Source organism: Streptomyces sp. NPDC056486 (assembly GCF_042795295.1).
Classification (GTDB): domain Bacteria; phylum Actinomycetota; class Actinomycetes; order Streptomycetales; family Streptomycetaceae; genus Streptomyces.
The window spans coordinates 1-47683 of the sequence record NZ_JBHTSF010000066.1 but is presented as its reverse complement, the minus strand read 5'-3'; the positions used below and the strand labels follow the sequence as shown (position 1 = coordinate 47683).

Annotated in this window: 44 protein-coding genes, 2 tRNA genes and 1 riboswitch; of the genes, 27 read left to right on the top strand and 19 right to left on the bottom strand. The window is 69.4% G+C overall.

Features of this window, described 5'->3' with window-relative positions; translation table 11 throughout:
* Window positions 1-71 precede the first annotated feature (71 nt).
* On the top strand, window positions 72-263 hold the full coding sequence (locus ACFQ7F_RS24785; protein WP_383273964.1) for a hypothetical protein: 192 nt from the start codon (window positions 72-74) through the stop codon (window positions 261-263).
* Between the two features lie 100 nt (window positions 264-363).
* Here ACFQ7F_RS24785 and ACFQ7F_RS24780 read toward each other — a convergent pair whose 3' ends face one another.
* Together ACFQ7F_RS24780 and ACFQ7F_RS24775 are read right to left on the bottom strand one after the other, a co-directional pair.
* Window positions 364-1722: an ABC1 kinase family protein gene (locus ACFQ7F_RS24780; protein ID WP_383273958.1), complete on the bottom strand. Its 1359-nt coding sequence runs from the start codon at window positions 1720-1722 to the stop codon at window positions 364-366.
* Between the two features lie 41 nt (window positions 1723-1763).
* Window positions 1764-2912, bottom strand: a complete 1149-nt coding sequence (locus tag ACFQ7F_RS24775; RefSeq protein WP_383273956.1) for a ThiF family adenylyltransferase — start codon at window positions 2910-2912, stop codon at window positions 1764-1766.
* 206 nt (window positions 2913-3118) lie between these two features.
* Here ACFQ7F_RS24775 and ACFQ7F_RS24770 point away from each other — a divergent pair, with 206 nt between their 5' ends.
* From ACFQ7F_RS24770 to ACFQ7F_RS24755, 4 genes are all read left to right on the top strand, one after another.
* Window positions 3119-3715, top strand: coding sequence for a M48 family metallopeptidase (locus ACFQ7F_RS24770; protein ID WP_383273954.1), 597 nt, complete (start codon window positions 3119-3121; stop codon window positions 3713-3715).
* A gap of 117 nt (window positions 3716-3832) precedes the next feature.
* A complete protein-coding gene (locus tag ACFQ7F_RS24765) occupies window positions 3833-5512 on the top strand; it encodes a TerD family protein (protein WP_383273952.1) in 1680 nt (559 codons plus the stop codon).
* Window positions 5513-5523: 11 nt separating this feature from the next.
* Window positions 5524-6204: an AIM24 family protein gene (locus ACFQ7F_RS24760; protein WP_383273950.1), complete on the top strand. Its 681-nt coding sequence runs from the start codon at window positions 5524-5526 to the stop codon at window positions 6202-6204.
* 16 nt (window positions 6205-6220) lie between these two features.
* Entirely contained in the window at window positions 6221-6976 is a 756-nt protein-coding gene (locus ACFQ7F_RS24755; RefSeq protein ID WP_383273948.1) for an AIM24 family protein, read from the top strand.
* Between the two features lie 98 nt (window positions 6977-7074).
* Here ACFQ7F_RS24755 and ACFQ7F_RS24750 read toward each other — a convergent pair whose 3' ends face one another.
* Both ACFQ7F_RS24750 and ACFQ7F_RS24745 read right to left on the bottom strand, forming a co-directional pair.
* Window positions 7075-7599, bottom strand: a complete 525-nt coding sequence (locus tag ACFQ7F_RS24750; RefSeq protein ID WP_383273946.1) for an NUDIX hydrolase — start codon at window positions 7597-7599, stop codon at window positions 7075-7077.
* Complete coding sequence (locus ACFQ7F_RS24745) at window positions 7596-9053, bottom strand: zinc-dependent metalloprotease (RefSeq protein WP_383273944.1); 1458 nt, start codon at window positions 9051-9053, stop codon at window positions 7596-7598. Before ACFQ7F_RS24745 ends, ACFQ7F_RS24750 begins: the two co-directional genes overlap by 4 nt.
* Window positions 9054-9244: 191 nt before the next feature.
* Between ACFQ7F_RS24745 and ACFQ7F_RS24740 the strand changes: the two genes are divergently transcribed.
* The 4 genes from ACFQ7F_RS24740 to ACFQ7F_RS24725 all read left to right on the top strand — a co-directional run bounded on the left by ACFQ7F_RS24740 (window position 9245) and on the right by ACFQ7F_RS24725 (window position 12632).
* On the top strand, window positions 9245-10357 hold the full coding sequence (locus tag ACFQ7F_RS24740; RefSeq protein WP_361050367.1) for an NAD-dependent epimerase/dehydratase family protein: 1113 nt from the start codon (window positions 9245-9247) through the stop codon (window positions 10355-10357).
* Between the two features lie 122 nt (window positions 10358-10479).
* On the top strand, window positions 10480-10944 hold the full coding sequence (locus ACFQ7F_RS24735; protein ID WP_383273942.1) for a molybdenum cofactor biosynthesis protein MoaE: 465 nt from the start codon (window positions 10480-10482) through the stop codon (window positions 10942-10944).
* A 332-nt stretch (window positions 10945-11276) separates the two neighbouring features.
* Window positions 11277-11447 (top strand): hypothetical protein, encoded by a 171-nt coding sequence (locus ACFQ7F_RS24730; protein ID WP_383273940.1) that lies wholly within the window; start codon window positions 11277-11279, stop codon window positions 11445-11447.
* A gap of 93 nt (window positions 11448-11540) precedes the next feature.
* Complete coding sequence (locus tag ACFQ7F_RS24725) at window positions 11541-12632, top strand: PDZ domain-containing protein (protein ID WP_383273938.1); 1092 nt, start codon at window positions 11541-11543, stop codon at window positions 12630-12632.
* Window positions 12633-12701: 69 nt separating this feature from the next.
* Here ACFQ7F_RS24725 and ACFQ7F_RS24720 read toward each other — a convergent pair whose 3' ends face one another.
* The gene (locus tag ACFQ7F_RS24720; RefSeq protein WP_383273936.1) at window positions 12702-13244 is read right to left on the bottom strand and encodes a PPA1309 family protein; all 543 of its coding nucleotides are present in this window, start codon (window positions 13242-13244) and stop codon (window positions 12702-12704) included.
* A 146-nt stretch (window positions 13245-13390) separates the two neighbouring features.
* Here ACFQ7F_RS24720 and ACFQ7F_RS24715 point away from each other — a divergent pair, with 146 nt between their 5' ends.
* The 4 genes from ACFQ7F_RS24715 to ACFQ7F_RS24700 all read left to right on the top strand — a co-directional run bounded on the left by ACFQ7F_RS24715 (window position 13391) and on the right by ACFQ7F_RS24700 (window position 18742).
* Window positions 13391-16306: a UPF0182 family protein gene (locus tag ACFQ7F_RS24715; protein ID WP_383273962.1), complete on the top strand. Its 2916-nt coding sequence runs from the start codon at window positions 13391-13393 to the stop codon at window positions 16304-16306.
* 50 nt (window positions 16307-16356) lie between these two features.
* Window positions 16357-16430, top strand: a tRNA-Met gene (locus ACFQ7F_RS24710).
* 218 nt (window positions 16431-16648) lie between these two features.
* On the top strand, window positions 16649-18454 hold the full coding sequence (locus tag ACFQ7F_RS24705) for a tetratricopeptide repeat protein (protein ID WP_383273934.1): 1806 nt from the start codon (window positions 16649-16651) through the stop codon (window positions 18452-18454).
* Between the two features lie 214 nt (window positions 18455-18668).
* Window positions 18669-18742: transfer RNA gene (locus tag ACFQ7F_RS24700), tRNA-Met, on the top strand.
* Between the two features lie 58 nt (window positions 18743-18800).
* On the opposite strand, the gene ACFQ7F_RS24695 is transcribed toward ACFQ7F_RS24700, so the two are convergent.
* The 4 genes from ACFQ7F_RS24695 to ACFQ7F_RS24680 all read right to left on the bottom strand — a co-directional run bounded on the left by ACFQ7F_RS24695 (window position 18801) and on the right by ACFQ7F_RS24680 (window position 22244).
* Complete coding sequence (locus ACFQ7F_RS24695) at window positions 18801-19907, bottom strand: ABC transporter substrate-binding protein (RefSeq protein WP_383273960.1); 1107 nt, start codon at window positions 19905-19907, stop codon at window positions 18801-18803.
* 83 nt (window positions 19908-19990) lie between these two features.
* Window positions 19991-20866, bottom strand: coding sequence for an ABC transporter permease (locus ACFQ7F_RS24690; RefSeq protein WP_383273932.1), 876 nt, complete (start codon window positions 20864-20866; stop codon window positions 19991-19993).
* The gene (locus ACFQ7F_RS24685) at window positions 20863-21657 is read right to left on the bottom strand and encodes an ABC transporter ATP-binding protein (RefSeq protein ID WP_383273930.1); all 795 of its coding nucleotides are present in this window, start codon (window positions 21655-21657) and stop codon (window positions 20863-20865) included. Before ACFQ7F_RS24685 ends, ACFQ7F_RS24690 begins: the two co-directional genes overlap by 4 nt.
* A gap of 170 nt (window positions 21658-21827) precedes the next feature.
* Complete coding sequence (locus ACFQ7F_RS24680; RefSeq protein ID WP_383273928.1) at window positions 21828-22244, bottom strand: Fur family transcriptional regulator; 417 nt, start codon at window positions 22242-22244, stop codon at window positions 21828-21830.
* 127 nt (window positions 22245-22371) lie between these two features.
* Here ACFQ7F_RS24680 and ACFQ7F_RS24675 point away from each other — a divergent pair, with 127 nt between their 5' ends.
* Window positions 22372-23841 carry a catalase gene (locus tag ACFQ7F_RS24675; protein ID WP_383273926.1) on the top strand — a complete coding sequence of 490 codons (1470 nt, stop codon included), beginning with the start codon at window positions 22372-22374 and terminating at the stop codon, window positions 23839-23841.
* Between the two features lie 84 nt (window positions 23842-23925).
* Here ACFQ7F_RS24675 and ACFQ7F_RS24670 read toward each other — a convergent pair whose 3' ends face one another.
* Window positions 23926-24327 carry a cyclic nucleotide-binding/CBS domain-containing protein gene (locus ACFQ7F_RS24670; protein ID WP_383273924.1) on the bottom strand — a complete coding sequence of 134 codons (402 nt, stop codon included), beginning with the start codon at window positions 24325-24327 and terminating at the stop codon, window positions 23926-23928.
* A 293-nt stretch (window positions 24328-24620) separates the two neighbouring features.
* A complete protein-coding gene (locus ACFQ7F_RS24665) occupies window positions 24621-24863 on the bottom strand; it encodes a hypothetical protein (protein WP_383273922.1) in 243 nt (80 codons plus the stop codon).
* Window positions 24864-25534: 671 nt separating this feature from the next.
* Between ACFQ7F_RS24665 and ACFQ7F_RS24660 the strand changes: the two genes are divergently transcribed.
* Window positions 25535-26212 (top strand): hypothetical protein, encoded by a 678-nt coding sequence (locus ACFQ7F_RS24660; protein WP_383273920.1) that lies wholly within the window; start codon window positions 25535-25537, stop codon window positions 26210-26212.
* An 842-nt stretch (window positions 26213-27054) separates the two neighbouring features.
* Window positions 27055-27357, top strand: a complete 303-nt coding sequence (locus ACFQ7F_RS24655; protein ID WP_383273918.1) for a tyrosine-type recombinase/integrase — start codon at window positions 27055-27057, stop codon at window positions 27355-27357.
* A 37-nt stretch (window positions 27358-27394) separates the two neighbouring features.
* On the opposite strand, the gene hisN is transcribed toward ACFQ7F_RS24655, so the two are convergent.
* Window positions 27395-28195, bottom strand: a complete 801-nt coding sequence (hisN, locus tag ACFQ7F_RS24650) for a histidinol-phosphatase (RefSeq protein WP_383273916.1) — start codon at window positions 28193-28195, stop codon at window positions 27395-27397.
* 163 nt (window positions 28196-28358) lie between these two features.
* Here hisN and ACFQ7F_RS24645 point away from each other — a divergent pair, with 163 nt between their 5' ends.
* Window positions 28359-28964, top strand: a complete 606-nt coding sequence (locus ACFQ7F_RS24645) for a TetR/AcrR family transcriptional regulator (protein WP_383273914.1) — start codon at window positions 28359-28361, stop codon at window positions 28962-28964.
* 12 nt (window positions 28965-28976) lie between these two features.
* On the opposite strand, the gene ACFQ7F_RS24640 is transcribed toward ACFQ7F_RS24645, so the two are convergent.
* From ACFQ7F_RS24640 to ACFQ7F_RS24625, 4 genes are all read right to left on the bottom strand, one after another.
* Window positions 28977-29300 (bottom strand): DMT family transporter, encoded by a 324-nt coding sequence (locus tag ACFQ7F_RS24640; protein ID WP_383273912.1) that lies wholly within the window; start codon window positions 29298-29300, stop codon window positions 28977-28979.
* 109 nt (window positions 29301-29409) lie between these two features.
* Window positions 29410-30423 carry a ribosome small subunit-dependent GTPase A gene (gene rsgA, locus ACFQ7F_RS24635; protein WP_383273910.1) on the bottom strand — a complete coding sequence of 338 codons (1014 nt, stop codon included), beginning with the start codon at window positions 30421-30423 and terminating at the stop codon, window positions 29410-29412.
* Window positions 30424-30439: 16 nt separating this feature from the next.
* Window positions 30440-31756 carry a 3-phosphoshikimate 1-carboxyvinyltransferase gene (gene aroA / locus ACFQ7F_RS24630; protein WP_383273908.1) on the bottom strand — a complete coding sequence of 439 codons (1317 nt, stop codon included), beginning with the start codon at window positions 31754-31756 and terminating at the stop codon, window positions 30440-30442.
* Window positions 31757-31800: 44 nt separating this feature from the next.
* Window positions 31801-32523, bottom strand: coding sequence for a M50 family metallopeptidase (locus ACFQ7F_RS24625; protein WP_383273906.1), 723 nt, complete (start codon window positions 32521-32523; stop codon window positions 31801-31803).
* Window positions 32524-32572: 49 nt separating this feature from the next.
* Here ACFQ7F_RS24625 and ACFQ7F_RS24620 point away from each other — a divergent pair, with 49 nt between their 5' ends.
* The 10 genes from ACFQ7F_RS24620 (at window position 32573) to ACFQ7F_RS24575 (ending at window position 42718) form a co-directional block, all read left to right on the top strand.
* Window positions 32573-33388 (top strand): SOS response-associated peptidase, encoded by an 816-nt coding sequence (locus ACFQ7F_RS24620; protein ID WP_383273904.1) that lies wholly within the window; start codon window positions 32573-32575, stop codon window positions 33386-33388.
* A 1-nt stretch (window position 33389) separates the two neighbouring features.
* Window positions 33390-34067 carry an alpha/beta family hydrolase gene (locus tag ACFQ7F_RS24615; protein ID WP_383273902.1) on the top strand — a complete coding sequence of 226 codons (678 nt, stop codon included), beginning with the start codon at window positions 33390-33392 and terminating at the stop codon, window positions 34065-34067.
* A gap of 221 nt (window positions 34068-34288) precedes the next feature.
* Complete coding sequence (locus ACFQ7F_RS24610) at window positions 34289-34969, top strand: sigma-70 family RNA polymerase sigma factor (RefSeq protein WP_383273900.1); 681 nt, start codon at window positions 34289-34291, stop codon at window positions 34967-34969.
* Window positions 34966-35310, top strand: a complete 345-nt coding sequence (gene rsrA, locus ACFQ7F_RS24605) for a mycothiol system anti-sigma-R factor (protein ID WP_383273898.1) — start codon at window positions 34966-34968, stop codon at window positions 35308-35310. The genes ACFQ7F_RS24610 and rsrA overlap by 4 nt, the downstream gene beginning before the upstream one ends.
* 175 nt (window positions 35311-35485) lie before the next feature.
* Window positions 35486-36829 (top strand): HD-GYP domain-containing protein, encoded by a 1344-nt coding sequence (locus ACFQ7F_RS24600; RefSeq protein WP_383273896.1) that lies wholly within the window; start codon window positions 35486-35488, stop codon window positions 36827-36829.
* A complete protein-coding gene (locus tag ACFQ7F_RS24595) occupies window positions 36826-38130 on the top strand; it encodes an HD-GYP domain-containing protein (RefSeq protein ID WP_383273894.1) in 1305 nt (434 codons plus the stop codon). Before ACFQ7F_RS24600 ends, ACFQ7F_RS24595 begins: the two co-directional genes overlap by 4 nt.
* 105 nt (window positions 38131-38235) lie before the next feature.
* The gene (locus ACFQ7F_RS24590) at window positions 38236-39216 is read left to right on the top strand and encodes a tetratricopeptide repeat protein (protein WP_383273892.1); all 981 of its coding nucleotides are present in this window, start codon (window positions 38236-38238) and stop codon (window positions 39214-39216) included.
* A 64-nt stretch (window positions 39217-39280) separates the two neighbouring features.
* Window positions 39281-39931, top strand: a complete 651-nt coding sequence (def, locus tag ACFQ7F_RS24585) for a peptide deformylase (RefSeq protein ID WP_383273890.1) — start codon at window positions 39281-39283, stop codon at window positions 39929-39931.
* Window positions 39932-40229: 298 nt separating this feature from the next.
* Complete coding sequence (gene cyc1 / locus ACFQ7F_RS24580; RefSeq protein WP_383273888.1) at window positions 40230-41366, top strand: epi-isozizaene synthase; 1137 nt, start codon at window positions 40230-40232, stop codon at window positions 41364-41366.
* Window positions 41363-42718, top strand: a complete 1356-nt coding sequence (locus ACFQ7F_RS24575; protein WP_383273886.1) for a cytochrome P450 — start codon at window positions 41363-41365, stop codon at window positions 42716-42718. The genes cyc1 and ACFQ7F_RS24575 overlap by 4 nt, the downstream gene beginning before the upstream one ends.
* Here ACFQ7F_RS24575 and ACFQ7F_RS24570 read toward each other — a convergent pair.
* The 3 genes from ACFQ7F_RS24570 to ACFQ7F_RS24560 all read right to left on the bottom strand — a co-directional run bounded on the left by ACFQ7F_RS24570 (window position 42672) and on the right by ACFQ7F_RS24560 (window position 47350).
* Window positions 42672-43676, bottom strand: coding sequence for a helix-turn-helix domain-containing protein (locus ACFQ7F_RS24570; RefSeq protein WP_383273884.1), 1005 nt, complete (start codon window positions 43674-43676; stop codon window positions 42672-42674). The two genes, ACFQ7F_RS24575 and ACFQ7F_RS24570, sit on opposite strands and share 47 nt — an antisense overlap.
* A gap of 237 nt (window positions 43677-43913) precedes the next feature.
* Window positions 43914-44936, bottom strand: a complete 1023-nt coding sequence (locus tag ACFQ7F_RS24565) for a ribonucleotide-diphosphate reductase subunit beta (RefSeq protein WP_383273882.1) — start codon at window positions 44934-44936, stop codon at window positions 43914-43916.
* Window positions 44936-47350 (bottom strand): ribonucleoside-diphosphate reductase subunit alpha, encoded by a 2415-nt coding sequence (locus ACFQ7F_RS24560; RefSeq protein ID WP_383273880.1) that lies wholly within the window; start codon window positions 47348-47350, stop codon window positions 44936-44938. The genes ACFQ7F_RS24565 and ACFQ7F_RS24560 overlap by 1 nt, the downstream gene beginning before the upstream one ends.
* 132 nt (window positions 47351-47482) lie before the next feature.
* Window positions 47483-47620, bottom strand: a riboswitch (cobalamin riboswitch).
* Between the last annotated feature and the right edge of the window lie 63 nt (window positions 47621-47683).

The following is a 47683-nucleotide window of genomic DNA, read 5'->3' as shown; positions in this document are numbered from 1 at the left end:
GGTCCGAACGGACCGGCCCCCGCGGTGCGTTGTGCCGGGCGAAGCTCCGAAAGCGGCGCTATGGTCGCTGGGTGGACCAGCAGAATCCTCAGCCCGCGGGCGCCGAGAACCTCGTGTGTTCCCGCTGCGGAACGGTCGCCGAAGGCGCGCCGCCCACCTGGACCTGTTCCGTGGAGAACGGCGTCCGCCGCTACTTCTGCGACCCTTGCGCCCGCGAGAACATCAGAGCCATCGAGGGACGACTCGACTCACCCTGGTGGTGAGGTCGAGCTCGTGGTGAGGGCGAGCCGGCGGTGAGGGCGAGCCGGCGGTGAGGGCGAGCCGGCGGTGAGGGCGAGCCGGCGGTGAGGGCGAACTACCGCCTCAGGCACCGGCCGCCGGATCGTCCGCCTCCTGCTCCTCCTCCACGAAGCCCGGCAGCCACTCCTCGAGCTCGTCCCGCATCCGCACCGTCGCCCCGAGCTGACAGAGCACCCCGATCGTGCTCAACGTCACACGGTGAATCAGCAGATACGACGGCGGGAGGTTCAGCCGCTTGCCCAACTGATGGGCGGGGGAGCGGGGGTCGGCCACCCGCGCCGCCTGGCCGCGCATCCAGCCGCGGGTGAAGGTGAACTCCTCCACCAGCATCGGTTCGATGATCGGCAGCAGATAGTCGAGGACCGCGTCCGGTTCGAGTTCGACGGACTCCTGGACGAAGTCCTCCTCGCGCAGCATCGCGTAGACCGCGTCGGCCTCGCCGTCGAGCGTCATCCGCAGGGAGCGGCCGATGGTCGGGGGCAGGCCGCCGGGCAACCGGTCCACCGTGCCGAAGTCGAGGACCCCGAGCCGCCAGCCGCCCTTCTCGTCGGGCAGCAGACGGAAGTTGCCCGGGTGCGGATCGGCGTGCAGCAGCCCGGTGCGCGCCGGACCCGAGAAGAGGAAACGGGCCAGGAGCTGTCCCGCCCGGTCCCGCTGCTCCTGCGTACCGTCCGCTATCACGTCCGACAGGGGCACCCCGTCGATCCACTCGGTCACCAGGACCTGCTCGCTCTGGTGCACCACATCGGGCACGACGACATCCGGATCGTCCGCGAACTCCTCGGCGTGCGCGTGCTGCGCCTGGGCCTCCAGGCTGTAGTCGAGCTCCTCCGAGACACGGTCGCGCAGCTCCGCGATGAGCGGCTTGAGGTCCATCCCCGGAATCAGCGGCCCAAGGAGCCGGGCGAACCGGCTGAGCTGATTCAGGTCGGAGAGCAGTGCCTCACCCGCACCCGGATACTGCACCTTGACCGCGACCTCGCGCCCGTCCTCCCACACCGCCCGGTGGACCTGGCCGATCGACGCGGCGGCGGCCGGCTTGTCCTCGAACTCCAGGAACAGCTCGCGCCAGTCATCGCCGAGCCGCTCCGCGAGGACGGCGTGCACGGTGCGCGTCGGCATCGGCGGCGCCGCTTCCTGCAGCTTCGTCAGCGCGGCGCGATAGGGTCCCGCGACCTCCTCCGGCAGCGCCGACTCGAAGACCGACAGGGCCTGGCCGAACTTCATGGCCCCGCCCTTGAGCTCGCCGAGCACTTTGAACAGCTGCTCCGCCGTGCGCTGCTGCAGCTCACGGCCGACGATCTCCGCCGATTTACCCCCGATCCGCTTGCCGAGGCCCCAGGTCGCCCGCCCGGCAAAGCCGAGTGGCAGCGCGGCCAGCTTGGCGGTACGGGTTACCGCCTTCCGGGGAAGATCAGACATGCGCCCCTCCAAATCCCAGACAGCCACGCCTTGTCAGGCGGTTACCCGGCCATTGTGTCGTGCGGCTCTTTGTCCCCGGCGGGGTGTTCCCCCTTATCCACCACACCCGCCCCGCATGGGCACGCGAGATGCGGTGACACCGGCCGTGCACGCCAGTCGTAGCCGGGCACGGACGCCTCCCAGCGAACTCCCGCACTCGCCGGTGCCGCCCCGTCCAGAAAGGCCAGGGCATGCGCCGCGGTGAGGCCGGCGACGGTGGTCGACAGAGCCAGATCGCACGCGGTGACATGGCGTGCGCGGCCCGAACGCCACTGTGCCAGCATGCGCGGCCAGGTGGAGTCCCGGTCCGCACACTCCAGCGCCAGACAGCCCGCGCAGGCTGTCGTCCCCGGCAGGACGAGCGGCCCCACCACTCCGGTTCCCTCGATCACGCCCGCATAAAGATGAGGCGTTCCCGACGAGACGAGTGGCTCTGCGGCGAGCGGATCGGGGGCATGGGCGTCGAGCCCGTCACGCGGGGCGATGATCACGAGGGAGAGGCCCGGCTCTCCTTCTCCCGGTGCCCCCGCTCCCTTCCGGCCCCGACGGGGCGATCGGTCCGGAGCTGATTGCCGCACGACCCGCCGCGCCGCCACGTCCCTGCGATCGCCGACCGCGTCGGCGGGCAGACCGCCCGGCGCCACATCCCAGGGTTCGACGACTCCTCCCTCCACCACATCGACCTGCCCCACGCCCGCCCCGGACAGGACCGAGGCCACCACCGCACCCACCCGGCCCGCGCCCCGGACCTGGACCCGCATCGCGTGGCGCGCGGCCAGTTTCCTCATTCCGTCGCCCGGATCGGGAGTCACGACCGAGAGAGAGGCCAGATCCGGACGGAGCCGGTCCATGGCCTGGCCCCGCTTGCGCAGGGTGTCGGCCGCAGCGCCGCCTCCCGTCGCGTCGTCGAGCAGCCCGGCCCTGGACAGCCGCCGCACGAGCTTGTCCACATGATCACCGGGCAGGCCCATCCGTCTGCCCTCGTCGCGAAGCAGCGGCAGCCCGCGTGTCCCGTCGAGGAGCTGGAGAAAGCTGCCCGTGGCCGTGTCCACAGGACCGAGCACCAGGGCGTGCGCGGGCGCCACGCCGAACTGGATGGTGTTCAGATCGCGCCAGCCGCGCCGCAACGCCGGTTTCAAGATCGGATGCATGGTCGCCCCCCGTGGTCATCCGGCGCTGTCGGTCCCCGTCCGCATCGCCCGTCGTCAGCCAGAATGCCCGCCCCGGCGGACACGTGCGGCGCGTTGTCCACAGGCAGGGGGTGTTCGTCGTACTAATCGATCGGACGGGGAGCGATACCCCGCCGAACCGTTCCGGAGGCGGGACTTCCCCCATGCCCAACGGGTAACGTCGAGGCGTGCCCGCCGACCCACTGCACCGTGCCGGAAACCCACAGCGCAGCATGACCAGCCCGCCGTCACCCGGCTCTGGGGCGAGCGCGGTCGAGGTCAGACGGAGCGCCCGCCGCCGCCGAACGGTCTCCGCGTACCGAGAGGGCGATCGCACCGTCGTGCTCATCCCCGCCCGCATGTCCGAGGCCGAGGAACAACGCTGGGTCAACGTCATGCTCGACAAGCTCGCGGCCCAGGAGAGCAAGCGGGTCCTGGGCGACGCGGAGCTCGTCGAGCGCGCAGAGCGTCTCTCCGAGCAGTACTTCGACGGTCGGGCCAGACCCGCGTCGGTTCGCTGGGTCACGAATCAGAACACCCGATGGGGCTCGTGCACCCCGGCGGAGGGCAGCATCCGCCTTTCGCACCGGCTGCAGGGCATGCCCGAGTACGTCGTCGACTACGTCCTCGTCCACGAGCTCGCGCATCTCCTCGTGCCCGGGCACGGACCCAACTTCTGGCAACTCCTCGAGGCCTACCCCCGGACGGAGCGGGCTCGTGGGTACCTCGAAGGTGTGGTCGCGGCCGACCGGCTGCCCCACCAGCCCGCTGGCCGCGACGAGTGAACTTCCGCAGGTCTTCGGGGTTTCGTACCGGGTCTGTACCGGCTTGCTTCGCTGTCGGACTTAGCGGTTAGCCTGGCGCGACGCATTTACATTCGGGATGGGGGACGGTCGTTACGTATGGCCAGGGAATTCCAACGCGGCCACAAGGCCAAGATCAGTGACCTCACCGCGGGCACCGATCTGTATGTAGGCGTGCAGATCTCCGCCCCCGGACTGAGCTTCGACATCAGTTGCTTCGGCCTGGACGCGGACGAGCGGCTCTCGGACGACAGTTACTTCATCTTCTTCAACCAGCCGAAGTCACCCGAGGAGTCGATCCAACTCCTCGGCGCGCAGGCCGGCGACACGGAGTCCTTCCGGGTCACCCTTGACCGGATTCCGTCGCAGATCAAGAAGCTGTCGTTCACCGCGACGATCGACGGCGCCGGGCAGATGTCGCAGGTCGCCCCCGGCTACATCCGGATCGTCGCGGGCGGCGAGGAAGTGGCCCGCTACTCCTTCAACGGTGCGGAGTTCTCCACGGAACGTGCCGTGATGCTGGGCGACTTCTATCTGAAGGACGTCTGGCGGTTCGCCGCGATCGGCCAGGGCTTCGACGGCGGTCTCGACGCGCTCCTGAAGAACTTCGGCGGCGAGGTCGCCGAGGAGGAGCCCGAGCCGCAGGCACCGCAGGCCACCGGTGCGCCGTCCTTCGCGCCGCCCGGCCAGGCCGCCGCGCCGCCCGCGTTCGGCGCCCCGGCGGCACCCGCCCAGACCCCGGCACAGGCTCCGGCACCGGCTCCCACGCCCGCTCCGGCCCCTGCCCCCGCCCCTGCTCCGGCCCAGAACTTCGACCCGTCGATGCACGCCGCGCAGACCATCGTCGCGCCGATGAACCAGCCGAACCAGCAGCAGGGCGGCACGGTTCCGCCCCCGCCGGCCCCCGCGCCGTACGGCCAGCCCGGTCAGCAGCCGCCGCAGCAGCCGCAGTTCGGCCAGGTCCCCGGCCAGTCGGCGCCCCCGCCGCCCGGTTACGGCCAGCAGCCCAGCGCTCCGATGCCTCCCGGGTACGGCCAGCAGCCCCCCGGCCAGTTCCCCGGTCAGCCCGCCGCCCCGTCCCCGTACGGAGGCGGCGTCCCCCAGGGTTCCGCGCAGGCCGGCGGTGTGACCGCGGCTCTCGCGGCGTACCGCGAGGCTCCCACCGGGCAGCGCTGGACACAGCAGAACGAGAAGCTGATCCGCGTCGACCTCGGCGTCAGCGAGCAGGCCGTGCTCGCCCGGCAGGGCAGCATGGTGCTCTACCAGGGCAAGGTCGAGTTCAGCTACAAGGGCGCGGGCTTCGCGGGCCGCGTCGTGGGCAACTCCACCGGCCAGGAGATGCAGCTGATGCGCTGCTCCGGCCGGGGCCAGGTCTTCCTCGCCGAGGAAGCCACGCATCTGCACCCCATCGAGCTCCAGGGGGACGCGATCTGTGTCTCCGCGGAGAACGTCCTCGCCTTCGACGAGACCCTCCAGCACGAGGTGCGCAGGATCGAGGGCCACGGGATCCCCGGTGGCGCGCTGTTCGTGATGCAGTTCCAGGGCACCGGCACGGTCATCGTCAAGACGCACGGCGTGCCCGTCGTCCTGCCCGTCACGCCGACGACGTTCGCCGACTGCCACGCCGTGGTCGCCTGGTCGGCGGCGGCTCAGGCGATCGTCTCCAGCCAGGTCCGGGTGCGCAGCAACGCGTACGCGGGCTCCACGGGGGAGAGCGTGAACCTGCAGTTCCGGGGCGCGCCCGGCAACTTCATCATCGTCCAGCCGTTCGAGGTCTGAGGGAGCCCGTCATGAATCAGCAACTCGCGGGCTTTGCCGCGGCGCCTGTCGCTGCCCGTATGGAGAACCATGGCCACCACATGCTCAAGGTGGCGATGCAGACCGGAAACGACCTCCTCGCGCGCGTGGGCTCGATGGTCGCCTACGAAGGGTTCGTGCAGTACGAGCCCAATCCGCCCGCCGTGCGTCAGATCGCGAAGGAGTGGATGACCGGCGAGGGCGCACCTCTGATGAAGTGCTCCGGAGACGGCCTGCTCTATCTCGCCGACTACGGAGCCGACGTCGTCGTCGTCAACCTGGCGGGCGACTCGCTCTCGGTGAACGGCACGAACCTGCTGGCCTTCGACACGAGCCTCCAGTGGGGCGTCGAACGGGTCAAGGGCCTGGCGAAGTTCGCCGGTCAGGGCCTGTGGAACATCAAGATCTCCGGCCAGGGCTGGGTGGCGCTGACCTCCCGCGGCACTCCGGTCGTCGTCGACTGCGGCCGCGGCGAGGACGAGACGTACGTCGACCCGGACGCCCTGATCGCCTGGTCCCCGAACCTCAAGGTGAAGGGCAAGCGCAGCTTCAAGGCCGGTTCGCTCATCGGGCGCGGCAGCGGCGAGGCCTACCAGATGGGCTTCTCCGGGGAGGGCATCGTCGTCGTACAGCCCAGCGAGGACAGCACCGACCGTCTCCGAGCCCGGGGCTGAGGGGGAGCAACACACCATGCAGAGCCCACTTTTCGCGCACTCCGAGCAGCAGACTCAGGAGCGCTACACCGTCCAGAACCCGCAGCTCCTTCGGGTCGCCCTCGCGGGCCACGACGACATCCTGGCCCGCAAGGGCGCCATGGTCGCCTACCAGGGTCTGATGGAGTTCGACGCCGAGTACCAGAGCCAGGGCAACCAGCGGGCCCGCGCGCACACCGGCGAGGGTCTCGACCTGATGCGCTGCCACGGTCAGGGCACGGTCTATCTCGCCAACCTCGCCCAGTACATCCACGTAGTGGATGTGGACCAGGACGGTCTGACCGTGGACAGCAGCTATGTCCTCGCGCTCGACTCGTCGCTGACTCACCAGGTCATCGCCGTGGACAGCCAGTACGGCATCTCCGGCTCCGGCAAGTACCAGCTCAACATCACGGGACGCGGCAAGGTCGCCCTGATGACCTCGGGCCAGCCGCTGATGCTGCAGGTCACGCCGGACCAGTACGTGAACGCCGACGCCGACGCGATCGTCGCCTGGTCCAACGGACTGCGGGTGCAGATGCAGGCCCAGACGCACTCATCGGGCGTGTGGCGGCGCCGCGGCAACACCGGTGAGGGCTGGGAGCTCAGCTTCATGGGCCAGGGATACGCCCTCGTCCAGCCGAGCGAGATGCTGCCGCCGCAGAACGCCGTCATCGGACAGGGCGCCAGGGCTCAGTACGGCATGGGCCAGCAGGGGGCTCGCGGGCAGAACCAGGGCAACGTCTGGAGCTGAACCCTCTCCGGGCGGGACCGAACCAGAAGGAGCGTGGGGAACCGCGGGCCGGCTTGTGGCTGGTCGCGCAGTTCCCCGCGCCCCTTATGGGGCTCGTTCTAAAGCCGCGCCCTTGTCGCTTCCGTCAGGCGTACGACCGACTTGTCCGCGACCCCCGCCACCTCGTCGTACGTGAACCAGCGCAGGTCCAGTGACTCGTCGCTGATCGCCTCGATCGCCCCGGAGGGGGCGAGAGCGGCGTACTGCACGTCGAGGTGTTGCGTGCACGGCCCCGGGATCGGATGCCGGTCAAGCCGCACCGGGCCGCCCGGCAGGAGCGTGAGGCCGGGGATGCCGGACTCCTCCGTCGCCTCACGCAGCGCGGCCGCGGCCAGCGTCGGGTCACCCGGCTCGCAGTGGCCACCCATCTGAAGCCACATCTGCAGCTTCTTGTGCAGGGTGAGCAGCACGCGCCCGCGTGACGGGTCGATCACCAACGCGCTGGCCGTCACATGGCCGTCCCCGCAGGACTTCCACATGCCGTCCTCGGGGTGGGCGGCGAGATGGTCCAGGTAGTACTGGCGCAGCTCTTCCTGGTCCTCGTAGCCCTTCAGTACGAGGACCGCGTCGTCGTGAAGGCTCACTTCTCGCTGTCGCCCTTGCCGTCGCTGTCGTCCTCGGTGTCCTTCTTGAGGTCCGGCTTGGCGGAGCCGTCCGCCGCCTCGCCGAGCATCTTGTCCAGCTCGGAGAAGTCCAGCTGCTCGTGGTGCACGAAGCCGTCCGGGTCGTCCAGGTCCGAGGCCGTCGGCAGCATGTCCGGGTGCGCCCACAGGCCGTCGCGTCCGTCCACGCCGCGTGCGTCCGTGAGCGAGGCCCACAGGCGCGAGGCATCCCGCAGGCGGCGCGGGCGCAGCTCCAGGCCGATGAGCGTGGCGAAGGTCTGCTCCGCGGGACCGCCCGTCGCACGGCGCCGGCGCAGCGTTTCGCGAAGGGCGTCGGCGGACGACAGGCGGGGCTTGGCCGCCGCGTGGACCACTGCGTCCACCCAGCCCTCGACGAGCGCGAGAGCCGTCTCCAGGCGCGCCAGGGCGGCCTTCTGCTCGGGAGTGTCCTCCGGCTGGAACATGCCCTGCTGGAGTGCTTCCTGAAGCTGCTCGGGGTTCTGCGGGTCGAGCTGGCCGACCACGTCCTCCAGCTTGGCCGTGTCGACCTTGATGCCGCGGGCGTAGCCCTCGACGGCGCCGAAGAGGTGCGAGCGCAGCCACGGCACGTGGGCGAAGAGCCGCTGGTGGGCGGCCTCGCGCAGCGCCAGGTAGAGCCTGACCTCCTCCTGGGCGATGCCCAGGTCCTTGCCGAAGGCCTCGACGTTCACCGGAAGCAGGGCGGCCTTGCCGGCCGGGCCGAGCGGCAGGCCGATGTCGGTGGAGCCGACGACCTCGCCCGCGAGCACGCCCACGGCCTGGCCGATCTGCTGGCCGAACATGGCGCCGCCCATGGAGCGCATCATCCCGATCAGCGGGCCCGCCATGGCCTGCATCTCTTCGGGCAGCACGTCACCCATGGCGAGGCCGACGCGCTCGGCGACCGGGTCGACCAGCTCCTTCCACACCGGAAGGGTCGCCTCGACCCACTCGGCGCGGCTCCAGGCCACGGCCACGCCCGAGCCGGACGGCAGCGACGTCGCGTCGTCGAGCCACAGGTCGGCGAGGCGGACGGCCTCCTCGACCGCGCCGCGCTCCGTGGGACCGACGCTGGAGTCCTTGGTGCCGTCGGGCGTCCCCTGGGAGACGGTCTGGCGGGCGATGTCCTTGGCCATGTCCCAGTTCACCGGGCCACCCTCGTACGAGAGCATCTGGCCGAGCTGCTGGAACGCGGCGCCCAGGTCGTTCGGATTCATCGAACCGAACATCGCGGCGAACGGATTGTCACCGCCCTGGCCGCCTGGACCGCCCGCGCCGGGCAGGCCTCCGAAGCCGAACGGGTTCCCAGGGCCGCCACCGGCACCCTGTCCCCCTCCGGGGCTGTCCTTCTTCTTGCCCTCGTCGCCGTTCTCCGGCTCCTCCGGCGGAAGGCCGAATCCGAATGGGGTGTCACTCACGGGATTCCTCGGCTCGTCAGGCCGCCGGTACTGTTCCGGCGGCGGCTGCCTTACAACACCACCCAGCGTAGACACCGTGACGGGATCGGGCCTCAGTGCTTCGCCGACTCATGGCCTGCGGCAGGATGGATGCCACCTGGTACGTACGCGTCATTCGCGTATCTACTGAAGACAACCGCTGGAGACGCCTGGTGAGTTCCCCAGATCCACAGGTTCGCGCAGCGCGAAACCTTTCTACACCGGCTCCTGTCCGAGGGCCCGTGGTCGCCGTCACCGGCGCCGCGTCCGGCGTGGGCGCTCTGCTGACCGAGCGCCTTGCGGCGTCCGAAGAGATCAAGCAGGTCGTCGCCATCGACGAGCGGCGGGGCGAGTGCGCCCAGGCCCAGTGGCACATCCTGGACGTCAGGGATCCGGCCATCGCCGAGAAGCTGCGGGGCGCGGACGTCGTGGTCCACCTCGCGCTCGATCTCGACCTGGAGACCGACGCCGCCGCCCGTACGGCGTACAACGTGCGGGGCACGCAGACCGTCCTGACGGCCGCGGCGGCGGCCGGTGTCCACCGTGTCGTGCTCTGCACGTCGGCGATGGTCTACGGAGCGCTGTCCGACAACGAACTGCCCCTCTCCGAAGACTCCGAATTGCGCGCCACCGCGGAGGCGACCGGCGTCGGTGACCTCCTCGAGGTCGAGCGGCTCGCCCGGCGCGCGCCCCGCGCCCACCCCGGACTGAACGTCACCGTGGTGCGGCCCGCGGTCCTGGTGGGCGGCACCGACACCGCTCTCACGCGGTACTTCGAGTCGCCCCGGCTGCTCGTGGTGGCGGGCTCGCGCCCGGCCTGGCAGTTCTGCCATGTCGAGGATCTGTGCAGCGCTCTGGAGTACGCCGTCCTGGAGAAGGTCGACGGGGAGCTGGCTGTCGGCTGCGACGGATGGCTGGAGCAGGAAGAGGTCGAGGAGCTCAGCGAGATCCGCCGTATGGAGCTGCCCTCCACGGTGGCCCTCGGCGCGGCGGCCCGGCTGCACCGGATCGGTCTCACTCCGTCCCCCGCCGGTGACCTCGCGTACACGATGTACCCGTGGGTGGTCAGCGTCAGCAGGCTGCACGACGCCGGATGGCGGCCGCAGTGGACCAACGAGGAGGTCCTCGCGGAGCTGCTCGAAGAGGTCGCGGGGCGCCGGACCGTGGCGGGACGCAGGCTCGGGCGCAAGGACGCGACGGCCGCGGGCGCCGCCGGTGCGACGGTCGCGCTGCTTGGCGCGGCTGCGGTGGTGCGGCGCGCGCGGAAGGCGCGGCGCCGGATCTGAGGCTCACCGCGGGCCTGTAGGGAGCTCCACCGCGGGTCTGTAGGGAGCTCCAACGCGGCACGCGCGCGTGCCGGGTGAAAGCGCTATTCCGTGATGTCCGTGCCGTGCGGCACCATGGCCGCATGGCACGCACCACGAACGACCACCCCGGCGAGCAGGCCGCTCAGGACCCCATCCGGCTGCTCGCGATCCGTGACACACCGCTCTCCCTGGACGAGGTGTTCCGGGCTGTCGGCGACGATGCCGCGGGCGGCACGGCGCTCTTCGTGGGGACGGTGCGCAATCACGACGGCGGTGCGGACGTCGACGCGCTCGGCTATTCGACCCACCCGACGGCCGAGGCCGAGATGCGCCGGGTGGCCGAGAAGGTCGTCGCCGAATACCCGGTCCGCGCCCTGGCCGCCGTCCACCGCGTCGGCGACCTGGCGGTGGGTGACCTCGCGGTCGTCGTGGCCGTCTCCTGCCCGCACCGCGGGGAGGCCTTCGCCGCCTGCCGCAAGCTGATCGACGACCTCAAGCACGAGGTGCCGATCTGGAAGCACCAGCGCTTCTCCGACGGCCAGGAGGAGTGGGTCGGCGCCTGCTGAGCGCCGACGCGGCCGGGGCCGGCTTGTGCACGGTCTGGGTGGCCCTACACGGTCGGCGGACGGAGTCCGACGCGGTCGGTCGAAGCCTGGGAGGCCCGCCAGGGCCGAGCAGTGCGAGAGCGGCCATCAGGAATTGGGTCGGCCAGGAGGAGTGGGTCGGCGCCTGCTGACTCCTTGGGCCAGGGTGTGCTGACCTCTTCCCCTCCCCGTCGGGCCAGTTGGACCAAGAGCTTCCGGTTGCGTAACCCGACCCCTGCCGTGAGCGTTGACACAGCGGATGGTTAATCTGCTGATCAGTCAGTTGCGGTCGCATATGGGGTCGGGAGGTCGACATGGCATCACTTGCCTGGTTGCTGATTCCGCTTGCGGCAGCTGTCGGTGCGGGTCTTTGGGGTGGCTGGGCGGCGCGCAACCGCAGGTCGGGCAAGACCGGGGACCACAACGAGCTCCACGGCTACGCGGCCTTCCGCGAGGCGATGGACAAGTCCCGCTCCGGTACGTGAGGCCCGGGGCCCGATGGTCCCCGACAGGCCCGCAGGCCCCGTACGGACTGGCCCCAGCGGTGCACTGACAGGCAGGTCCCGTACTGTCGTTCCATGCCACGCCGCACCGCGACGATGCTCGCCTCCACCCTGATGCTGATCGCGCTGCTCTGCGCCGGAGTCCTCATCAAAGTGCCGTACTCGGTGATGTCCCCGGGCCCCACGGTGAACACTCTCGGCGACCACGGCGGCGAGCCGGTGCTGCAGATCGGCGACCGCAAGACCTATCGGACGACCGGTCACCTCAACATGACGACGGTCAGGGTCACCAGCGCCGACTACAACATGAACATCGCGGAGGCTGTGTACGGCTGGCTGGCCCACGACAACATCGTGGTGCCGCACGAAACCCTCTACCCGGACGGCAAGACCGAGCAGCAGTCGAGCCAGGAGAACGCCGAGGAGTTCAGCCAGTCCCAGGAGAGCGCCAAGGTCGCCGCGCTGCGGAATCTGAAGATCCCGGTGAAGTCGCAGGTCATCGCCTCCACCGTCTCCAAGGACAGCCCCGCCGAGGGCAAGCTGCACGCGGGCGATGTCATCAAGAAGGTCGACGGCACGCCCGTGAAGGAGATGACGGACGTCTCCAAGCTGGTCACCAAGCACAAGCCCGGCCAGGAAGTCGTCTTCAGCATCGTCCCCGTCAAGGAGGCCGCTGCCGCCGAAAAGGCGAACAAGGAGCCGACCCGGACGGAAGACGTCAAGATCGCGACGAAGAAGGCGGATGACGACGGCCGCGCGATCGTCGGCATCGAGGCGGGTACCGATCACACGTTCCCGTTCACCATCGACATCAAGCTCGCCGACGTCGGCGGCCCCAGCGCCGGACTGATGTTCGCGCTCGGCATCGTGGACAAGCTGACGCCGAACGACCTCACCGGCGGGCACTTCGTGGCAGGCACCGGCACCATCGAGGACAACGGCAAGGTCGGCCCGATCGGCGGTATCGGGATGAAGACGGTCGGCGCGCGCGAAAAGGGCGCCGAGTACTTCCTGACGCCGAAGGAAAACTGCGCCACTGCCGCCAAGGACGTCCCGGACGGGCTCACGCTCGTCAAGGTGGACACCATCGACGACGCGGTCGCCGCCCTCAAGGACATCCGCAGGGGCGACACCGCGGACCTGCCGCAGTGCACGGTGAAGAAGTAGCGGACGAAAGTACGCGGGTGGGGGCATCCCCCACCCGCGTACGAGAACGCGTACGAGAACAGCGCGGTGTCAGTCGGCGAACGTGGCCGCCAGCGCCTCCGCGAGCCCCGGAACCAGGTCGGACCCGGTGAGGACCTCGGTCGGCGAGTCCTTCTCGCGCAGCCGCAGGGCCGAGTCACGCGCGCCGTCACGGAGCACCGCGACCGTCATGCGGACCTCCTGGCGGTCCGGATGCTCGGCCACCCACTTCGCGAGCTGAGCCTCGCTGAGCCCTTCGGGTACGGACGTCTCCGCCGACGGCGGAAGCATCAGGCGCTCCACCGTGAGGGCGCAGCCCGCCACGGCGTCCGGCCAGGCGATGGTGCCGAGGAACTCGTCCAGCGGCTTGCCCGCCGGAATCTCCTCCTGCTCGATGGGGGTGAGGGCGGTCTCCTCGGGGGAGTTGTCGAGGCCGAGCTGGGTGGCAAGGCCGGGTTCCTGGGTGCGCAGTCGCGCCGTGTCTACGAGCGCGAAGAGGCGTGCGGGCTGGTCCCAGCCGAGGCCGGACGCGTACTCATCGATCTCGAGCACGGCACGGGTGAGGGGGCTCGCTGCCATGGGAGTGTTGGACATGGTCACAATCCTGCCTCGTTAGTCCCGCAAAACGGGAACTGAGTAAAGCGTGAGTAAGTTGCATAGGTGTGGGTCCACGATCAAAGGGACCTGACGGATCAACAGAATCAACATCGAACTTCGAGGTGCGCACCTTGGCTTTCCAGATGCCGGACCGCGGCGGAGGCCCGACGGGGCCACGGATCAGAGTGGGCCGACCGTCCCGTCGTGTCCGGACCCTGCTCATGACACTGGGCATCCTGGCTGTACTCGCCATGGTGTTCGTCATGTTCGCGGGGTTCTGGACGGACTGGCTCTGGTACCGCTCGGTCAACTATTCGTCGGTCTTCACGACGACACTGTGGACCAAGATCGGCCTGTTCTTCGTCTTCGGCCTCCTGATGGCGGCCGCGGTCGGACTCAACATCTGGCTGGCGCACCGGCTGCGCCCGCCGCTGAGCGCCATGTCGATGGAGCAGCAGAGCCTCGACCGGTACCGCATGAGCATCGCGCCGTACAAGAAGTGGCTGCTGCTCGGCATCGCCACGCTCGTCGGCCTGATCGCGGGCGCGTCGGCAGCGGGCCAGTGGCGCACATGGCTGCTGTGGGTGAACGGCGTCCCCTTCGGCCAGAAGGACCCGCAGTTCCACCTGGACGTGTCGTTCTTCGCGTTCGACCTTCCCTGGTACCGCTTCATGCTCGGCTTCGGCTTCGCGGCCACGGTGCTCTCCCTGATCGCCGCCGCCCTCACCCACTACCTGTACGGCGGGCTGCGGATCACCAGCCCCGGCGCGCGGGCCACGGCGGCGTCGACGGGGCACCTGTCGGTGCTGCTCGGCGTCTTCGTGACGCTCAAGGCCGTGGCGTACTGGCTCGACCGGTACGGCCTCGCCGTGAAGTCCAGTGACTTCAAGGCGACGGGCGACTGGACGGGCCTTCGCTACGTGGACGCGAACGCGTACCTGCCGGCGAAGACCATCCTGTTCTGCATCGCCGTCATCTGCGCCCTGCTCTTCTTCGGGACGCTGTGGCGGCGCACCTGGCAGCTGCCGGTCATCGGCTTCGGCCTGATGGTCCTCTCCGCCATCCTCATCGGCGGTCTGTACCCGGCCATCGTGCAGAAGTTCCAGGTCTCGCCGAACGAGCAGGCCAAGGAAGCGCCGTACATCCAGAAGAACATCAAGGCGACGCGCGACGCGTACGGCATCAGCGGCGTGAAGCCCGAGGACTACAAGGGCGCGGGCAAGGCCGACGAGGACCCCAAGAAGAAGCGCGAAGACGCGGACGCGGCAGCCAACTACCGGCTGAACGACCCGAACATCGTCTCGCCGACGTTCCAGCAGCTGGAGCAGGAGCGCGAGTACTACCGCTTCCCGAAGACCCTGGACGTGGACCGTTACAACGGCCAGGACACCATCGTCGGTCTGCGTGAGCTCAGCCTCGACAAGCTCGACAAGCGCAACTGGATCAACGACCACTTCGCCTACACCCACGGCTATGGAATGGTCACCGCCAAGGGCACGGAGACCAAGAAGGGCTCCAAGGGCGCCCCGGACTTCACGGAGTCCGGCCTGCCCACATCCGGCAGCCTCGGCGAGTACGAGCAGCGGGTCTACTACGGCGAGAAGACGAACCAGTACTCGATCGTGGGCGGGCCCCAGAAGGAGCTCGACTACGAAGAGGACGGCGGCGGTCAGAAGACCTACAGCTACAAGGGCAACAGCGGGGTCAACCTCTCCAACCCGATCAACCGCGCCGCGTACGCCGTGTCCTTCGGCGAACCGCAGATGCTGTACTCGGGCGCGATCGGCGAAGGGTCGCGGATCCTCTACAACCGCACCCCCAAGGAGCGCGTCGAGTCGGTGGCTCCCTGGCTGACCATCGACGGCGACACGTATCCGACGGTGGTCAACGGCAGGATCCAGTGGGTCGTCGACGCCTACACGACCAGCAACGGCTATCCGTACGCGTCGCGGACCACGCTCGGCGACACGACGGCCGACTCGCTGTCCGAGGCCGACGACCAGCGCGCTGTGGTGGCCCAGCAGAACCAGGTCAACTACATCCGCAACTCGGTGAAGGCGACCGTCGACGCGTACACCGGCGAGGTCGAGCTCTACACCTGGGACGACAAGGACCCGGTCCTCAAGACCTGGAAGAAGGCGTTCCCGGACACCGTCAAGGACAAGGGTGAGATCCCCAAGGCTCTGATGGACCACCTGCGCTATCCCCAGGACATGTTCAAGGTGCAGCGCGAGCTCCTGACGCTCTACCACGTCACGGACCCCGGCCAGTTCTACAACGCGAGTGACGCGTGGCAGGTGCCGAACGACCCCACGAAGAAGGACAACAGCGCGGTCCCGCCGTACTACTTGTCCATGAAGACGCCGGGTGCGACGCAGCAGCAGTTCTCACTGACGACGACGTTCACCCCGAGCGGGCGGCCCAACCTACGGGCCTTCATGACGGTGGACGCCGATGCCAGAAGCAAGAACTTCGGCACGATGAAACTGCTGAGAGTCACGGGCGACGTGGACGGCCCGGAACAGGTCCAGAACAAGCTGAACTCGATGACGCAGGTCGGTAACTTCGTCCGGGACATGAAGGGCGCCGACTCCGACGTCCTGTACGGAAATCTGCTGACCGTGCCACTGGACGACGGGTTCCTCTACGTCGAGCCCGTGTACGTACAAGGGCGTAAGTCGGCGTATCCGCTCCTGAAGAAGGTGGCGGTGTCGTACGGCACGGAGACCGCGTTCGCGGACTCCCTGAGCGACGGCCTCAACGAGGTCTTCGGTGCCGACGGGGGGACCACCAAGCCACCGGCCGACGGCACGGACGAACCGGCTGATCCGCCCAAGTCGAGCGACCCGACGGTGCAGGCTGCCCTGGACGACGCCCAGACGGCGTTCGAGGACGGGCAGCAGGCCCTGAAGGACGGCGACTGGGAGGCGTACGGCAAGGCGCAGGACGAGCTCCAGAAGTCGCTGCAGCGAGCCGAGGACGCCCAGGCCAAGGCGGACGACAAGGACGGCAAGGGCGACAAGGCGAGCGACGGCAAGGGCGACAAGAAGGGCGGCTGACCAGCTGCGAAACACCACCTCCGCGCCGTGGTACTGTTTGAACACAACGGCGCGGGGTGGAGCAGCTCGGTAGCTCGCTGGGCTCATAACCCAGAGGTCGCAGGTTCAAATCCTGTCCCCGCTACTAAAGGTGAAGGCCCGGATCCTTATCGGATCCGGGCCTTCGTCGTGTGTGCGTGAGGCCGTGGCGGCGTGCGCTGGTCTGTGCGAACCCTGCTCCGCCCGGGGGGAGTTGGGAAATCTGTGTTTGACTTATCTCTCTGTGGGCAAGTCGACAAAACGCTGTAGTGACCTCACTGGCTGCGGTATATCAGGTATACCCAGGTTGCAGGTGGTGCGACGATGGACGTTATGGGGGACAAGGCAACTCTGTTGGAGACAGGGCGGTTTGTGCAGCCGGCCGACCGGGAGGATCCCGGGGCTGCCGCAGAGGAAATGAGCCATCGGCTGGCCGCCGAGGCCGGAGACGTCGACGCCATGAGCGTCCTGGGAAGCCTTCTGCTGCGCCGTGGTGATCTCGACGGGGCCGAATCCATGCTGCGCGCGGCGACCGCCGAGGGCGACCGCGCCGCGGCCAACAACCTCGGAGTCCTCCTCCACCAGCGTGGGTACGGCGACGAGGCGGCCGGATGGTGGCGGGTCGCCGCCGTCGCCGGTTCCGCCGCGGCCGCGCACTCGCTCGGGCGCCACCACCGCGAGCGCGGCGACGAGCCCGCCGCGGAGTACTGGCTGCGGCAGTCCGCCGAGCAGGGCCACGCCCTGGGTGCGTACGCCCTCGCCGATCTTCTTGAGCACCGCGGTGACGTCGGCGCCGAGCGCTGGATGCGGGCATCGGCCGAGCGCGGTCACCGCGAGGCCGCGTACCGGATCGCCCGCGCCCTGGACCGGCGGGCCACGGCCGAGCGCACGGACACCAAGTCCGCAGCCGACGCGGCCGGGCCCGCCGCCGAGGCCGAGCAGTGGTACCGCCAGGCCGCCGCGCGCGGGCACCGGCGGGCCGCGCTGCACCTCGGCGCGATCCTGGAGCAGCGCGGCGAACTGAAGGAGGCGGGGCGCTGGTACCTCAACTCCGCGAAGGGCGGGGAGGCGCGTGCCGCCTGCGCCCTCGGCTTCCTGCTGCGCGACGCGGGCGACGAGGAGAGCGCCGCCGTCTGGTGGCTGAAAGCCGCCCAGGACGGCGACGGGAACGCCGCCAACGCCCTGGGCGCGCTGCACGCCGAGCGAGGTGAGACCCAGACCGCCGAGCGGTGGTACAGGGCCGCCATGGACGCGGGTGACGTGAACGGCGCGTACAACCTCGGTCTCCTCTGCGCCGAGCAGGGCCGGACCGTGCAGGCCGACCAGTGGTACAGGCGTGCCGCGTACGCCGGCCACCGCGAGGCCGCCAACGCGCTTGCCGTGCTGCTGCTCCAGGGCGGCGACGCGGCGGGCGCCGAGCCGTGGTTCTCCAAGGCCGCCGAGGCGGGCAGCGTGGACGCGGCCTTCAACCTCGGGATTCTGTACGCGTCCCGCGACGACGAGAGCTCCGCCCTGCCCTGGTACGAGCGTGCGGCGGCGGCCGGGCACACCGAGGCCGCGCTCCAGGTCGGCACCGCGCGGCTGCGGGACGGGGACGAGCAGGAGGCCGAGCGGCATCTGCGGTGCGCGGCGGGCGGTGGCAGCGCGGAGGCGGCGTACCGCCTCGGCACCGTCCTCGACGCGCGGCAGCCTCCCGCGGGCCCGCCCGCCCTCGGCGAGCCCGCGGCGGAGAAGACGGAGTGCGAGGAGTGGTACGAGCGTGCTGCCCAGCAGGGGCACCGGCGTGCGCAGGTCCGGGTCGGGATGCTGGCCGCCGGGCGCGGGGATGTCGTCGAGGCGGCGCACTGGTACCGCCTCGCGGCGGACGCGGGCAGCCGCAACGGCGCGTTCAATCTGGGGCTGCTGCTTGCCCGCGAGGGCAGTGAGCCCGAGGCGGCGCTCTGGTGGACTCGGGCCGCGGACGCGGGGCACGGGCGTGCGGCTTTGCGGCTTGCGCTGCTCTACGCTCGGCGCGGGCAGCTGGTCGAGGGGCAGCGGTGGGCTTCGCGTGCCGTGGAGCTTGGGCCTGCCGAGGTTTCCGAGCGGGCGGCTCGCTTGCGCGAAGCGCTTCAGCAGGAGCTGACTGCTTAGCCTCTGCTGGTGCCCCGCCCTGCGACTGCGCTTGTTCTGACTTGCTGTCGCGGGGCGGGTGCTGCCCGGTGGGTGGGCACAGCGGGGGCGTCCAGGGTGGGGTGTGCGCTGCGGAACGCCTGCCCGCAGCAGGGGCGGAACGGGTGCCCACAGCCGGGCCCCGGAACGGATTTGCGCTGGTCGCAGCGTCTGACATACGCTTACAACACAACGGCGCGGGGTGGAGCAGCTCGGTAGCTCGCTGGGCTCATAACCCAGAGGTCGCAGGTTCAAATCCTGTCCCCGCTACTAAAGGCCAGAGGCCGGGAAGCATGAGCTTCCCGGCCTCTGGTGCGTCCGGCGGCAGCTATCGCTTGTGGCCCACCGCCTCCTCGTACAACTTGCGGTTCACCGCCTTGTCCTCGGGGACCTTGTCGCCCTCGGCGACGCCCGCCGTCTCGTACGCCGCCTGGAGCCGGTCCGTGGTCCCGGAGCGGATCTCCCAGTCCATGCGCAGCGACGGAGTCGACCTCAGGACCGCCTCGTCGGTCTTCAGGAGCTTCGCGAGATCGGACACGAAGGCCTTGTCCGCCTTGTAGTCACCGGCGAAGTACGTGTTCACGGTCCTGATGTACGCGCGGAGCAGCGCGACGCCCGCATCCGGGTCCTTCGTCAGGAGGTTGGGGCCGAACAGGAGGCCGCCGAGCGGTTCGCCCTGGGGCTGGCCGCCGAGGAATGCGTACCGCTTGTCTCCGTCGACTTTGCGCCAGACCGGGTCGAGGAGCCAGGCGGAGTCGGTGCCGCCGTTCTGGAGGGCGGTCAGGACGTCGGCCGAACCCAACTGCTGGAACTGGATCTTGTCGAGGCCGCCGCCATGCTTCTTCAAGGTCGTACCCATGGGGTACGAGATGACGGAGCCCTTGCCGATCATGGTGCCGAGTTTGCGGCCCGCCATCGGGACGTGGTCCGCGCTCTCGCCCTTCTTCAGCTTCACCCACAGGCCGCTCTTGGACCGGGGGTCGGGGGAGAAGTTCCCGGCCGCCCACTTGATGGTGAAGCCGCTGGTGATGCCGTTCATGACGGCGGCCTCGGGGGCGGCCCACTGGGCGTCGATGTCCCCCTTGGCGAGGAGGGGGAGGGCGTCGGGGGTCGGGAGCACCTTGAGATGGACGTTCAGGCCCTCCTTCTTGAACTCGCCTTTCTCCACGGCCATTTGGAGCGGCGCGACGTACTCGGCACTCAGCGTGCCGGTCGCGATGGTGATGCTGCGTTCCTCGGGCAGCGGGCGCGGGGCGGGGGCGCCCTTGTCGCAGCGGGCGGGTTCGCGGTCCTCGGCGAGGTCGGACGGGTCCGTCCAACTGCCCTTGCCGCAGCCGGCGACCTCCTTGACGGTGCGGGGCTTCGCGGGCGCGGCCGAGTCCGTGGTGTCGTCCTCCTTCGCGCAGCCCGCGGAGGCGAGCAGCGAGCCCGCCATGAGCAGCGTGGTGAGCGTGGTGATGCGGGTGCGGGTGCGGGTGCGGGCACGCATGGAGCCTCCGAGCGCATTCGTAAGGACGGTCATGACTGGCTTCTGCCTCGGTCGCGCGGGGCCCAGGGAGTGAGCAACCGCCCCGCGATCCGCACCAGTTCGGAGAAGACGACGCCGAGTACGGCGACGCAGACGATGCCGACGAACATCACGTCGTTCTGGAACAGCGCCCGGGAGTCGAAGATCAGATGGCCCAGGCCGTTCGCCGCCGCGATCTGCTCCGACGCGACGATCACCAGGACGGCGACGCCCGCCGCGATCCGCGCGCCGACGAGCACGGCGGGCAGCGAGGCGGGCAGCAGGACGTGCCGGAACATCTGCCACGGTGAGGCGCCGAAGACCTGGCCCGCGTCACGGTGGCCGGAGGGTACAGCGAGCACCGCCGCCATCGTCGAGATCCAGACGAAGAAGAAGACGGTGGCCGCCACGAGCGCGATCTGCGGGCCCTCTCCGAGGCCGAACATGTTCAGGAAGACGGGCAGCAGGGCCAGCTTCGGTACGACGTACAGCGCGTCCAGGAGCGGTTCGAGCGCCGCGCGTACGAGGGAGAGCGAGCCCATGAGGAGGCCGAGCGCGTATCCGGTGACCGTACCGATCGCGTAGCCCGCGAGCACGCGCTTGAGCGTGGCCCAGACGTCGGGCCACAGGTCGCCGTCCGCCGCGCGCTCCCAGCCGTCCTCGAGGATGGTCTGGGGCGCGGGATAGACGCGGTCGTCGATCCACCCCTGGGTGGCGGCCAGTTGCCAGAGGAGGATCAGGGCGAGGGGGACCGCGACGGCGAGGCCGATCTCCAGGGTGCGGCGCCTGCGGTGGGTGCGGGTGGGGTGCAGCTCCTGGGCGCCCGGCCTGCGGACGAGTAGACCGTCCTCGGGGTCGGCCGCTTTGCGCGGGGTGGCCGTCGTCATGCCGGGACCGCCTCGTCCTGCGAGCCCTTGCGGACCACCTCGCCGCGCAGGAGGTCCCACAACTCACCCTTGAGAGCGGTGAATTCGGGAGTCGTGCGTACGTCGCCGGTGCGGGGCCTCGGAAACGGCGGGCGGTGTTCGGCGATGATGCGGCCCGGACGCGCGGACATCACCAGGACGCGGTCGCCGAGCACGATCGCCTCTTCGAGGCTGTGGGTGATGAAGAGGGTGGTGGTGCGGGTGGTCTGGGTGAGGTCGAGGAGTTCGTCCTGGAGGATCGTGCGGAGCTGGGCGTCCAGGGCTGCGAACGGCTCGTCCATCAGGAGGATCTCGGGCTCGACGGCCAGGGCGCGGGCGATGGCCACGCGTTGGCGCATGCCGCCGGAGAGGGTGGCGGGGTAGGCGTCGGCGAAGTCGGCGAGGCCGAGGCGGGTGAGCCAGTCCCTCGCCCGGGTGTCCGCCTCCCGGCGGGGGACTTTCTGGATGTCGAGGCCGAAGCGGACGTTTGCCTGGACGGTCTTCCAGTCGTAGATGCCGTAGTCCTGGAAGATCATCGCGGCGGGTCGCTGCGCGGTTGTGCGGATGGTGAGCTCGCCCCTGCTGGGCCGCAGGAGGCCTGCGGCTATGCGGAGCAGTGTTGATTTTCCGCAGCCGGAGGGGCCGACGATGCAGGTGAATTCGCCCGGGGCCATCTCCAGGTCGACGGGGCCCAGTGCGTCCACGGCCTTGGGGCCGCGGCCGAAGGTTCTTGTTACTGCGTGGGCTTCTAGTTTCGGGTGCGGATCTCCCACGGGGTTCTCCTTGCGGAGGGCAGGTGGATATTTGGCGCCGCCGACGATATGACGCACCGTCAGATTGCGGAAGGGGTGCGCCCTGGCCGGGATTCGCCGCTGCCCACGAACCACGCGAAGCCCCGGCACCTTGCAGGTGCCGGGGCTTCGTGAACGTACGGAATGAAGTGCTACGCCGCCGCGCAGCTAGGGCACGTACCCCTGTAGGTGACGTCCGCGCCCTCGATCGTGAAGCCGAAGCGTTCCGACTCGGGGAGGCTCGTCAGGGGGTTGCCCGTGGGGTGGACGTCGCGGATCGTGCCGCACTGCGCGCACACCAGGTGCTGGTGGGGGCGGTGGGCGTTCGGGTCGTACCGCTTGGCCCTGCGGTCCGTCGAGACCTCGAGGATCTCGCCGAGGGTCACCAGCTCGCCCAGAGTGTTGTAGACGGTCGCCCGGGAGATCTCGGGCAGCTTGTCCACGGCGCGGCAGTGCACCTCGTCCGCGGTCAGGTGTACGTGGTCCCCGTCGAGCACCTCGGCCACGACGCGTCGTTGCGCGGTCATGCGCCAGCCGCGTCCGCGCAGTCGTTCCAACAGGTCGCTCATGAGAACCAGCCTAACAGGTGGGGAGCCTAAGTCCCGACGAGGTGTGACTTTGGATGTTTACTTGACTTAGACAAAGTCCATCGTAGGATCGGGGGCAGGAAACGCCAAGGGACAGGACTTGCAGGTAATGACGCAGGAGGCGCACGTGACGCAGGGACCGCTCACCACGGAGGCCGGCGCGCCGGTCGCCGACAATCAGAACAGCGAGACCGCTGGTGTCGGCGGTCCGGTGCTCGTTCAGGATCAGGCGCTGCTTGAGAAGCTCGCGCACTTCAACCGCGAGCGCATCCCGGAGCGCATCGTCCACGCGCGTGGCGCCGGTGCGTACGGCACCTTCACGCTGACCCGCGACGTCTCGCAGTGGACGCGGGCGAAGTTCCTCTCCGAGGTCGGCAAGCAGACGGAGACCTTCCTCCGGTTCTCCACCGTGGCCGGCAACCTCGGCTCCGCCGACGCCGTGCGCGACCCCCGTGGCTTCGCGCTGAAGTTCTACACGGAGGAGGGGAACTACGACCTGGTCGGGAACAACACCCCCGTCTTCTTCATCAAGGACGCCATCAAGTTCCCCGACTTCATCCACACGCAGAAGCGCGACCCGTACACGGGCTCGCAGGAAGCCGACAACGTGTGGGACTTCTGGGGCCTGAGCCCCGAGTCGACCCACCAGGTCACCTGGCTCTTCGGTGACCGCGGCATCCCGGCGACGCTGCGCCACATGAACGGGTACGGCTCGCACACGTTCCAGTGGAACAACGAGGCCGGCGAGGTCTTCTGGGTCAAGTACCACTTCAAGACCGACCAGGGGATCAAGAACCTCACCACGGACGAGGCGAACCAGATCTCCGGCCTGGACCCGGACTCCCACCAGCGCGACCTGCGCGAGGCCATCGAGCGCGGCGAGTTCCCGTCCTGGACCGTGCAGGTGCAGATCATGCCGGCGGCCGAAGCGGCGAACTACCGCTTCAACCCGTTCGACCTCACCAAGGTGTGGCCGCACGAGGACTACCCGCCGATCGAGATCGGCAAGCTGGAGCTCAACCGCAACCCGGAGAACATCTTCGCCGAGGTCGAGCAGTCCATCTTCTCGCCCGCGCACTTCGTTCCCGGCATCGGCCCGTCCCCGGACAAGATGCTCCAGGGCCGCCTCTTCGCGTACGGCGACGCCCACCGCTACCGCGTCGGCATCAACGCCGACCACCTGCCGGTGAACCGCCCGCACGCCACCGAGGCGCGCACCAACTCCCGTGACGGCGCGCTGTACGACGGCCGCCACAAGGGCACGAAGAACTACGAGCCGAACTCCTTCGGCGGCCCCTTCCAGACGGACCGGCCGCTCTGGGTGACCACCCCCGTCTCCGGCGGCACCGGCAACCACGAAGCCCCCTCGCACGCCGAGGACAACGACTTCGTGCAGGCGGGCAACCTCTACCGCAACATGTCCGAGGACGAGAAGGCGCGTCTGATCGAGAACCTCGCGGGCAACATCGCGGGTGTCTCGCGCGACGACATCGCCGAGCGTGCGATCAACAACTTCCGTCAGGCGGACGGTGACTTCGGCAAGCGCCTCGAGGCCGCGGTCCAGGCCCTTCGCGGCTGAGATCGTTTGTCGTAACTCCCTTCAGGGAGGAAGCGGGCCGGATCCCCTCGGGGGTCCGGCCCGCCTGCCGTTCCCGGCGTGTGCTCAGACCGGGACGGCCGCCGCGCGCCGCCTGACCGGGGCCCAGCAGCGGATGATGTCGCGGACCGAGACGATGCCGGCCGGTTCGTTCCCCTCCAGCACGATCAGGTGGCGGAAGCCGCCGTGCGACATGGCGTCGGCCGCCTCCTCCAGGGTCCATGACGGTGCGGCGAAGACGACATCGGTCGTGGTGTGCGTGCCGGCGGTCTCGATGTCCGGGTTCTGGCCGAGGCCCACCGAGATGAGGACGTCGCGCTCGGTCAGGATTCCGAGGCCGTAGGTGTCGGGGTCGAGGACGACGGCAGCGCCGACGCGGCGCGCCGACATCAGACGGGCCGCCTGGTGCAGCGTGTGGGCGGGGCCGATGGTGAGGACCGTCGTGCTCATGGCGTCGCGGACGAGCATGGGCTGAGCCACCTCCTGGGGGAATCGCTCACTCGCTCACTCGCACTCGCTCACGAGAAGCAATTCACAAGTTCACAAGTGGGGGGACTCTCAGAGTCGCAGCCATGCGGTGCGTCAACAAGGGGGCGCGTGCTGCCGGTTCAGGGCGTGTGCGCGCGAGAGTCGCGCGGGACGTGCGCCTCAGTAGCGCTGGTATTGAACTGCCCTTGCGTCACCGAGCAACACGAAGGCGGCCCCTCCGCCCCCGCTCAGGGGGTAGAGGGGCCGGGGTCGGAGGTGACCCGCCTCGTGACTCAGCTCCGGTAGAAGACAAACATGCTGCCCGGGTTCTGGGGATCGCGTTCGCAGTGGACGATCGTGACGTGATGGCCCGCTCCCTGGTCCATCTCCCGCTGGGTCTCCGCGGTGAAGCAGTCCGTCGCGGCGTCGCCCGGCGTTTCAACATAGGGGAGGTCGGCGGCCTGGGCGGCTCCGATGGCCAGGCCGGAGAAGGCCAGGACACCGGCGGCGACTGCTGCGCGCTGCAATTTGCGCATGTTTTCTCTCCTTTACGTGCGTACGTTCATTGGTGCGTGTGCGCCTCTGCGGCGCACGGGCCCGCTACTCGCGGAGCGCGGCTGGATCGGACCGGCCCCGCGGTCGGCCGGAGTCGTGTCCAGCCGCAGGGAAGCGCCGCGTCGCGCTCCAAGATCTTTTCGGACGCCTGAACCCCACCACGCGTTCGAATGACGCTTCAAGGGCTCAAGATCCTTCGTTACGGGGCTATTACGAGCTCGCCGGAGCCCTTGCTTTGCGCGTCTCCCCCACTGGCACGACCCCGACCCCTGCTGAGGAACCGACACGTCCCTGAGGCAGCACCTCAGCGACAGGGCCTGAGGCAACCCTCGCATTTCGGTTCCCCGTCGAACGGTGCCGTTCGAATAAAAAGAAACCCTCTCTGCGCTGCGTTTCAGCAGTTCAGAGGGGGCATTCCCAAGTGTGGCGGCGCCAGGATTCGAACCTGGGAAGGCTGATTCGGCAGATTTACAGTCACCTCAGTGGGGTTGATCTGACGTGGCGTTTTCCGCAGGGCCTGGTGCGCTGCCCCACGTTGACCCCACAGAGTCCAGCCTTGGGGCGCATCCTGATCGGAACTCCCTTGCCACGAGGTGCGTCCCAAAGAGAACACGGCTCGCGGTGAGCGGGCCCGCGCCCAAGGGGAGGGCGCATGGGGTGGGTGGAGTGGCTTGTCTTCGGCGTGGTGTGCGCGGCCGCCGGAGCGATGCTCTTGGGGACGATCGGCATGTTCGCCACGGGACACCCCGCCGCACCACTTCTGGCGCTGCTGACTCTTGGTGCCGGAGGCTGGCTCGTGTCCCAAGACTGGCCTCTGACCTGGCAGGAGGCGGCGTTGAGTGGAGTGTGGCCCGTTGCGGCCTTCTTCGCCATGTGCAGCGCGCTCCCGGATGGTGAGACCACCGTGGGGGTGGCTATCGCCTTCCTCATGCTCGCGGTACTCATGGGCGGGGCCTACTTCGTCGTACCCCACTACGTAGAGGGTGCGAAGGGACCGCAGGAACAGAGGCCAGTGGCGTCCCAGCAGCCTGCGCCATCCTCGAAGCCGCCGCCTTCGAAGTCGCCGCGCCCGACACAGTCCCGGACACCGTCCGAGTCTCCCCGTCCGTCGAACTCGTCACCCCCGAACTCGTCTGACTCGCCCGGCACTTCGTCATCTGAGGGCCACGAGCCCTCCTCGACGGCAACCGGCAAGTCCTTCCCGGAGCAGTGGGGGCCGTGGATGGCCTTCGTCGGAGGCGGTACCACCATCGTCCTGGCCTGCTTCCAGATCCACGAAATAGCCGACCGACGGCGCGAGCGCAGGACTAAGGGGCGGGGCCCGACCTGATCCGCAAGCAACGCCCCAGAGCACAGCCGGGCGGGCTCGATGACCCAGCGAAGGGCCTACCGGGATACGGGTTAGTGCCCGCTGCATTGCTCCGCACTGAACTTGAACCTACGACCTCTTCATCCCGAACGCGATCAGTTGCCTCTGGACCTTGCATCGCAGGTCAATGACCTGTTACCGCGCCCGGTGCATCGGCCCGGACGGCACTGAGAAGTCCAAGAGCTTCCCCGATGGACAGAAGCGACTCGCTGAGAAGTGGCTGGCCCAGATCGAGGCGGACATGACGCGCGGGCAGTACATCGACCCTCGGGCCGGTCGCCTCACCGTGCGGCAGCATGCCGAACGCTGGTTGGCGTCCCTCACGATGGACCCCGGCACGTTCGTGGGCACCGAGATGCGCGTTCGTCTGCATGTCCTGCCGTATATGGGTGGCCGCTCGCTTGACTCGCTGAGGCGATCCACATCCGTGAGTGGCTGCGGAAGCTCGAAGACGCGGGATCGGCTCCCTCCTATCAGCGGGTCATCTTCGCGAACCTCAATGCGATGTTGGCGGCTGCCGTCGACGATCGCCTCATCCCGCACAACTCGTGCCGTTCGTCGTCCGTGAAGGCGCCCAAGCCTGAACCTCGTCGGATTGCGCCGTGGGGGCCTGAGCAAGTCCTGGCCGTGCGCTCGGCACTACCGGGTACCGGGCCCGCCAGGTCAAACCGGAGAGCGTCGCTCGCGCGCTTGAGGCTCATATCGCGCAGCATCCGCCCCTGGCCGTGACGCTGCCGTGGCGGTCGGTCGACGGCTCACCGGTCACTGCGCCCTTGCTCTTTCCCAATGCCGAGGGGCGCGCGGTGAATCGCTTCACCTTCAACCTCAAGGCGTGGCGGCCCGCTCTCGACAAGACGGGTATCCCGCGCGGCAGGGAGAACGGCATGCACGCGCTGAGGCACTTCTACGCGTCCGTTCTGCTGGACGCGGGAGAGAGCATCAAGGCGTTGTCGGAGTACCTGGGACATCACGACCCCGGCTTCACGCTGCGGACGTACACGCACCTGATGCCGAGCAGCGAGAAACGCACGAGGGAGGCGGTGAACCGTGCGTTTGAGGACGACCCGAAGACCGATGACGGCCCCACGACGGCCCAGGGAGGTTGAGAACGGAGGAAACGTGCAGGTCAGGAGGTAAGTTGCTTCAGTAGCGCTGGTTGAGATAGCCGAGCAGCTCGCCGTGGAGCAGGCCGTTCGATGCCGCCGCGTTTCCGCTGTGCGGGCCCGGAGCGCCGTCGAGGCCGGTGAAGGTGCCGCCCGCCTCGGTCACGATGATCGCGGTCGCCGCCATGTCCCAGAGCGAGAGCTCGGGCTCCGCGCAGATGTCGATGGAGCCCTCGGCGACCATCATGTACGGCCAGAAGTCGCCGTAGCCACGGGTACGCCAGACCGCGCGCGTGAGGTCCATGAATCCGTCGAGGCGGCCCTGCTCCTCCCAGCCCGAGAGTGAGGAGTACGCGAAGGACGCGTCCTGGAGCCGCGAGACCTTCGAGGCCTTGAGCCGGGTCGCGGAGGTCAGGCTGCGTCCGGTGAACGCCCCCGCACCCTTCGCCGCCCACCAGCGCCGGCCGAGCGCGGGCGCGGACACGACACCCACCACCGGCTGGAAGCCGCCCTCGCCCGCCTCCATCAGGGCGATCAGCGTGGCCCAGACCGGCACCCCGCGTACGTAGTTCTTGGTGCCGTCGATCGGGTCGATCACCCAGCGACGGGGCCCCGTGCCCTCGACGCCGAACTCCTCGCCGAGGATCGCGTCGCGCGGCCGTCCCCGCTTCAGGTTCGACCTGATCAGCTCCTCGGCCGTTTTGTCCGCCTCACTCACCGGCGTCATGTCCGGCTTGGTCTCGACCTTGAGGTCGAGGGCCTTGAACCGGTCCATCGTCGCGGCGTCGGCTCCGTCCGCGAGGACATGGGCAAGACGCAGATCATCGTGGTAGTCGGGCATGAGTGAACAGTATCGATCTCGATGTATCTGAGCCACAGCGCCGTATGTCCGGGCCGTTCCGGGGGATGACGTATACGGTGCCAGGTTGCGCCGGGGCTATTGACACCGCTTCCGAGCACGTCAACTCTGGCCGCAGAGCCGCTCCGGCCCCCGGGAGGCGACAATGCCTGCAGCACGGGAATCCCTACTTGACGCGGCTGGTACGGCGCTCGCACGCCGACCGTGGCCGGCCGTCCGCATGGTCGATGTCGCGGCCACCGCCGGAGTGTCCCGGCAGACCCTCTACAACGAGTTCGGCAGCAAGGACGGCCTCGCGCGCGCCCTGCTCCGACGCGAGACCGACGCCTATCTGCACGGCGTGGAACGGGCGTTGGGCGTGGCGGGCGGCCCGGTCGACCGGCTTGCCGCCGTGAGCGCGTGGACGATCGCCGCCGCGCGCGGGAACGAACTCACCCGGGCCATGCTCACCGGCTGCTGGAGCGAACGCCTGCCCGCGCCGAGCAGGCCCGGGGTCTCAGCGTCGCCCGTTCCGGCGCAGAGGCGCGCGGACGCGGGTGTCCCCTCGCCCGCCGAACTGCTCGTCCTCGTCCGGGACAAGGCGGTGAACGCGCTGAACGGCAGGGCCCGGCCGAAGGACACGGAAGAACTGGCCATGGCCTGCGAGAGCGCCGTGCGGATGGCGTTGTCGTACATCGTCGCGCCCTCGCCCACCGGTGTGGATCCCGTGGAGCTGGTGCGCGGGGTGCTCGGGCGCTGGATCAATGCCTGAGCGGGCCTGCGGCTATTGGGCGGAGCCCGAGAGCTGCAGGCCGATGACGCCGACGATCACCAGCGAGATCGACACGAGCTTGAGCGTGGAGACCACGTCGCCGAGGAAGATCATTCCGTAGATCGCGGTGCCCGCGGCGCCGATGCCCGTCCAGACCGCGTACGCCGGGCCCACGTCGAGCTTGCGCAGCGCGAGGGTGAGCAGACCGAAGCTGCCGAGCGCGAAAGCGGCGAAGGTGATCGTCGGCCAGAGCCGGGTGAAGCCGTGCGAGAGCTTGAGGCAGACCGCGAAACCGGTCTCCAGGAACCCCGCGACGATGACCAGCAGCCACGCCATGTATCTGCCTCCCGCATCCGTACGTTCGGTGACCGCTTCGCCCGGCTCCGCTCAGGCTTGGTGCGATTATGCCCTTGCCGCGGCGCATCGGGCGCAAACAATCGCGAGGTCAGTCGCCCTCGCGTCGCTCTCGGGTCGAGAGCAGCCTGCGCAGTGAGTAAAGACGCGCGGGATCCGCGTGACCCTCCTGGACCCACGCGTCGAGCGCGCAGTCCGGCTCGTCGTGACTGCACGCGCGCGGACACTCCTCCGTACCCGGCACCAGGTCGGGGAAGGCGAGGATGACGCGGGACGGGTCGACGTGGTGCAGGCCGAAGGACCGCACGCCGGGCGTGTCGACCACCCACCCGCCGTCCGAGCCCGCCAGGGGGAGCGCGAGCGCCGACGTGGTGGTGTGGCGGCCGCGGCCCGTGACGGCGTTGACGTGCCCGGTGCTGCGCCGGCGATCCTGCGGCACCAGGGCGTTCACCAGCGTCGTCTTGCCCACTCCGGAGTGGCCGACGAACGCGGTGATCTTGCCGTCGAGCAGCTCGTGCACGCGGGAGAGCTCCGCGCCGTCGGTGAACTCCTCGCGGCTTGTGACCACATAGGGCACGTCGAGCGTGGAGTAGGTCTCCAGGATCTTGTCCGCCGAGGCCAGGTCCGACTTGGTCAGGACGAGGATCGGCTTCAGACCGCCGTCGAACGCGGCCACGATGCAGCGGTCGATCAGGCGCGGGCGCGGCTCCGGGTCGGCGAGGGCGGTGACGATGGCGAGCTGGTCCGCGTTGGCGACGACCACCCGCTCGTACGGGTCGTCGTCGTCGGCCGTGCGCCGTAGGACGGATGTGCGCGGCGAGATGCGCACGATGCGCGCCAGAGTGTCCTTCTTGCCGGAGAGATCACCGACGAGCGAGACCTGGTCGCCCACCACGGCGGCCTTGCGGCCCAGTTCGCGGGCCTTCATGGCCATCACGATCCGGTCGTCGACCAGGACGGTGAGGCGGCCCCGGTCGACGGTGAGGACCATGCCGTCGGACGCGTCCTCGTGCTTGGGCCTGATGTGGGTGCGCGGGCGGTTGCCCTTGCGGTTGGGGCGGACGCGGATGTCGTCCTCGTCGGGGTTCTTTCCGTAGCGGCGCATGTTCTGGATCCGCCCGTCAGTTCCCGAGCATTCCGGTCCAGAGGTCGGGGAAGTCGGGCAGCGTCTTCGCCGTCGTCGCGACATTCTCGATCTGTACGCCCTCCACCGCCAAGCCGATGATGGCGCCCGCGGTGGCCATGCGGTGGTCGTCGTACGTGTGGAAGATCCCGCCGTGCAGACGGCGCGGACGGATGTGCAGGCCGTCGGAGGTCTCGGTGACGTCGCCGCCGAGTGCGTTGATCTCCTTGGTGAGGGCCGCGAGGCGGTCCGTCTCGTGCAGCCGCAGGTGGGCGACGCCGCGCAGGGTCGACGGGGAGTCGGCAAGGGCCGCGACGGCCGCGATGCCGGGGGTCAGCTCGCCGACCTCGCTCAGGTCCACGTCGATGCCGTGGATCGATCCTGAGCCGGTGAACACGAGCCCCTGCGGGGACAGTTCGCAGGAACCGCCCATCTCGGTGAAGATCTTCCGCAGCTTGTCGCCGGGCTGCGTGGTGTGCGCGGGCCAGTCCGGGACGGTCACCCGGCCGCCGGTCACCAGCGCGGCGGCCAGGAACGGCTGGGCGTTGGAGAGGTCGGGCTCGACGGTCAGATCGCGGCCGAGCAGGGCGCCGGGGGTGACCCGCCACACGTTCGGCTCGCCGCCCGACTCCGGGGTGTCCACCTGGACGCCGGCCGAGCGGAGCATGTCGACGGTCATCCGGATGTGCGGCATGGAGGGCAGGGCGGAACCGGTGTGACGTACCTCGACACCCTGGTTGAAGCGCGGTGCGGAGAGCAGCAGGGCGCTGACGAACTGGGAGGACGAGGAGGCGTCGATCTCGACCGGGCCGCCGTCGAGGGCGCCGCCGCCGTGCACGGTGAGGGGCAGCGCGCCGCGGCTGTCGTCGTCGATGCGGGCGCCGAGCGCGCGCAGGGCGTCGATCACGCCGTTCAGCGGACGCTCGTAGGAACGGGGATCGCCGTCGAAGCGGATCGGGCCGTCGGCGAGGGTGGCGACCGGGGGAAGGAAGCGCATGACCGTTCCGGCGTTGCCGACGTCGACCGTGGCGGGGCCGTGCAGACCGGACGGGATGATCCGCCAGGCCTCACCGGAACCGTCCGGGCCCACGCCTTCCTCGATGCCGACGCCGAGTGCGCGCAGGGCGCCCGCCATCAGCAAGGTGTCGCGGGAGCGCAGCGGGCGGCGCAGCCAGCCGGGCTCGGCGGCGAGGGCGGCGAGGACGAGGCCGCGGTTGGTGACCGATTTGGACCCGGGCACATGGACCGTCGCGGCGACGGCTCCGCTCGCGTGCGGGGCTGGCCAGAGGGTGCTGTGCGCTGGGTTTACGGTCATGCTCACACTTTAGTGGCTCACGGTAATGGCGCAGTCGGCGCTGCTCAGAGGTCGAGCAGCCAGCGACCGCCGCCTATCAGTGAGCACAGCGAGACGGCGTGGAAGAGGAAGAGCCACATCCCCGCGGGGACGTGCGTGAGCCGGGACAGCTGGTCCGCGTCCGAGTCGCCCGCGCCACCGCGCCTGCGCTTGGACTGCAGCTCGAAGGCGGGACGTACGCCTCCCAGGAGCAGGAACCACACCACCGCGTACGCGAAAGCCGCCTGCACCTGCGAGCTGGTCAGCCAGGAGACGAGCAGGAAGGTGCCGCCGGTGATGATCACCGTGAGGGCGCCGTACGCGTTCCGGATCATGACGAGCATCACGATGAGCAGCGCCGTCGCGAGCCACAGGAACGCCGTGATGTGACCGGCGGCAAGGAGCGCGGCGCCGCCGAGGCCGAGCAGGGGCGGCGCGGTGTAGCCCGAGGCCGCGGTGAGGATCATGCCGAGGCCCGTGGGCTTGCCGCGCGAGACGGTGAGGCCGCTGGTGTCGGAGTGCAGCCGGATGCCGTCGAGACGGCGGCCCGTGAGCAGGGCGACCAGGCCGTGGCCGCCCTCGTGGGCGATGGTGATCGCGTTGCGGGCCACTCGCCAGACGCCGTGCGGGACGACGACGGCGAGAGCGACTATGCCGGTGATGATCACCAGCCATTCGTCGGGGGCCGCCTGTGTGCCGAAGACCCGGTCCCAGAGGTCGGTCAGGCTGGCGTTCGCGGTACTTTCCATTGCTCGGACCGGCTCCTCTGGGTGTACGGGGTCTGGCAGTCTGGCACGTATGTGCGGACGGTATGCATCGAGTCGTAGGCCCGAGGATCTCGCAGGAGTCTTTGAGATCGAGAAGTGGGAGCCGGAAGAGGCGCTCGCCCCCGATTACAACGTGGCCCCCACGAAGGAGGTCTACGCGGTCCTGGACCGTCCGGTGAAAGACGCGGAAGACCCCCGCCCGGTTCGCCAGCTGCGCACACTCAAGTGGGGCCTCGTCCCGTCCTGGTCCAAGACGCCCGAGGGCGGTGCCCGGATGATCAACGCCCGCGCGGAGACCGTGCACGAGAAGCCCTCGTACCGCCGGGCCTTCACGTCCCGCCGCTGCGTCATCCCGGCCGACGGCTACTACGAGTGGGTCACGGCATCCGGCGAGCGCGACCTTGAGGTCGAGGGCAAGAAGAAGCGCCCCCGCAAGCAGCCGTACTTCGTGACGCCCGCCGACGGTTCGGTCTTCGCGATGGCGGGGCTCTATGAGTTCTGGCGCGACAAGACGCTGCCGGACGAGCACCCCCTCGCCTGGTGGGTGACGTGCACGGTGATCACCACGGAGGCGGAGAGCTCGCCCCTGGCGAAGGGGCCCGAGGAAGGCCCGCGCTCGCTGGCCGACATCCACCCGCGGATGCCCCTCATGCTGACGCCGGACCGCTGGGACGCCTGGCTCGACCCGTCGCGCACGGACCCCGAGGACCTGCGGACGCTCCTGGAGCCGCCGCCGCACGGCCTGATGCGGGCCTACCCGGTGTCGACGGCGGTCAGCAACGTACGCAACAACGGGCCGGAGTTGCTTACGGAGCTGGAGGGGCCCGAAGAGGGCACACTCTTCTGACGTGACCAAGAGCGAGAGCAAGAGCGAGATCAAGAGCGGGACGAAGAGCGAGATCGTTGAGACCGACGCCGGTGAGGCACGCATCACCTGGCACCCCGCGCCGAAGAGCAAGGCGCGGCTGATCCTGGCCCTCAGCCACGGCGTAGGCGGCGGTATCGAGGCCCGTGACCTCCAGGCCGTCGCCGCCGCCCTGCCCGCGCACGGCGTCACCGTCGCCCTCGTGGAGCAGCCCTGGCGGGTGGCGGGCAAGAAGCTCGCGCCCGCCCCGAAAACCCTTGACGTGGGATGGCGGGGCCTGTGGCCCGCGCTGGCGAAGCCCGGCCTCCCGGTGATCGCGGGCGGCCGCAGCGCGGGGGCACGCGTGGCCTGCCGTACCGCCACCGAGCTGGGCGCTGCCGCCGTGCTGGCCCTGAGCTTCCCCCTGCACCCGCCGGGCAAGCCGGAGAAGTCCCGCGCGGAGGAACTGCTCGGCGCCGGAGTGCCGACCCTCGTCGTGCAGGGCGGCAACGACCCCTTCGGGAAGCCCGCCGAGTTCCCCGAAGGGGCGTACGAGCTGGTGGAGGTTCCCTACGCCGATCATGGCTTCGCTATTCCCAAACGCGCGGACATCGGCGAGGCCGAGGCCATGACGCTCATCACGGATGGCGTCACGCGGTGGACGGGAATGTTGGGTGGATGACCTCTGTTGTGCCGAACAGACGCTAAACGCTGTTCGTACGAGAGGAAGTCCGCCGCATGGGTTCGACCATCTGCCCGGCCCGCTCCAGCGCCTCTGACCTGGACTGGACGGTGCTGAGCGCGCCCAAGACCGCTCCTATTCGAGCGGCGGCGGGACCGGATCGTCGTCTATCCTCCGATTCGAGTGGGACTGTTTTCGGTCTCACCACGTCTTCGGAGGAGGTGGGTCCGTTCACTGGGACCGACGCAGGGGCCGAGCACGGCCAGGCGGAGCGACCCGACGGAAGCGCTGAGACATCGGCGGAGCGCACGGCCCGCTTCGAGCGGGACGCCCTGGGCTTCCTCGACCAGATGTACTCGGCGGCGCTGCGCATGACGCGCAACCCGGCGGACGCGGAGGACCTGGTGCAGGAGACCTACGCCAAGGCGTACGCGTCGTTCCACCAGTTCCGTGAGGGCACCAACCTCAAGGCGTGGCTGTACCGCATCCTCACCAATACGTTCATCAACTCGTACCGCAAGAAGCAGCGCGAGCCCCAGCGCAGCGCCGCCGAGGAGATCGAGGACTGGCAGCTCGCACGCGCCGAGTCGCACATGTCCACAGGTCTGCGCTCGGCCGAGTCGCAGGCGCTCGATCACCTGCCGGACTCCGACGTGAAGTCCGCGCTGCAGGCGATCCCCGAGGAATTCCGCATCGCCGTCTACCTGGCAGATGTAGAGGGCTTTGCGTACAAGGAGATCGCGGACATTATGGGGACACCCATCGGTACGGTGATGTCCCGGTTGCACCGCGGCCGTCGCCAACTGCGCGGCATGCTCGAGGACTACGCCCGTGACCGCGGCCTCGTCCCCGCCGGCGCTGCGTCAGAGTCGTCGAACGAAGCGAAAGGCTCAGGCTCATGAGCTGCGGAGAGCCGCACGAGACGGATTGCAGTGAGGTCCTGGACCATCTCTATGAGTTCCTGGACCGAGAGATGCCGGACAGCGACTGCACCAAGTTCGAGACGCACTTCGAGGAGTGCTCTCCGTGCCTGGAGAAGTACGGCCTCGAGCAGGCGGTCAAGAAACTGGTGAAGCGCTGCTGCGGCCAGGACGACGTGCCGGTCGACCTGCGCTCCAAGGTCATGGGACGCATCGATCTGATCCGTTCGGGCGAGGCCGTGCCCGAGCATGATGTGACGGTGGAGACGGTGACCTCCGAGAGCAGTGCGCCTGCCAAGGGTCTGCGGGCCAAGGAAGCCTGAACTTTCGGCAGTTGAGGCAGTTGAGTGTGAGCAGGTCGTGACGGGAGTCCGTCACGGCCTGCTTTTTTCTGTTCTCCATCACTCGTACGTGCCAATTTCCGCGAGGGGGGCTCGGAGCGGGGTGCGGCCGTTCTAGTCTCCGGACCTTGGACGGTCGCGGGGAGGAGACAGTGCCATGCGGTCCATCGCTCCGTGGGCGCGCGCCTACATCCTGTGCGTTGCCCTGGCCGGCGCCGCCTGCGCCGCGCCCGCGCTGACCTCACGCACGCCGTGGGCCGCGCTCGGGCTCCTCGCCGCGCTCTACGCGGGGTGCGAGCAGGCCTCGCGGTGCCGGGTCATCGGCCGCCGGGGGCCGAACGGCCTCGGCACCTTCTTCCCCGTGCTGCTCGCCGCCGTCTTCCTGCTGCCGCCCGCCGCCGCCGCGCTCGTCGCGGTGCCGGGAGCACTGCTCGCCCGCGTCGAGCGGAGCCCCCGGTGGGTGCGCAGGGTCTGGCGTGCGGCCCAACTGGCCCTGGCCGCCTGGGCTTCGGCATGGGTGCACGGAGCGCTCGGCGGGCACGATGCGGTGGCCGCGCCCCATTTTCCGTACGCTCTCGTGCCCGCCGGAGCGGCCGTCCTCGCCTTCGCCGCCGTACTGACCGCCCTGGACGGCGGCATCCTCGCCACCGCGGAACGGGTGCCGGTGCGGGCCGCCTGGCGGGGGCTCTTCCTGCGGTCGTTCGCGCCGGTCGCGGTGCACGGCCTCGCCGGTCTGATGATGGCGGTCCTCTGGCGCAGTCCGTACGGGCCGCTCGCCGCGCTCCTGGTGCTGCTTCCGATGGGGGTCTCCTGCTGGGTCTTCGCGCAGTACCACCGTGAGCGGGCCGCCCACCAGGCCACGATCCGGGCGCTCGTGCAGGCCGTCGACATCAAGGACCAGTACACCCGCGGGCACAGTGAGCGCGTGGGACGGGCCTCCGTGATGATCGCGCGGGAGCTGGGGATGGCGGACGAGAGGGTGGAGAGCCTGCGGTTCGCCGGGATCCTGCACGACGTCGGCAAACTCGGCGTACCGACCCGGCTGCTGCGCAAGGACGGGCCGCTGACCCCGCAGGAGCGGCGGGTCATCGAGCTGCATCCCGAGTACGGGCACGAGATGGTGCGGGGGATCGGCTTCCTCGGGGAGGCACGGGCGGCGATCCTCCACCATCACGAGCGGATCGACGGGAGCGGTTACCCGTACGGGCTCGTGGGGCGGCAGATTCCGGAGTTCGCGCGGGTGGTGGCCGTCGCGGACGCGTTCGACGCCATGACGTCCACGAGGTCCTACCGGAGGGGGAGGCCTGTTGATGCCGCCCTGGCCGAGTTGTCGCGGTGCGCGGGGTCGCAGTTCGATCCCGCCATGGTCGCCGCGTTGCAGCGGGCGCTTGGCCGGTACGGATGGCACCCCGAGGTGACTGCTGACGTCGCGGGGAGTGTGCCGTCCCCTCGCCGGGGGGAGCCCGGAGTTCCCGCTTCCCCCGGGGCGGGAGCACGATGAGCGCTGCTCTTTCGGAACCCGGAGCTGACGCTCACCCGTTCCGCCTTGCGGAACGCCTGCCCACAACCGTGGCGGGGCTGGTTTACGGCTCCGCCGGAGTCCTCACCGTGCTCGCCCTCTGCTGGACCCTCTGGCGTGGAGTGGCCGAAGGCGGGGTCGCGCTGGCCTTCGGGGGGCTTGTGGCGGTGGGGGAGCTGGCGCGGTGGGGCGCCGGTGGAAGCGATCGGGAGCCCGCGCCGCTCGGTGCCGCGGGCGCGCTGGCGTACGCACTCCTCGGGGAGGTCGGGGGGCGGCCCACGCACCACGGCGTTTTCCAGGTGATCGCCGTCGTCGTCGCAGCAGCGCTCGTCGGGGCCGTGCCGAACGTGGCGCTCGGCAAAGGGCCCGCCCTCGACCATGTGGCGCGGCGCGTGCTCACGGTCGGCTTCGCCGCCGCGTGCTTCCAACCGCTCTACAACGCGGGGAGGTTGGGGGAGTGGGCCGGGCAGGGGCCCGCCTTCGCCGTCGTCATCGTTGCGCTGCTCGTCCTGACCGCCCTCTGTGACGCCGTGCTCGCCGCGGCCATGGCGCACGCCCGTACCCGATGGCCTTTCGGGCCGCTCCTGCGCGACGAGCTGCGGGCCATGCTCGGCATCGGGTCCGCCGTGTGCGCGACGGGGGCCGTCATGGCGCTCGCGGTCGCCGTGGCGGGCCTCTGGGCGCTGCCGGTGTTCAGCCTGCCGCTGCTCCTGACCCAGCTGTCGTTCGGGCGGTACGCCGCCGTGCGGACCACCTACCGGCAGACCATCACCTCGCTCGCCCGGTCCACCGAGATCGCCGGGTACACCCCGCAGGGCCACGCCCGCCGCGTCGCCGCGCTCAGTAAGGCCGTCGGGCGTGAGCTGGGTCTCTCCGCGCCTGACCTCGCGGTCCTGGAGTACGCGGCTCTGATGCACGACATCGGGCAGCTCTCCCTCGTCGACCCCGTTCCCGCGGGCGCCACCGCGGCCCTGCCGGACGCGGAACAGCGGCGCATCGCCCTGCTCGGGGGCGCCGTCGTGCGTCAGACGGGGGTGAACGGCGACGTCGCCGTGGTCGTGGAGCGGCAGGCGGACCCCTATCGCGAGCAGCCGCTCGCCGCCCGTATCGTGCGGGCTGCCAACGCGTACGACGAGATGGCGAGGGGAGAAGGTCCGGGGGGCCCGCTCAACGCCCTGGAGAGGCTGCGCCTGGGCACGGGCCGCGACTACCAGCCCGAAGTGGTGGAAGCCCTGGCCCGGGTCCTTTCACGGGGCGGTCATAGCTTGCCGCCGGTTGGGTAACCCATGGGTAATGAGCGGCCGTCCGACCGTACGTGGTTGGATGCGAAGAGGGCCCTCAGGGGCACAGCTGGACTACAGGAACTCAGTAATCGGCAGGCGGGAATCGTGAGGATCTTCGGCAAGGGACGGCACCGGCCCTCCGCCTCATGGCGGCAGGCCACCGACCGCGCCTTCACGCTGATCGGCGACGGGCGGTACGAGGACGCGGGCGCGCTGCTTACCCGCGCGGCAGATCTCGAGCCGTGGCTCTCGGAGTCCTGGTTCAACCTCGCGCTGCTCCACAAGTTCCGGCACGACTGGGAGCAGGCGCGCGCCGCGGGTCTGCGGGCCGTCGCGCTGCTCGACCGGTCGGCCGGCGCCCCCGACTGGTGGAACGTGGGGATCGCCGCCACCGCCCTGCAGGACTGGCCCCTCGCCCGGCGCGCCTGGCAGGCCTACGGCCTGCGCGTTCCGGGCGGTGTGGCCGCCTCCGGGGAGCCCACCGGCATGGACCTGGGCAGCGCCGCCGTGCGGCTCTCGCCCGAGGGCGAGGCCGAGGTCGTGTGGGGGCGCAGGCTCGACCCCGCCCGGATCGAGATCCTCTCCATTCCGCTGCCCTCTTCCGGGCGCCGCTGGGGCGAGGTCGTGCTGCACGACGGCGTCCCGCACGGCGAGCGGACGACGGGGGCCGGGGACTCGTATCCGGTCTTCGACGAGATCGAGCTGTGGGCGCCCTCGCCGGTCCCCACCTGGGTGGTTCTCCTCGAGGCCGCCACGGAGGACGACCGGGACGCCCTGGAGAAGCTCGCCGCGGACGCGGGCTTCGCCGCCGAGGACTGGTCGTCGTCCGTGCGGCTGCTCTGTCGTATGTGCTCCGAGAGCCGCATGCCGAGCGACGAGGGCGACGGCGAACACCTGGACCCGCACGACCACAGCGAACCGGGCCATCCGGGCCCGCTCGGCCACCGCAGCCCCGGCGCCCTGTGGGTGCCCGAGCGCGAGTGCGGCATCGCGGCGCCCGCCGCACTGGTGCGCGGGCTCCTTGACGGCTGGGTCGCGGACAGCCCGGACTCCCGCGACTGGCGGGATCTGGAAGAGGTCTGCTGACTCCTGGCCGTAGGCTGTACCGGCACTATCTCTTGTGGGTTCCCAGGAAGGCGTACGTCGGACAATGGCGCAGGACACTGAGCAGCAGGCCTCGGGCGGGGTCCTCCCCGTAGACGACGAGGGCTTCGTCATCGACACGGAGGACTGCGAGGAGCGGGAGACCGCCTACCGCGAGCGCGGCACCTCCCGGCCCATCACGGTCGTCGGCAACCCTGTGCTGCACAAGGAGTGCAAGGACGTCACCGCCTTCGACGACGAGCTCGCGCAGCTGGTCGCCGACATGTTCGCCAGCCAGCGGACCGCGCAGGGCGTGGGCCTTGCCGCCAACCAGATCGGCGTCGACCTCAAGGTCTTCGTCTACGACTGCATGGACGACGAGGGCGTGCGGCACGTCGGCGTGGTCTGCAACCCCGTGGTGCGAGAGATCCCCGCCGAGCGGCGCCGCCTGGACGAGGCGGGCGAGGGCTGCCTCTCCGTGCCCACCGCCTACGCCGACCTGGCCCGCCCGGACTACGCCGAGGTGACCGGGCAGGACGAGAAGGGCAACGCGATCAAGGTGCGGGGCACCGGCTACTTCTCGCGCTGCCTGCAGCACGAGACGGACCACCTGTACGGCTACCTGTACATCGACCGCCTCTCCAAGCGCGACCGCAAGGACGCGCTGCGGCAGATGGAAGAGGGCACTCCGCGCTACCCCGTCGTGCCGAACGCCTGAGCACAGCGAGCAAGCAAGCCACCTGCGGCCCCTGGTCGGGATCTCCCTCCCGTCCAGGGGCCGTTCGCATGGGCTGTTCGCATGGACCGGTCAACTGTGCGAGCAAAACAGGCTCACGATGATCCAAATTTAGTCACGTACATGGATTTTTTCGGCACTGGGGGGTAGTGAATGGCGCAAATCTGTTCCCTGAACGGTCAGTTGTGGTGCTGAATGGAAAGCGCGGGGAAACGCAACGGCGCGCGCCCGGCACGGCGGGAGGGGCGTACGTCCTCAAGCGGCTGAGAGGGGCCAGTTCGTGCCTGCATATTCATTTGGCACTTCACCGACACAGTCACAGACACCGGCGGTATCCGTGCCGCCGGCGTTGGCGCTCCCGGTGATCGAGGCGGATTTTCCGCGACGACTACATCCGTATTGGCCGGAGCTTCAGGAAAAATCCAGGACATGGCTGCGCGAAATGCGCCTCATGCCCGCGGACAAGGTAGAGCGGTACGCCGACAGTCTGTGCTACACGGACCTGGTGGCGGGCTACTACATTGGCGCGCCCGATGAGTTGCTCAGCGCGATAGCCGACCTCAGCAGTTGGTTCTTCGCGTGGGACGACCGGCACGACCGCGACTCCGTGCACGGCAGGGCGGCGCAGTGGCGCCGCCTGTGCCGCGGCCTCCACGAGACGCTCCGGGCGCCCCGGCAACAGCTGAACCACCGGGACCCTCTGGTCGCCGGGTTCGCCGACTGCGTCCTTCGGCTGTACTCGCAGCTCGGGCCCAGCTGGAACGCCCGGTTCGCCCGGCATTTCCACAGCGTGATCGAGGCGTACGACCTGGAGTTCAGGAACCGCAGGACCGGTACCGTACCGACTGTGGAGGCCTACATCGAGCTGCGCAGGCTGACGTTCGCGCACTGGACGTGGATCGACCTGCTCGAACCCACGGCGCGGCACGAGCTGCCGCAGGACGTGCGGAAGCATCCCGCATATCGGCGGGCGGCGCTCGCCACGCAGGATTTCTCCGCCTGGTACAACGACCTGTGCTCACTTCCCAAGGAACTCGCGGGAGATGAACTGCACAATCTCGGGATCAGTCTGATCCAGCACGAGGGTCTTTCCCTCGAAGAGGCCGTGGCGGAAGTCCACCGGCGAGTGACCCGATGCATCTCGGATTTCCTCGCGGCGGAAAAAGAAGTATTGCGTCTCGCAGGTCAGCTGGCCGACGGAAGCGCGTACGGCAAGGAACTCTCGGACGCGGTGGAATCGTGCGTCGCCAACATGCGGAACTGGTTCTCTTCCGTCTACTGGTTCCACCACGAATCCGGTCGCTATCGGGTGGACAGCTGGGACGACAGGTCCATTCCCCCGTATGTGAGCGACGTGGAAATGAATGGCGCGGGAATCAGCGACTTGGCTGAAATTGAATTGGTAGGTGAGGAATGAGCGTCGAATCCGCGATACCCGCGACTCCCGCGGCGACTCCACCGCTCGTCAGCGGTGGTGCCCCGCTCATCGGCCACGCCTGGAACCTGGTGCGCGACCCGCTCGGCTTCTTCGCCGCGCTGCGGGACCACGGTGATCTCGTACGCATCAGGCTGGGCCCCAAGACGGCGTACGCGGTCTGCGACCCTGAGCTCGTCGGGCAGCTGCTCCGGAGCCCCGACTACATCGTCGGAGGGCCGCTCTGGGACACCCTGGAAGTGCTCCTCGGCAAGGGTGTGGCGACCAGCAACGGCAAGACGCACAAGCGTCAACGGCGCATGATGCAGCCCGCGTTCAGGCGCGAGCGGATCGCCGACTACGCCAAGGTGATGGAGGAGGAGGCCCGCGCCACGGCCGCCCGCTGGCAGTCGGGCGACACCGTCGACATCAACGCGGACATGTTCCGCACGGCCGTGCGCGTCGTGTCCCGCTCGCTCCTGGAGGTCGACGCGATCGGCGAGAAGGCGGACCGCATCGCCGAATCGCTGCACACCGTCTTCGAAGGGCTCTACCGCAGGATGGTGCTCTCGGTCGGGCCGCTGTACCGCGTGCCGACGCAGGGCAACCGCCGTTTCCAGAGCGCGCTCGCCGATCTGCACGCGGTGGTCGACGAGATCGTCGCCGAAGGCAGGGCGGCGGATGCGAGCCAGGGCGACCTGCTGGCCGAAATGCTGCGGGCGCACGATGAATCAGGTCAGCCGCTCAGCGATCAGGAGATCCACGACCACGTGATCTCCCTCGTCGTGGCGGGCGCCGAGAATATCGCGTCGACCTTGGCGTGGACGTTCCATCTGCTGGCCGAACACCCCGAGCAGGAAAGGCGATTGGTTGAAGAGGTAAATGGCGTCGCACCGGATCGGGAGATCACATTCGCCGACCTCAAGGACCTTCCGCACACCCGGAATGTCGTCACCGAGGCCATGCGTATACAGCCGGCTGCCTGGATATTCACGCGCCGGTCGGTAGGAGAGACCACCCTGGGCGGCTACCGCATTCCGGCCGACGCAGACATCGTCTACAGCGTGTATGCGATGCAACGCGATCCGCGTTCCTTCGAGCAGCATCTTCGGTTCGACCCGGACCGGTGGAATCCGGAACGAGCTTCAGATGTACCGGAGTTCGCGATGATGCCGTTCGGTACGGGTAACCGCAAGTGCCCGGGCGACCACTTCAGCCTGGCCGAACTCGCCATCATTCTGGCCACGGTGGCCGCCAAGTGGCACCTGGCGCCGATCGCGGAGACCGACGCCGACACGAAGATCGGCATCACCCTGCAGCCGAAGAGGCTGGTTCTGCGGGCAGAGAGGCGCTGATGGCCGCCGGTCCGCGGAATGTGCGCCGGTAGGCGTTGGGTGTGGTGCCGAGCGCCCGCAGGAACTGGTGGCGCATCGCCGCGGCGTTGCCGAAACCGGCACGCCCGGCGATGGCGTCCACCGTGTCGTCCGATCCCTCGAGCAACTCCTGCGCCAGGAGCACCCGTTGGCGCAGGAGCCAGCGGTAGGGCGTGGTGCCGGTCTCCTGCTGGAAGCGGCGGGCGAAGGTGCGCGGTGACATGTGCGCGCGCTCGGCGAGCAGCTCGACGGTGATGTCCGTGTCCAGATGGCGCTCCATCCAGGCGAGTACCCCGCCCACGGTGTCGCACGCCGTGCGTGGCAGGGGGCGTTCCACGAACTGGGCCTGACCGCCGTCGCGATGGGGTGGTACGACCATGCGCCGGGCGATGGCGTTGGCGACTTCCGTACCGTGCTCCTGGCGCACGATGTGCAGGCAGGCGTCGATCCCGGCGGCGGTGCCCGCCGATGTGATGACCGGGCCCTCGTCCACGTACAGGACGTCGGGCTCGACCCGGGTGCGCGGATACTGCACGGCGAGCTCCGCGGAGTGCCGCCAGTGGACGGCGCAGCGGCGGCCGTCGAGCAGCCCCGCGGCGCCGAGCACGAAGACCCCGGAGCAGACGGAGAGGATGCGGGCCCCGCGGTCCGCCGCGCGGCGCAGGGCGGCGAGCAGATCCTCGGGGAAGTCGCGCTGCGCGAAGGACTGGCCCGCGGGAACGGCGATGAGGTCGGCCTCTTCGAGCCGGTCGAGGCCGTACCGAGTGGTGATCGTGAACCCCGCGTGATTGCTCAGGGGCCCGCTCTCACCCGCGACCACCGCGAAGTCGTACACGGGAAGGCCCGCGTCGCTCCGGTCGAGGCCGAACACCTCGCAGACGACGCCGAGTTCGAAGGGATTCACGCCGTCGAGCAGCACGGCGGCCACGTTTTTCAGCATGTCTGCCAGTGTGCCGCGGGACTGGCAGTAAGTCGATGGTGTGTGGCAGTCCTGCCACTGACGCGCCTGTCCGGTGCGCAGGACAGTAAGGACATGAACGCAATCCTCGATTACGCGACCGTCCTGACCGTCCTCCTTCTCCTGGCCGCACCCGCACTCGTCGGGTACGTCCACGACCGCCGGATCGACCGCGAGCTGCGCGAGGCGGCGTCCACCGCCTCGCGCAGCCCGGCGCGGCTAGAACTCGTCGTCGAAGGAGACCGAACCCTCGACCGCGACCTGGTAGGCCGAAGGACGCCGCTCGAAGAAGTTGGTCAGCTCCTGGACACCCTGGAGCTCCATGAACGAGAACGGGTTTGAGGAGCCGTAGAGCGGCGCGAACCCGAGCCGCTGGAGCCGCTGGTCGGCGACGCACTGCAGGTACTCGCGCATGGAGTCGGTGTTCATGCCGGGCAGGCCCTCACCGCACAGGTCGCGCGCGAACTGCAGCTCGGCCTCGACGGCCTCCTTGAGCATGTCCGTGACCTGCGTCTGCAGCGCGTCGTCGAAGAGCTCGGGCTCCTCCTTGCGGACGGTGTCGACGACGTCGAAGGCGAAGCTCATGTGCATCGTCTCGTCGCGGAACACCCAGTTCGTGCCGGTGGCGAGGCCGTGCAGCAGACCGCGCGAGCGGAACCAGTAGACGTAGGCGAAGGCACCGTAGAAGAAGAGCCCCTCGATGCACGCGGCGAAACAGATCAGGTTCAGCAGGAAGCGGCGCCGGTCGGCCTTGCTCTCCAGCTGGTCCATCTTCTCGACGGAGTCCATCCACCGGAAGCAGAACTCCGCCTTCTCGCGGATGGAGGGGATCTCCTCGACCGCGTCGAAGGCCGCGGCGCGGTCCTCCGGGTCGGGCAGATAGGTGTCGAGCAGCGTCAGATAGAACTGGACGTGCACGGCCTCCTCGAAGAGCTGGCGGCTCAGGTAGAGCCGCGCCTCGGGGGAGTTGATGTGCTTGTAGAGCGTGAGCACGAGGTTGTTGGAGACGATCGAGTCACCGGTCGCGAAGAACGCGACCAGACGGCCGATCATGTGCTGCTCGCCGGGCGAGAGCTTGGCGAGGTCGGAGACGTCCGAGTGGAGGTCGACCTCCTCGACGGTCCAGGTGTTCTTGATCGCGTCCCGGTAGCGCTCGTAGAAGTCGGGGTAGCGCATGGGACGCAGGGTCAGCTCGAAGCCCGGGTCGAGGAGGTTCTTCACGGCGTTGGTGGTGCTGGACATTACTGGCAGGCCTCGCAGGACTCGGGGTTTTCCAGGGAGCAGGCGGCGGCTTCTTCGGCCGTTGCCTGCGTAGGTACGGGGGCGGCGGTGGCGGTCTGGCCCGCCGCCGCGCGGGCGATCCGGGTCGCCGGGCGTGAGCGCAGGTAGTACGTGGTCTTCAGACCCTGCTGCCAGGCGTAGGCGTACATCGAGGAGAGCTTGCCGATGGTCGGCGTCTCCAGGAACAGGTTCAGGGACTGCGCCTGGTCCAGGAACGGCGTGCGCGCCGCGGCCATGTCGATCAGGCCGCGCTGCGGGATCTCCCACGCGGTGCGGTAGAGGTCGCGCACCTCGGCGGGGATCCAGCTGAAGCCCTGCACCGAGCCGTTGGCCTCGCGCAGCGCCTCGCGGGTCTGCGCGTCCCAGACGCCGAGTCGTTTCAGCTCCTGCACCAGGTAGGCGTTGACCTGGAGGAACTCGCCGGAGAGCGTCTCGCGCTTGAAGAGGTTGGAGACCTGCGGCTCGATGCACTCGTACACGCCCGCGATGGACGCGATGGTGGCGGTCGGCGCGATCGCGAGAAGCAGCGAGTTGCGCATGCCGGTCACGGCGATGCGTTCGCGCAGCGCGGCCCAGCGCTCCGGCCAGGTCAGCTCGACGCCGTAGTGGTCGGGGTGCAGGACGCCGCGCGCGGTGCGGGTCTTCTCCCAGGCGGGCACGGGGCCGTTGCGCTCGGCGAGGTCGGCGGACGCCTCGTACGCGGCGAGCATGATCCGCTCGGCGATGCGCGTCGAGAGGGCGCGCGCCGCGGGGGAGTCGAAGGGCAGCTTCAGCTGGAAGAAGACGTCCTGGAGGCCCATGGCGCCCAGGCCCACCGGACGCCAGCGGGCGTTCGACCGGCCGGCCTGCTCGGTCGGGTAGAAGTTGATGTCGACCACGCGGTCGAGGAAGGTGACGGCGGTGCGGACGGTCTCGTCGAGCCGCTCCCAGTCGATGTCACCGGCGTCGGTGTCCACGAAGGCGCCGAGGTTCACCGAACCCAGGTTGCAGACGGCGGTCTCCCCGTCGTCCGTCACCTCCAGGATCTCCGTGCAGAGGTTGGAGGAGTGGACGGTGTGGCCGGGCTCCGCCGTCTGGTTGGCGGTGCGGTTGGCGGCGTCCTTGAAGGTCATCCAGCCGTTGCCGGTCTGCGCGAGGGTGCGCATCATGCGGCCGTACAGGTCGCGGGCGGGGATGGTCTTGCGGGCGAGCCCGTCGGCCTCGGCCTTGCGGTAGGCCGCGTCGAACTCGTCGCCCCACAGGTCGACGAGCTCGGGCACGTCGGCCGGGGAGAACAGCGACCAGTCCTGGCTCGCGGCGACGCGGCGCATGAACTCGTCCGGGATCCAGTGCGCGAGGTTCAGGTTGTGCGTACGCCGCTGGTCCTCACCCGTGTTGTCGCGCAGCTCCAGGAACTCCTCGATGTCGGAGTGCCAGGTCTCCAGGTAGACCGCGGCGGCGCCCTTGCGACGGCCGCCCTGGTTCACGGCGGCGACGGAGGCGTCCAGGGTCTTGAGGAACGGCACGATGCCGTTGGAGTGGCCGTTCGTGCCACGGATCAGCGAACCGCGGGCGCGGATACGGGAGTACGAGAGGCCGATGCCGCCCGCGTGCTTGGAGAGGCGCGCGACCTGGTGGTAGCGGTCGTAGATGGAGTCCAGCTCGTCCAGGGGCGAGTCGAGGAGGTAGCAGGAGGACATCTGCGGGTGGCGGGTGCCGGAGTTGAAGAGCGTCGGCGATGACGGCAGGTAGTCCAGGCGGCTCATCAGGCGGTACAGGGAGGCGACCTCGTCCACCGAGCGCACGCTCTCGTCCTCCGCCAGGCCGCTCGCGACACGCAGCATGAAGTGCTGCGGGGTCTCGATGACGTGCCGGGTGATCGGGTGGCGAAGGAGATAGCGGCTGTGCAGGGTGCGCAGGCCGAAGTAGCCGAAGCGGAAGTCTGCGCCGTCCTGGAGAGCGTCCTCCACGAGAGCGTCAAGGCGCTCCGCGTGGTCGACGACGAACGCGGCGGTGCGGTCCGCGATCAGGCCCTCGCGGTGTCCCACGGCCACCGAGTCGGAGAAGGAGCGCACGCCCTGCGACGCGGCCTCTTCCCGGATGCTGAGGCTGAGGAGCCTGGCGGCGAGCTGCGAGTAGGTCGGGTCCTCGGAGATGAGCCCGGCGGCCGCCTCGGTCGCGAGCTCCCGCAGCTCCGCCAGATCCGCCTTGGCCGAACGGCCGCGCAGCGCTGCGGCGGCGACCCGGCCGGGGTCGGCGTCGGGGAGATCGGTGGTGAGGTCGGTCAGGGTGCGCAGCAGCGCGGTTCCTGGGCCGTCGCCGGTCTGCTGACCATCGGTGGTCTGCTGACCGTCGGTGATCTGCGCTGACGCAGGTTCGGCTGGCGCGATGGTCACGGAGCACTCCCTCGCTCGGCTCGGAGCCTTGAGGAAGGGAGGAGTGACACACGGGCGCGCCGGGGCAGGGCTGCGCTCCGCGTCCACCAGCCCATTCCACGAGGCCCGGACGTCGTTGGCACCCGGACCGGTCGGAACGGGCGCGCTGCCGACAGGTCTTCGGACTCGCGAGCACGACAAATGCGCACTCATACACCGTTGCGGGACAGTTCCGGACTTGCACCGGATTCCCCTGCGGCGACAGCGAGCACGAGCATACATCTTGTGCTGGCTCTGGGCGGCAGCCCCATATCTTGTGTCGGCGTGTACGACAGCGGGCCGCCGGAAGAATCC

Bases quoted from the DNA above. Each gene is read 5' to 3' on its own strand.
- ACFQ7F_RS24780 (WP_383273958.1), bottom strand. From the start codon at position 1,722: ATGTCTGATCTTCCCCGGAAGGCGGTAACCCGTACCGCCAAGCTGGCC.
- ACFQ7F_RS24775 (WP_383273956.1), bottom strand. From the start codon at position 2,912: ATGCATCCGATCTTGAAACCGGCGTTGCGGCGCGGCTGGCGCGATCTG.
- ACFQ7F_RS24765 (WP_383273952.1), top strand. From the start codon at position 3,833: ATGGCCAGGGAATTCCAACGCGGCCACAAGGCCAAGATCAGTGACCTC.
- ACFQ7F_RS24760 (WP_383273950.1), top strand. From the start codon at position 5,524: ATGAATCAGCAACTCGCGGGCTTTGCCGCGGCGCCTGTCGCTGCCCGT.
- ACFQ7F_RS24755 (WP_383273948.1), top strand. From the start codon at position 6,221: ATGCAGAGCCCACTTTTCGCGCACTCCGAGCAGCAGACTCAGGAGCGC.
- ACFQ7F_RS24735 (WP_383273942.1), top strand. From the start codon at position 10,480: ATGGCACGCACCACGAACGACCACCCCGGCGAGCAGGCCGCTCAGGAC.
- ACFQ7F_RS24730 (WP_383273940.1), top strand. From the start codon at position 11,277: ATGGCATCACTTGCCTGGTTGCTGATTCCGCTTGCGGCAGCTGTCGGT.
- ACFQ7F_RS24725 (WP_383273938.1), top strand. From the start codon at position 11,541: ATGCCACGCCGCACCGCGACGATGCTCGCCTCCACCCTGATGCTGATC.
- ACFQ7F_RS24720 (WP_383273936.1), bottom strand. From the start codon at position 13,244: ATGTCCAACACTCCCATGGCAGCGAGCCCCCTCACCCGTGCCGTGCTC.
- ACFQ7F_RS24715 (WP_383273962.1), top strand. From the start codon at position 13,391: ATGCCGGACCGCGGCGGAGGCCCGACGGGGCCACGGATCAGAGTGGGC.
- ACFQ7F_RS24705 (WP_383273934.1), top strand. From the start codon at position 16,649: ATGGACGTTATGGGGGACAAGGCAACTCTGTTGGAGACAGGGCGGTTT.
- ACFQ7F_RS24695 (WP_383273960.1), bottom strand. From the start codon at position 19,907: ATGGCGGGCTCGCTGCTCGCCTCCGCGGGCTGCGCGAAGGAGGACGAC.
- ACFQ7F_RS24690 (WP_383273932.1), bottom strand. From the start codon at position 20,866: ATGACGACGGCCACCCCGCGCAAAGCGGCCGACCCCGAGGACGGTCTA.
- ACFQ7F_RS24680 (WP_383273928.1), bottom strand. From the start codon at position 22,244: ATGAGCGACCTGTTGGAACGACTGCGCGGACGCGGCTGGCGCATGACC.
- ACFQ7F_RS24675 (WP_383273926.1), top strand. From the start codon at position 22,372: ATGACGCAGGAGGCGCACGTGACGCAGGGACCGCTCACCACGGAGGCC.
- ACFQ7F_RS24670 (WP_383273924.1), bottom strand. From the start codon at position 24,327: ATGCTCGTCCGCGACGCCATGAGCACGACGGTCCTCACCATCGGCCCC.
- ACFQ7F_RS24665 (WP_383273922.1), bottom strand. From the start codon at position 24,863: ATGCGCAAATTGCAGCGCGCAGCAGTCGCCGCCGGTGTCCTGGCCTTC.
- ACFQ7F_RS24660 (WP_383273920.1), top strand. From the start codon at position 25,535: ATGGGGTGGGTGGAGTGGCTTGTCTTCGGCGTGGTGTGCGCGGCCGCC.
- hisN (WP_383273916.1), bottom strand. From the start codon at position 28,195: ATGCCCGACTACCACGATGATCTGCGTCTTGCCCATGTCCTCGCGGAC.
- ACFQ7F_RS24645 (WP_383273914.1), top strand. From the start codon at position 28,359: ATGCCTGCAGCACGGGAATCCCTACTTGACGCGGCTGGTACGGCGCTC.
- ACFQ7F_RS24640 (WP_383273912.1), bottom strand. From the start codon at position 29,300: ATGGCGTGGCTGCTGGTCATCGTCGCGGGGTTCCTGGAGACCGGTTTC.
- rsgA (WP_383273910.1), bottom strand. From the start codon at position 30,423: ATGCGCCGCTACGGAAAGAACCCCGACGAGGACGACATCCGCGTCCGC.
- aroA (WP_383273908.1), bottom strand. From the start codon at position 31,756: ATGACCGTAAACCCAGCGCACAGCACCCTCTGGCCAGCCCCGCACGCG.
- ACFQ7F_RS24625 (WP_383273906.1), bottom strand. From the start codon at position 32,523: ATGGAAAGTACCGCGAACGCCAGCCTGACCGACCTCTGGGACCGGGTC.
- ACFQ7F_RS24620 (WP_383273904.1), top strand. From the start codon at position 32,573: ATGTGCGGACGGTATGCATCGAGTCGTAGGCCCGAGGATCTCGCAGGA.
- rsrA (WP_383273898.1), top strand. From the start codon at position 34,966: ATGAGCTGCGGAGAGCCGCACGAGACGGATTGCAGTGAGGTCCTGGAC.
- ACFQ7F_RS24600 (WP_383273896.1), top strand. From the start codon at position 35,486: ATGCGGTCCATCGCTCCGTGGGCGCGCGCCTACATCCTGTGCGTTGCC.
- ACFQ7F_RS24595 (WP_383273894.1), top strand. From the start codon at position 36,826: ATGAGCGCTGCTCTTTCGGAACCCGGAGCTGACGCTCACCCGTTCCGC.
- def (WP_383273890.1), top strand. From the start codon at position 39,281: ATGGCGCAGGACACTGAGCAGCAGGCCTCGGGCGGGGTCCTCCCCGTA.
- ACFQ7F_RS24575 (WP_383273886.1), top strand. From the start codon at position 41,363: ATGAGCGTCGAATCCGCGATACCCGCGACTCCCGCGGCGACTCCACCG.
- ACFQ7F_RS24570 (WP_383273884.1), bottom strand. From the start codon at position 43,676: ATGCTGAAAAACGTGGCCGCCGTGCTGCTCGACGGCGTGAATCCCTTC.
- ACFQ7F_RS24565 (WP_383273882.1), bottom strand. From the start codon at position 44,936: ATGTCCAGCACCACCAACGCCGTGAAGAACCTCCTCGACCCGGGCTTC.